72 protein-coding genes, 1 rRNA gene and 2 other annotated features (1 of these 75 cut by a window edge) are annotated in these 55,282 nt (G+C 46.4%); of the genes, 70 read left to right on the top strand and 3 right to left on the bottom strand.

The window, feature by feature from the left end; translation table 11 throughout:
- The 67 genes from disA to GKZ89_RS16925 form a co-directional block, all read left to right on the top strand.
- A protein-coding gene (gene disA, locus GKZ89_RS17255) for a DNA integrity scanning diadenylate cyclase DisA (protein ID WP_155113653.1) crosses the window boundary here: on the top strand, positions 1-629 show its 3' portion. The gene continues 439 nt to the left of window position 1, outside the view; the window shows 629 of its 1,068 coding nt (coding positions 440-1,068); its start codon lies off the left edge, out of view; it ends in the stop codon at positions 627-629.
- 153 nt (positions 630-782) lie between these two features.
- Positions 783-1,880, top strand: a complete 1,098-nt coding sequence (locus tag GKZ89_RS17250; protein ID WP_155113652.1) for a PIN/TRAM domain-containing protein — start codon at positions 783-785, stop codon at positions 1,878-1,880.
- 16 nt (positions 1,881-1,896) lie between these two features.
- A complete protein-coding gene (gene ispD / locus GKZ89_RS17245; protein WP_155113651.1) occupies positions 1,897-2,610 on the top strand; it encodes a 2-C-methyl-D-erythritol 4-phosphate cytidylyltransferase in 714 nt (237 codons plus the stop codon).
- A complete protein-coding gene (ispF, locus tag GKZ89_RS17240) occupies positions 2,585-3,061 on the top strand; it encodes a 2-C-methyl-D-erythritol 2,4-cyclodiphosphate synthase (protein WP_155113650.1) in 477 nt (158 codons plus the stop codon). Before ispD ends, ispF begins: the two co-directional genes overlap by 26 nt.
- 74 nt (positions 3,062-3,135) lie before the next feature.
- Positions 3,136-4,590, top strand: a complete 1,455-nt coding sequence (gene gltX, locus GKZ89_RS17235; RefSeq protein WP_155113649.1) for a glutamate--tRNA ligase — start codon at positions 3,136-3,138, stop codon at positions 4,588-4,590.
- A 35-nt stretch (positions 4,591-4,625) separates the two neighbouring features.
- Positions 4,626-4,851: a binding site (T-box leader), on the top strand.
- A 77-nt stretch (positions 4,852-4,928) separates the two neighbouring features.
- Positions 4,929-5,624 carry a serine O-acetyltransferase gene (cysE, locus tag GKZ89_RS17230; RefSeq protein ID WP_162357024.1) on the top strand — a complete coding sequence of 232 codons (696 nt, stop codon included), beginning with the start codon at positions 4,929-4,931 and terminating at the stop codon, positions 5,622-5,624.
- Entirely contained in the window at positions 5,575-6,972 is a 1,398-nt protein-coding gene (gene cysS / locus GKZ89_RS17225; RefSeq protein ID WP_155113648.1) for a cysteine--tRNA ligase, read from the top strand. The genes cysE and cysS overlap by 50 nt, the downstream gene beginning before the upstream one ends.
- Positions 6,973-6,976: 4 nt before the next feature.
- Positions 6,977-7,396, top strand: a complete 420-nt coding sequence (locus GKZ89_RS17220; protein WP_155113647.1) for a Mini-ribonuclease 3 — start codon at positions 6,977-6,979, stop codon at positions 7,394-7,396.
- Positions 7,393-8,139: a 23S rRNA (guanosine(2251)-2'-O)-methyltransferase RlmB gene (rlmB, locus tag GKZ89_RS17215; RefSeq protein ID WP_155113646.1), complete on the top strand. Its 747-nt coding sequence runs from the start codon at positions 7,393-7,395 to the stop codon at positions 8,137-8,139. The genes GKZ89_RS17220 and rlmB overlap by 4 nt, the downstream gene beginning before the upstream one ends.
- Positions 8,140-8,144: 5 nt before the next feature.
- Entirely contained in the window at positions 8,145-8,654 is a 510-nt protein-coding gene (locus GKZ89_RS17210) for an NYN domain-containing protein (RefSeq protein WP_155113645.1), read from the top strand.
- Positions 8,655-8,721: 67 nt separating this feature from the next.
- Complete coding sequence (sigH, locus tag GKZ89_RS17205; protein WP_155113644.1) at positions 8,722-9,378, top strand: RNA polymerase sporulation sigma factor SigH; 657 nt, start codon at positions 8,722-8,724, stop codon at positions 9,376-9,378.
- Between the two features lie 82 nt (positions 9,379-9,460).
- Positions 9,461-9,610: a 50S ribosomal protein L33 gene (gene rpmG / locus GKZ89_RS17200; protein ID WP_155113643.1), complete on the top strand. Its 150-nt coding sequence runs from the start codon at positions 9,461-9,463 to the stop codon at positions 9,608-9,610.
- Positions 9,611-9,744: 134 nt separating this feature from the next.
- The gene (gene secE / locus GKZ89_RS17195; protein ID WP_155113642.1) at positions 9,745-9,927 is read left to right on the top strand and encodes a preprotein translocase subunit SecE; all 183 of its coding nucleotides are present in this window, start codon (positions 9,745-9,747) and stop codon (positions 9,925-9,927) included.
- 298 nt (positions 9,928-10,225) lie between these two features.
- Positions 10,226-10,759 (top strand): transcription termination/antitermination protein NusG, encoded by a 534-nt coding sequence (gene nusG, locus GKZ89_RS17190; RefSeq protein ID WP_155113641.1) that lies wholly within the window; start codon positions 10,226-10,228, stop codon positions 10,757-10,759.
- A 175-nt stretch (positions 10,760-10,934) separates the two neighbouring features.
- A complete protein-coding gene (gene rplK, locus GKZ89_RS17185; protein WP_035406751.1) occupies positions 10,935-11,360 on the top strand; it encodes a 50S ribosomal protein L11 in 426 nt (141 codons plus the stop codon).
- Positions 11,361-11,518: 158 nt separating this feature from the next.
- A complete protein-coding gene (gene rplA / locus GKZ89_RS17180; RefSeq protein WP_155113640.1) occupies positions 11,519-12,217 on the top strand; it encodes a 50S ribosomal protein L1 in 699 nt (232 codons plus the stop codon).
- Between the two features lie 57 nt (positions 12,218-12,274).
- Positions 12,275-12,421: a sequence feature (ribosomal protein L10 leader region), on the top strand.
- 39 nt (positions 12,422-12,460) lie between these two features.
- On the top strand, positions 12,461-12,961 hold the full coding sequence (rplJ, locus tag GKZ89_RS17175; RefSeq protein WP_155113639.1) for a 50S ribosomal protein L10: 501 nt from the start codon (positions 12,461-12,463) through the stop codon (positions 12,959-12,961).
- A 44-nt stretch (positions 12,962-13,005) separates the two neighbouring features.
- Positions 13,006-13,374: a 50S ribosomal protein L7/L12 gene (gene rplL, locus GKZ89_RS17170; protein WP_338324945.1), complete on the top strand. Its 369-nt coding sequence runs from the start codon at positions 13,006-13,008 to the stop codon at positions 13,372-13,374.
- A 222-nt stretch (positions 13,375-13,596) separates the two neighbouring features.
- Positions 13,597-14,199, top strand: a complete 603-nt coding sequence (locus tag GKZ89_RS17165; protein ID WP_155113637.1) for a class I SAM-dependent methyltransferase — start codon at positions 13,597-13,599, stop codon at positions 14,197-14,199.
- Between the two features lie 253 nt (positions 14,200-14,452).
- A complete protein-coding gene (gene rpoB, locus GKZ89_RS17160; protein ID WP_155113636.1) occupies positions 14,453-18,034 on the top strand; it encodes a DNA-directed RNA polymerase subunit beta in 3,582 nt (1,193 codons plus the stop codon).
- 187 nt (positions 18,035-18,221) lie between these two features.
- Positions 18,222-21,821 (top strand): DNA-directed RNA polymerase subunit beta', encoded by a 3,600-nt coding sequence (gene rpoC, locus GKZ89_RS17155; protein WP_155113635.1) that lies wholly within the window; start codon positions 18,222-18,224, stop codon positions 21,819-21,821.
- Positions 21,822-21,938: 117 nt separating this feature from the next.
- Positions 21,939-22,187, top strand: a complete 249-nt coding sequence (locus tag GKZ89_RS17150) for a 50S ribosomal protein L7ae-like protein (RefSeq protein WP_155113634.1) — start codon at positions 21,939-21,941, stop codon at positions 22,185-22,187.
- Positions 22,188-22,292: 105 nt separating this feature from the next.
- The gene (gene rpsL / locus GKZ89_RS17145) at positions 22,293-22,715 is read left to right on the top strand and encodes a 30S ribosomal protein S12 (RefSeq protein WP_155113633.1); all 423 of its coding nucleotides are present in this window, start codon (positions 22,293-22,295) and stop codon (positions 22,713-22,715) included.
- Between the two features lie 44 nt (positions 22,716-22,759).
- A complete protein-coding gene (rpsG, locus tag GKZ89_RS17140) occupies positions 22,760-23,230 on the top strand; it encodes a 30S ribosomal protein S7 (RefSeq protein WP_155113632.1) in 471 nt (156 codons plus the stop codon).
- A 53-nt stretch (positions 23,231-23,283) separates the two neighbouring features.
- Positions 23,284-25,362: an elongation factor G gene (gene fusA / locus GKZ89_RS17135; protein WP_155113631.1), complete on the top strand. Its 2,079-nt coding sequence runs from the start codon at positions 23,284-23,286 to the stop codon at positions 25,360-25,362.
- Positions 25,363-25,475: 113 nt separating this feature from the next.
- Positions 25,476-26,666, top strand: coding sequence for an elongation factor Tu (tuf, locus tag GKZ89_RS17130; protein WP_155113630.1), 1,191 nt, complete (start codon positions 25,476-25,478; stop codon positions 26,664-26,666).
- A gap of 561 nt (positions 26,667-27,227) precedes the next feature.
- Entirely contained in the window at positions 27,228-27,536 is a 309-nt protein-coding gene (gene rpsJ, locus GKZ89_RS17125) for a 30S ribosomal protein S10 (RefSeq protein WP_029282834.1), read from the top strand.
- Between the two features lie 39 nt (positions 27,537-27,575).
- A complete protein-coding gene (gene rplC / locus GKZ89_RS17120) occupies positions 27,576-28,205 on the top strand; it encodes a 50S ribosomal protein L3 (protein WP_155113629.1) in 630 nt (209 codons plus the stop codon).
- A 27-nt stretch (positions 28,206-28,232) separates the two neighbouring features.
- Positions 28,233-28,856 (top strand): 50S ribosomal protein L4, encoded by a 624-nt coding sequence (gene rplD, locus GKZ89_RS17115; protein WP_155113628.1) that lies wholly within the window; start codon positions 28,233-28,235, stop codon positions 28,854-28,856.
- Positions 28,856-29,143 (top strand): 50S ribosomal protein L23, encoded by a 288-nt coding sequence (gene rplW / locus GKZ89_RS17110; protein ID WP_155113627.1) that lies wholly within the window; start codon positions 28,856-28,858, stop codon positions 29,141-29,143. The genes rplD and rplW overlap by 1 nt, the downstream gene beginning before the upstream one ends.
- Before the next feature lie 29 nt (positions 29,144-29,172).
- Positions 29,173-30,003: a 50S ribosomal protein L2 gene (rplB, locus tag GKZ89_RS17105; protein ID WP_155113626.1), complete on the top strand. Its 831-nt coding sequence runs from the start codon at positions 29,173-29,175 to the stop codon at positions 30,001-30,003.
- A 57-nt stretch (positions 30,004-30,060) separates the two neighbouring features.
- A complete protein-coding gene (gene rpsS / locus GKZ89_RS17100) occupies positions 30,061-30,339 on the top strand; it encodes a 30S ribosomal protein S19 (protein WP_035406800.1) in 279 nt (92 codons plus the stop codon).
- Between the two features lie 17 nt (positions 30,340-30,356).
- Entirely contained in the window at positions 30,357-30,698 is a 342-nt protein-coding gene (gene rplV / locus GKZ89_RS17095; RefSeq protein WP_155113625.1) for a 50S ribosomal protein L22, read from the top strand.
- Between the two features lie 3 nt (positions 30,699-30,701).
- Complete coding sequence (gene rpsC / locus GKZ89_RS17090) at positions 30,702-31,358, top strand: 30S ribosomal protein S3 (RefSeq protein ID WP_162357022.1); 657 nt, start codon at positions 30,702-30,704, stop codon at positions 31,356-31,358.
- 1 nt (position 31,359) lies between these two features.
- Entirely contained in the window at positions 31,360-31,794 is a 435-nt protein-coding gene (gene rplP / locus GKZ89_RS17085) for a 50S ribosomal protein L16 (RefSeq protein WP_035406810.1), read from the top strand.
- Complete coding sequence (gene rpmC / locus GKZ89_RS17080) at positions 31,784-31,987, top strand: 50S ribosomal protein L29 (protein WP_155113624.1); 204 nt, start codon at positions 31,784-31,786, stop codon at positions 31,985-31,987. Before rplP ends, rpmC begins: the two co-directional genes overlap by 11 nt.
- A 21-nt stretch (positions 31,988-32,008) precedes the next feature.
- Positions 32,009-32,272, top strand: a complete 264-nt coding sequence (gene rpsQ / locus GKZ89_RS17075; RefSeq protein ID WP_155113623.1) for a 30S ribosomal protein S17 — start codon at positions 32,009-32,011, stop codon at positions 32,270-32,272.
- Positions 32,273-32,312: 40 nt separating this feature from the next.
- Positions 32,313-32,681, top strand: coding sequence for a 50S ribosomal protein L14 (gene rplN, locus GKZ89_RS17070; RefSeq protein ID WP_035406818.1), 369 nt, complete (start codon positions 32,313-32,315; stop codon positions 32,679-32,681).
- A 38-nt stretch (positions 32,682-32,719) separates the two neighbouring features.
- The gene (rplX, locus tag GKZ89_RS17065; protein WP_155113622.1) at positions 32,720-33,031 is read left to right on the top strand and encodes a 50S ribosomal protein L24; all 312 of its coding nucleotides are present in this window, start codon (positions 32,720-32,722) and stop codon (positions 33,029-33,031) included.
- Between the two features lie 25 nt (positions 33,032-33,056).
- On the top strand, positions 33,057-33,596 hold the full coding sequence (gene rplE, locus GKZ89_RS17060; RefSeq protein WP_155113621.1) for a 50S ribosomal protein L5: 540 nt from the start codon (positions 33,057-33,059) through the stop codon (positions 33,594-33,596).
- Positions 33,597-33,616: 20 nt separating this feature from the next.
- Positions 33,617-33,802: a type Z 30S ribosomal protein S14 gene (locus GKZ89_RS17055; protein ID WP_082883739.1), complete on the top strand. Its 186-nt coding sequence runs from the start codon at positions 33,617-33,619 to the stop codon at positions 33,800-33,802.
- 31 nt (positions 33,803-33,833) lie between these two features.
- On the top strand, positions 33,834-34,232 hold the full coding sequence (gene rpsH / locus GKZ89_RS17050; protein ID WP_155113620.1) for a 30S ribosomal protein S8: 399 nt from the start codon (positions 33,834-33,836) through the stop codon (positions 34,230-34,232).
- 28 nt (positions 34,233-34,260) lie between these two features.
- Positions 34,261-34,797 carry a 50S ribosomal protein L6 gene (gene rplF, locus GKZ89_RS17045; protein ID WP_155113619.1) on the top strand — a complete coding sequence of 179 codons (537 nt, stop codon included), beginning with the start codon at positions 34,261-34,263 and terminating at the stop codon, positions 34,795-34,797.
- 33 nt (positions 34,798-34,830) lie between these two features.
- Positions 34,831-35,193 carry a 50S ribosomal protein L18 gene (gene rplR / locus GKZ89_RS17040; protein ID WP_035406832.1) on the top strand — a complete coding sequence of 121 codons (363 nt, stop codon included), beginning with the start codon at positions 34,831-34,833 and terminating at the stop codon, positions 35,191-35,193.
- Between the two features lie 23 nt (positions 35,194-35,216).
- Complete coding sequence (gene rpsE, locus GKZ89_RS17035; protein WP_155113618.1) at positions 35,217-35,717, top strand: 30S ribosomal protein S5; 501 nt, start codon at positions 35,217-35,219, stop codon at positions 35,715-35,717.
- A gap of 13 nt (positions 35,718-35,730) precedes the next feature.
- On the top strand, positions 35,731-35,913 hold the full coding sequence (gene rpmD, locus GKZ89_RS17030; protein ID WP_155113617.1) for a 50S ribosomal protein L30: 183 nt from the start codon (positions 35,731-35,733) through the stop codon (positions 35,911-35,913).
- Between the two features lie 33 nt (positions 35,914-35,946).
- Positions 35,947-36,387 carry a 50S ribosomal protein L15 gene (gene rplO, locus GKZ89_RS17025; RefSeq protein WP_155113616.1) on the top strand — a complete coding sequence of 147 codons (441 nt, stop codon included), beginning with the start codon at positions 35,947-35,949 and terminating at the stop codon, positions 36,385-36,387.
- Complete coding sequence (gene secY, locus GKZ89_RS17020) at positions 36,387-37,688, top strand: preprotein translocase subunit SecY (protein WP_155113615.1); 1,302 nt, start codon at positions 36,387-36,389, stop codon at positions 37,686-37,688. The genes rplO and secY overlap by 1 nt, the downstream gene beginning before the upstream one ends.
- A 57-nt stretch (positions 37,689-37,745) precedes the next feature.
- Entirely contained in the window at positions 37,746-38,399 is a 654-nt protein-coding gene (locus GKZ89_RS17015; protein ID WP_155113614.1) for an adenylate kinase, read from the top strand.
- Positions 38,396-39,142, top strand: a complete 747-nt coding sequence (gene map, locus GKZ89_RS17010) for a type I methionyl aminopeptidase (protein ID WP_155113613.1) — start codon at positions 38,396-38,398, stop codon at positions 39,140-39,142. Before GKZ89_RS17015 ends, map begins: the two co-directional genes overlap by 4 nt.
- 247 nt (positions 39,143-39,389) lie before the next feature.
- Complete coding sequence (gene infA, locus GKZ89_RS17005; protein WP_155113612.1) at positions 39,390-39,608, top strand: translation initiation factor IF-1; 219 nt, start codon at positions 39,390-39,392, stop codon at positions 39,606-39,608.
- Positions 39,609-39,643: 35 nt separating this feature from the next.
- Positions 39,644-39,757: a 50S ribosomal protein L36 gene (gene rpmJ, locus GKZ89_RS17000; RefSeq protein WP_003156543.1), complete on the top strand. Its 114-nt coding sequence runs from the start codon at positions 39,644-39,646 to the stop codon at positions 39,755-39,757.
- 23 nt (positions 39,758-39,780) lie between these two features.
- Positions 39,781-40,146 carry a 30S ribosomal protein S13 gene (gene rpsM, locus GKZ89_RS16995; protein ID WP_155113611.1) on the top strand — a complete coding sequence of 122 codons (366 nt, stop codon included), beginning with the start codon at positions 39,781-39,783 and terminating at the stop codon, positions 40,144-40,146.
- A gap of 21 nt (positions 40,147-40,167) precedes the next feature.
- On the top strand, positions 40,168-40,560 hold the full coding sequence (rpsK, locus tag GKZ89_RS16990; RefSeq protein ID WP_155113610.1) for a 30S ribosomal protein S11: 393 nt from the start codon (positions 40,168-40,170) through the stop codon (positions 40,558-40,560).
- Positions 40,561-40,743: 183 nt separating this feature from the next.
- Positions 40,744-41,688: a DNA-directed RNA polymerase subunit alpha gene (locus tag GKZ89_RS16985; protein WP_155113609.1), complete on the top strand. Its 945-nt coding sequence runs from the start codon at positions 40,744-40,746 to the stop codon at positions 41,686-41,688.
- 65 nt (positions 41,689-41,753) lie between these two features.
- Positions 41,754-42,152, top strand: coding sequence for a 50S ribosomal protein L17 (gene rplQ / locus GKZ89_RS16980; RefSeq protein WP_155113608.1), 399 nt, complete (start codon positions 41,754-41,756; stop codon positions 42,150-42,152).
- Positions 42,153-42,371: 219 nt separating this feature from the next.
- Entirely contained in the window at positions 42,372-43,211 is an 840-nt protein-coding gene (locus GKZ89_RS16975) for an energy-coupling factor ABC transporter ATP-binding protein (RefSeq protein WP_162357020.1), read from the top strand.
- Positions 43,187-44,056 carry an energy-coupling factor ABC transporter ATP-binding protein gene (locus tag GKZ89_RS16970; RefSeq protein ID WP_155113606.1) on the top strand — a complete coding sequence of 290 codons (870 nt, stop codon included), beginning with the start codon at positions 43,187-43,189 and terminating at the stop codon, positions 44,054-44,056. Before GKZ89_RS16975 ends, GKZ89_RS16970 begins: the two co-directional genes overlap by 25 nt.
- Complete coding sequence (locus GKZ89_RS16965) at positions 44,053-44,847, top strand: energy-coupling factor transporter transmembrane component T family protein (protein WP_155113605.1); 795 nt, start codon at positions 44,053-44,055, stop codon at positions 44,845-44,847. The genes GKZ89_RS16970 and GKZ89_RS16965 overlap by 4 nt, the downstream gene beginning before the upstream one ends.
- Positions 44,848-44,859: 12 nt before the next feature.
- Positions 44,860-45,600, top strand: a complete 741-nt coding sequence (truA, locus tag GKZ89_RS16960) for a tRNA pseudouridine(38-40) synthase TruA (RefSeq protein ID WP_241680308.1) — start codon at positions 44,860-44,862, stop codon at positions 45,598-45,600.
- A gap of 155 nt (positions 45,601-45,755) precedes the next feature.
- Positions 45,756-46,193 carry a 50S ribosomal protein L13 gene (rplM, locus tag GKZ89_RS16955; RefSeq protein ID WP_123913243.1) on the top strand — a complete coding sequence of 146 codons (438 nt, stop codon included), beginning with the start codon at positions 45,756-45,758 and terminating at the stop codon, positions 46,191-46,193.
- A 20-nt stretch (positions 46,194-46,213) separates the two neighbouring features.
- Positions 46,214-46,606: a 30S ribosomal protein S9 gene (gene rpsI, locus GKZ89_RS16950; RefSeq protein ID WP_155113604.1), complete on the top strand. Its 393-nt coding sequence runs from the start codon at positions 46,214-46,216 to the stop codon at positions 46,604-46,606.
- 240 nt (positions 46,607-46,846) lie between these two features.
- Positions 46,847-47,044, top strand: a complete 198-nt coding sequence (locus tag GKZ89_RS16945; RefSeq protein ID WP_155113603.1) for a hypothetical protein — start codon at positions 46,847-46,849, stop codon at positions 47,042-47,044.
- Between the two features lie 110 nt (positions 47,045-47,154).
- Positions 47,155-47,931, top strand: a complete 777-nt coding sequence (locus GKZ89_RS16940) for a putative hydro-lyase (RefSeq protein ID WP_155113602.1) — start codon at positions 47,155-47,157, stop codon at positions 47,929-47,931.
- An 85-nt stretch (positions 47,932-48,016) separates the two neighbouring features.
- Positions 48,017-48,460 carry a DUF2521 family protein gene (locus tag GKZ89_RS16935; protein WP_162357017.1) on the top strand — a complete coding sequence of 148 codons (444 nt, stop codon included), beginning with the start codon at positions 48,017-48,019 and terminating at the stop codon, positions 48,458-48,460.
- A 114-nt stretch (positions 48,461-48,574) separates the two neighbouring features.
- Complete coding sequence (gene cwlD / locus GKZ89_RS16930; RefSeq protein ID WP_155113655.1) at positions 48,575-49,234, top strand: N-acetylmuramoyl-L-alanine amidase CwlD; 660 nt, start codon at positions 48,575-48,577, stop codon at positions 49,232-49,234.
- A 92-nt stretch (positions 49,235-49,326) separates the two neighbouring features.
- The gene (locus tag GKZ89_RS16925; protein WP_155113600.1) at positions 49,327-50,388 is read left to right on the top strand and encodes an Mrp/NBP35 family ATP-binding protein; all 1,062 of its coding nucleotides are present in this window, start codon (positions 49,327-49,329) and stop codon (positions 50,386-50,388) included.
- Positions 50,389-50,478: 90 nt separating this feature from the next.
- Here GKZ89_RS16925 and gerD read toward each other — a convergent pair whose 3' ends face one another.
- On the bottom strand, positions 50,479-51,126 hold the full coding sequence (gerD, locus tag GKZ89_RS16920) for a spore germination lipoprotein GerD (RefSeq protein WP_155113599.1): 648 nt from the start codon (positions 51,124-51,126) through the stop codon (positions 50,479-50,481).
- 137 nt (positions 51,127-51,263) lie between these two features.
- Here gerD and GKZ89_RS16915 point away from each other — a divergent pair, with 137 nt between their 5' ends.
- Positions 51,264-51,884, top strand: coding sequence for a KinB-signaling pathway activation protein (locus tag GKZ89_RS16915; RefSeq protein ID WP_155113598.1), 621 nt, complete (start codon positions 51,264-51,266; stop codon positions 51,882-51,884).
- A gap of 60 nt (positions 51,885-51,944) precedes the next feature.
- Here GKZ89_RS16915 and GKZ89_RS16910 read toward each other — a convergent pair whose 3' ends face one another.
- Together GKZ89_RS16910 and pdaB are read right to left on the bottom strand one after the other, a co-directional pair.
- Positions 51,945-53,147: an NAD(P)/FAD-dependent oxidoreductase gene (locus GKZ89_RS16910; protein ID WP_155113597.1), complete on the bottom strand. Its 1,203-nt coding sequence runs from the start codon at positions 53,145-53,147 to the stop codon at positions 51,945-51,947.
- A gap of 83 nt (positions 53,148-53,230) precedes the next feature.
- On the bottom strand, positions 53,231-53,995 hold the full coding sequence (gene pdaB / locus GKZ89_RS16905) for a polysaccharide deacetylase family sporulation protein PdaB (RefSeq protein WP_155113596.1): 765 nt from the start codon (positions 53,993-53,995) through the stop codon (positions 53,231-53,233).
- Between the two features lie 99 nt (positions 53,996-54,094).
- On the opposite strand from pdaB, the gene GKZ89_RS16900 reads away from it, so the two are divergent.
- Both GKZ89_RS16900 and GKZ89_RS16895 read left to right on the top strand, forming a co-directional pair.
- A complete protein-coding gene (locus tag GKZ89_RS16900; protein WP_155113595.1) occupies positions 54,095-54,955 on the top strand; it encodes an aminoglycoside 6-adenylyltransferase in 861 nt (286 codons plus the stop codon).
- Between the two features lie 252 nt (positions 54,956-55,207).
- Positions 55,208-55,282, top strand: a 16S ribosomal RNA gene (locus GKZ89_RS16895); the annotation flags it as partial.

The following is a 55,282-nucleotide window of genomic DNA, read 5'->3' as shown; positions in this document are numbered from 1 at the left end:
GGGTTATCCTTGTAAAAGCTAATCAGGCGATTCAGACACTGGAGAAATACAAAACGGTGTTTGACCAGTCCATTGCGAGTCTCAATGCTCTGGAATTCGAGGAATTGGTTACATATGGGGAAGTGCTTCACGTCCTGCACAGGATCGAGATGGTGCTGCGGATTAAGAATGAAATCATCACATACATCAATGAGCTTGGGACAGAGGGGCGTCTGATCAGACTTCAGATGAGCGAGCTATTGACAGATATTGAAGGAGAAACGATCCTGCTGATCAAGGACTACAGCCTAAACCGGCTTCAGGATCCGCGAGCTGTGCTGAAGCAGCTTCAGGAACTGGCAAACTTTGATTTGCTGGAGGATTCAGTGCTGTTTAAACTGCTCGGTCATCCCCACTATACCAAGACGGAAGATACCATCCTGCCGAGAGGCTACCGGATTCTCAGCAAAATTCAGCGCTTGCCGCCTTCAATTATTGACAATCTTGTGACAAGGTTCCTTAATTTGAAACGGATCTTTGAAGCATCCGTAGAACAGTTGGATGAAGTAGATGGAATTGGTGAGATCCGTGCCCGGAAAATTAAAGAAGGGCTGAAAAGAATGCAGCAGCAGTCCCTGATTGACCGCTGAGGTTTCTTTTTAGAGAAAGAAGGGTATATCTTACTTGTTTAAACTGCTTAAATCCCCGGTTTGTTTTCATTCCGGTTACAAATTTTGAAAAGATGGCAAGTTCGCGTTTTAATTCTTGCATTCTGTTTATAATGGTTAAAAGGAGGTGAAGGTATGTTAAAGCGAATTGTTCAGATTTTCTTTCTGATCACAGGAGGAGTTTTAGGGATTTTCTTTATGCCCGCATTACTGACTTTAATGAATATACAGGACATACCTTTTTTAAATAACCCGTATACACTGGCTATAGCAGGGGCTGTTGTGTTTTTTCTGGCAACATTCTGGCTCGTGGATTACGCTGTCAATTGGATTAAAAAGTGGGAAGAGTCCCTCGTAAAAGCTCCGGTAACAGATGTGCTGTTCGGAAGTCTCGGATTAGTTTTTGGACTCATAATTGCTTTTCTTCTTGTTAATGTTATTCCATTCCAGGGGATTCCGTATATGTTCAGCACGATTATCCCTGTGTTCTTAACGCTGCTCTTGGGCTATCTTGGCTTCCAGGTAGGCTTTAAAAAGAAAGAAGAATTGATCGGACTTTTCTCTCTGCCTGCCCGGATCAACAAGAAAAAAGGGACAGCTGAAGAGGAAACGGAGTATGAAGATAAGAAGCTGAAAATCCTTGATACGAGTGTTATCATTGACGGAAGGATCGCTGATATCTGCCAGACAGGATTCCTTGAAGGAACGATTGTCATCCCGCAGTTTGTACTGGGTGAACTGCAGCATATTGCTGATTCATCTGATGTGCTGAAGCGGAACCGCGGACGCCGGGGTCTGGACATCCTCAACCGGATCCAGAAAGAGCTTGCCATTAAGGTTGAAATTTACGAAGGCGACTTCGAAGAAATTCAGGAAGTCGACAGCAAGCTTGTAAAGCTGGCAAAGCTCACTTCCGGTGTAGTGGTCACAAACGACTTTAACTTGAATAAGGTGTGCGAGCTTCAAAATGTTGCCGTTTTAAACATTAACGATCTTGCAAACGCTGTGAAGCCGGTCGTACTTCCGGGCGAAGAGATGAAGGTGCAGGTTATCAAAGACGGGAAAGAGCACAATCAGGGTGTTGCTTACCTGGATGACGGTACGATGATCGTCGTGGAAGACGGACGGAATTATATAGGCAAGCATATTGATGTGCTGGTGACCTCGGTGCTGCAGACATCTGCAGGACGGATGATCTTTGCGAAGCCGAAGCTTCTGGAAAAAGCACTGTAAAGTTAGGAGAAACGAGATGAACTATGAAGTCGTCATACCGGCAGCGGGTCAGGGGAAGCGGATGAATGCGGGCAAAAACAAGCAGTTTATTGAGCTTGAGGGAAAGCCTGTCATCGCCCATACCATTGAAGTATTTGAAGCGGATCCTTCCTGCACCGGGATTATCCTCGTGATCAACGAGGCTGAACACGGCGAATTCATGGAAATGATCCAGCGATTCTCTTTTTCCAAAGTGAAGAAACTGGCAGGCGGCGGAGCCGAGCGTCAGGAGAGCGTGTACAACGGTTTAAAGCATGCTTCTACTGATATTGTGTTCGTGCACGACGGAGCCAGGCCTTTCATTGAAAACCCGGTCCTAAAAGAGCTGGCAGCGGCAGCGGAGCTTGATGGCGCCGCTACGCTCGCCGTCCCGGTCAAGGATACAATCAAAAGGGTGGAAAATGGAGAAGTGCTGGAGACAGTGGAACGATCAAGCTTGTGGGCGGTTCAGACCCCACAGGCTTTTCGTCTTTCTGCTATCCTTAAAGCCCATGAAGACGCCGTTGTGCATCATTATCAGGGAACCGATGATGCCAGCCTGATCGAGCGGATGAATCAGAAAGTCACGGTCGTTACCGGATCTTATGCAAATTTGAAACTGACTACACCAGAGGATCTGCTGATCGCAGAGGCCATTCTGAAACAGAGAAAAGGGGAAGCAAAAGATGATACGAATCGGACAGGGTTTTGATGTTCACCAGCTGACAGAGGAAAGACCGCTGATTATCGGAGGAATTGAGATTCCTTATGAGAAAGGCCTGCTCGGCCATTCGGATGCAGATGTCCTGCTGCATACTGTAGCGGATGCGTGTCTCGGAGCCATTGCGGAGGGGGATATCGGCAGGCATTTTCCCGATACAGACCCGGAATTTAAAGACGCAGACTCTGCAAAACTATTGAGCCATGTCTGGAATCTGGTAAAAGAAAAGGGCTACAAGCTCGGGAACATTGATTGCACCATCATCGCGCAGAAGCCTAAAATGGCTCCATATATCGGGCAGATGCAGGAGAGAATTGCAGAGCTGCTTGAGGCCGAAAAGGATCAGGTGAATGTAAAAGCAACGACAACGGAAAAGCTTGGCTTTACAGGCCGTCAGGAAGGAATCGCCTCCCAGGCTGCTGTCCTGCTAGTTAAGGCATAATCCGCTTTGTGCAGCCCCAAAAATAGTGATAAAATGAGGATAACCTAATTTACGGATCTGTGGAGGTAAACAAAATGAGTGAAATCCGTGTGCGCTATGCACCGAGTCCAACCGGACATTTACATATTGGAAATGCAAGAACTGCGCTGTTCAACTATCTTTTTGCCAAAAGCCAAAACGGCAAATTTATCATCCGGATTGAAGATACGGATAAGAAACGGAATATTGAGGGCGGCGAGGAAAGCCAGCTTAAACATCTTAAATGGCTCGGAATGGACTGGGATGAAAGCATTGATGTGGGCGGCGAGTACGGCCCGTACCGTCAGTCCGAGCGAACAGAAATATACAGGAAGTATTATGAAGAGCTTCTTGAAAAAAACCTTGCCTATAAATGCTACTGCACAGAGGAAGAACTTGAGCAGGAGCGTGAGGAGCAGATTGCACGCGGTGAGATGCCGCGCTATTCCGGCAAGTGTTCAAACCTGACAGAAGAGGAGCGGGCGGAGCTTGAAGCGGAGGGCCGCGAGCCGAGTATCCGTTTCCGTGTTCCGAAAGGTCAGGTCATCACATTCAAAGATATCGTGAAAGAGGACGTGTCTTTTGAATCGGATGGCATCGGAGATTTCGTCATCGTGAAAAAAGATGGCACTCCTACCTACAATTTCGCTGTTGCAGCGGATGATCATCTGATGAAGATCTCCCACATTCTTCGCGGAGATGATCATATTTCCAACACTCCAAAGCAAATCATGATTTACGAAGCGTTTGGATGGGATATTCCTGTATTCGGCCACATGACACTGATTGTGAACGAAAGCAGGAAAAAATTAAGCAAGCGGGACGAGTCCATCATCCAGTTTATTGAGCAGTATAAGGATCTAGGCTACCTGCCGGAGGCTCTTTTCAATTTTATCGCCATGCTTGGCTGGTCTCCTGTCGGCGAAGAAGAAATTTTCTCGCGGGAGCAGTTCACGGAGATTTTCGACCCGAACCGTCTTTCTGTTTCCCCTGCGGTATTTGATACACAAAAGCTGACGTGGATGAACAACCAGTACATGAAGCAGCTGGACGCCGAGACCGTAGCGGAGCTTGCCCTTCCTCATCTCGCAAAAGCGGGGCGAATCAGCGAAAACCCGGCAGAAGAAGAAATGGTCTGGGTGAAAAAGCTGATCGCGCTTTATCAGGATCAAATGAGCTATGGCGCTGAAATAGTCGAGCTTTCCGAACTGTTCTTCAAGGATGAGATCGAATACAACCGCGAAGCAAGAAGCGTACTGGATGAAGAACAGGTTCCGGAAGTGATGGCTGCATTTAAAGAAGAGCTTGAAAAGCTCGAGAGCTTTACGGCTGATGAAATCAAAGCTTCCATCAAAGCGGTCCAAAAGTCCACAGGCCATAAAGGCAAGAAGCTGTTCATGCCGATCCGTGTTGCGGTTACAGGCCAGACTCACGGTCCTGAGCTTCCGCAGGCGATCGAGCTGATCGGCCGGGAAAAAGTTTTAGCGCGTGCCGCGAGTTTAATGCGTTAACATTTAGCATAAAATATAATATAGTGTAGATAATAGTTAAAACGTTGAAGAGGATAGTAGAGAACGGATTTCCTTTCCAGAGAGAACCTCCAAGGCTGCGAGAGGTTGAGTGAAACTGTTCTTGAAGTGCACCTTCCGAGTCTTTTGCCGAACCTTTCAGTAAGCAAAAGCGTCCGCTCCGCGTTATGGAGATAAAGTTGAGGGCCTGCTTGTTTTTTTGGCCCTAAACAGAGTGGAACCGCGCATCCAGGCGTCTCTGTCTATGTACAGAGGCGTCTTTTTATTTTGCGTATACCTGTGAAGCCTGCTATCCATACGAAAAAAGGGAGGGAGAAACAGTGTTCAAGCTGCTGAAAGAAGATATAGATGTTGTTTTCGACCAGGATCCGGCTGCACGCAGCTACCTGGAAGTCCTTCTGACCTACTCGGGTTTGCATGCTGTTTGGTCACACCGCCTTGCCCACGCTTTTTACAAGAAGAAATTGTATTTTGCAGCAAGAGCCATTTCCCAAATCAGCCGCTTTTTTACCGGAATTGAAATTCATCCGGGTGCAAAAATCGGACGGCGTTTTTTCATTGATCACGGGATGGGGGTCGTCATCGGGGAAACCTGTGAAATCGGGGATAATGTTACCGTTTTTCAGGGGGTGACTCTCGGTGGTACAGGGAAAGAAAAAGGGAAGCGGCATCCGACGATAAAAGATAACGCCCTTATCGCTACAGGCGCTAAGGTTCTTGGATCGATCACCATCGGGGTGAATTCTAAAATCGGAGCGGGATCAGTCGTCCTGCAGGATGTGCCGGACCACTCAACGGTTGTCGGTATTCCGGGGCGTGTCGTGATCCGCAACGGAATGAAAATCAAGCGGGACTTGAATCACACCGATCTGCCTGATCCGGTTTCCGATAGATTCAGGATACTTGAAGAGGAAATTTTAAAATTAAAAGCTGAAATTGATCACATAAAAGAAGGGAAGAAAGAAGATGGGGATCAGGCTTTACAACACGCTGACTCGCGCAAAGGAAGCATTTGAACCGCTTGAAGAAGGAAAGGTAAAGATGTATGTGTGCGGTCCGACCGTCTATAACTACATCCATATCGGAAATGCCCGTCCGGCAATCGTGTACGATACGGTCAGAAAGTATTTGGAATTCCGCGGATACGATGTGCAGTACGTTTCAAATTTCACGGATGTAGATGATAAATTGATTAAAGCAGCCAACGAGCTCGGTGTTGATGTGCCGTCCGTAGCGGAGCGTTTTATAGATGCCTATTTTGAAGATGTAACAGCACTTGGATGCAGCAAGGCTGATGTACATCCGCGAGTAACGGAAAATATGGACATTATTATTGAGTTTGTAGAGGCATTAATCAAAAAGGGCTTCGCCTATGAGTCCGGAGGCGACGTTTACTATAAGACCCGCGCTTTTGAAGGGTACGGCAAGCTGTCCCACCAATCCATCGATGAGCTCAGGTCCGGCGCGAGGATTGAAGTGGGGGAGAAAAAGCAGGATGCACTTGATTTCGTCCTCTGGAAAGCGGCAAAAGAAGGAGAAATTTCATGGGACAGTCCATGGGGCAAAGGCCGGCCGGGCTGGCACATCGAGTGCTCGGCGATGGCGCGCAAATACCTGGGTGACAGCATTGACATTCATGCCGGCGGACAGGATCTGACCTTCCCGCATCATGAAAATGAAATCGCCCAATCCGAAGCATTTACCGGAAAATCGTTCGCCAAATACTGGCTTCATAATGGATATATCAACATTGACAATGAAAAAATGTCGAAATCACTCGGAAACTTTGTGCTCGTACACGACATAATTCAACAATACGATCCGCAGCTTCTCCGGTTCTTCATGCTGTCCGTTCACTACCGCCATCCGATCAACTATTCGCAGGAGCTTCTTGAAAATACAAAGAATGGTTTCGCCCGCCTGAAAACAGCGTATGCCAATCTGAAGCACCGGAAAGAAAGCAGTGCGAACCTGGCGGAAGGAAATGAGGAATGGATCCGCAAAATCAAGGATCTGCGCGAACTCTTTATTAAAGAAATGGATGATGACTTCAATACAGCGAACGGCATCTCCGTTCTATTCGAACTTGCCCGTATATCTAATCTGTATATGCAGGAGGCCAATACATCAGAGGATGTAATTGAGGCGCTGCTGCGGGAATTCGGAGCACTGACTGAAGTACTCGGATTTTCCCTTGATGTGCAGGAGCTTTTGGATGAAGAAATCGATGCTCTCATTCAGAAAAGGATCCAGGCCCGCGCGGACCGTGACTTTGCCCTTTCTGATCAGATCCGTGATCAGCTGAAGGACATGAACATCATCCTTGAAGATACAGCACAGGGAACGCGATGGAAAAGAGGATAACACAATGAAAGAGCTTGACACCATCAAAAATGCGAGGCAGCTGAACAGCCTTGCGCTCGCTTATATGGGTGATGCCGTGTATGAAGTCTACATCCGGCATCATCTTCTCTCCAAAGGCTGGGCCCGCCCGAATGATCTGCACCGCTTTGCCCGTTCGTTCGTTTCGGCTAAAGCACAAGCGGAAGCCTTGAAGATCATGGATGAAACCGGCTTTTTCACAGAAAATGAGAAAGACATTCTCCGCAGAGGAAGAAATGCAAAATCGGGCACGGTACCGAAAAATACAGACTTGATCATATACAAATACAGTACATCCTTTGAAGCTCTGATCGGCTATCTTTTTTTAGAAAAAGAAGAGGACAGGCTGCATGAAATCGCCTGCAGAGCCATTGAATTACTGGAAGAAAGGAGGCAGATGGGATGAGCCAGGAAGAGTTTATTATCGGCAGAAACCCTGTTCTTGAAGCCTTGAGGTCGGAACGGGAGATTAACAAAGTATGGATGGCGGAGAATTCCATCAAGGGATCAGCCGGTCAGATCACTGCGGTTGCAAAGGAAAAAGGAATCATCGTCCAAACAGTCCCAAAACGCAAGCTTGATCAAATGGTGGAAGGAAACCATCAGGGGTTCGTAGCTTCAGTGGCAGCCTATGCATACAGCGAAATTGACGATATTCTAAATGCAGCAGAAGAAAAAGGGGAGGCTCCATTCATCATGATCCTCGATGAACTGGAGGATCCGCACAATCTTGGATCGATCATGCGTACAGCGGATGCGGCCGGAGTGCACGGAATCATCATTCCGAAGCGCAGAGCGGTAGGCCTTACGGCGACAGTGGCGAAAGCATCCACCGGAGCGATCGAGTATGTGCCGGTGGCAAGAGTGACAAACCTCTCCCGTGCGATTGAAGAATTGAAGGAAAAGGGAGTCTGGATCGCCGGAACAGATGCGAAAGGATCGGATGATTACAGGACTCTGGATGGTACGATGGCCATTGGCCTTGTCATCGGGAGTGAAGGAAAAGGAGTAAGCCGTCTTGTCAGGGAAAAATGTGATTTCCTGATCAACCTGCCGATGGCAGGACATGTTACCTCGCTGAATGCATCGGTCGCAGCAAGCCTGCTCATGTATGAGGTATACCGGAAGCGCCACCCGCTGGAGGGCTGACTGCAATGAATATTCTGCTTGTCGATGGATATAACATCATCGGTGCCTGGCCTGAGCTCAGAGGGCTTAAGAAAGATCACTTTCAGCAGGCCAGGGACCTGCTTATTCAAAAAATGGCGGAATACCAGGCTTACACAAAATACAGGGTCATCATCGTCTTTGACGCCCATCTCGCAAAAGGAATGGAAAAAAAGCATAAAAATTACCGGGTTGAAGTCATTTTCACGAAAGAAAATGAGACAGCTGACGAACGGATTGAAAAGCTTGCGTCGGAATTGAACGATATAAGGACCCAGATCCACGTAGCTACATCGGATTATACAGAGCAATGGGCGATCTTCGGCCAGGGCGCTCTCCGCAAATCTGCCAGAGAGCTGCTCGCCGAAATGGAAGCAATTGAAAAAGGCATCACGAAAAAACTGAAGCGGATGGAAAATGAACGGCCTTCCTCAAAGATTTCTTTGTCGGATGATGTCATCAAAACCTTTGAGAAATGGCGCCGCGGAGACCTATAATGATATTGCGGTTCCAAATTTTGTGCTGTATAATATGGCTATCTATGTGCGGTCGGGGGGATCGGGCTTGAATACACAAATCAGCAAGGGGTATCTCAGCAAGGAAGATTTTCAGTTTCTGGATGACGAGCAGATTGTGGAATTGGTTCATAATGGAGATAGTGATGCACTGGATTATCTGATTACAAAGTACCGTAATTTTGTTAGGGCGAAGGCGAGATCTTATTTCCTGATCGGAGCTGACCGGGAAGACATTGTCCAGGAGGGCATGATCGGTTTGTATAAAGCAATCCGAGATTTCAGAGAGGACAAGCTTACCTCTTTCAAAGCTTTTGCAGAGCTATGCATTACCCGCCAGATTATTACCGCTATCAAAACAGCAACCCGCCAAAAACATATTCCGCTTAACTCCTATGTTTCTCTGGACAAGCCTATTTATGATGATGAGTCGGACCGGACGCTTATGGATGTCATTTCCGGCGCCAAGATTATGGATCCTGAAGAACTCTTTATCAACCAGGAAGAGTTTGATGATATTGAAGTGAAAATGGCAGAGCTCCTGAGTGATCTGGAAAGGAAAGTGCTTTCCCTTTATCTTGACGGAAGATCCTATCAGGAAATTTCCGAAGAGCTGAACCGCCATGTTAAATCCATCGATAACGCACTGCAGCGCGTAAAAAGGAAGCTTGAAAGATATTTGGAACTCCGCGAATTAAGCATGTGACAAAATCGATGTTTTATTGACAGGAAAAACCACGCTGTGATACATTTTGTAAAGATATGAAAGATGGCGGAAGGTGTCCAGCATGAGAAAAAAAGTAGTTTTAGGCTGTACGGAATGCGGAAGCCGCAACTATACAACGATGAAAAGCACATCGAACACAGCTGATCGCCTCGAAATGAAAAAATTCTGCGGTGTCTGCAATGCGCATACAAATCACCGCGAGACGAAATAGGACTTATCTCACTATTTATTCCAGTTTTCTTTTGTCATTGCCAAAGGACAGGCATCAGCCAGAGGCCCAGCCGGAGCCTTCCAAAGCCGGAAGAGGGCATCTTGAGCATTTTCTTTATTTTTGGAGGTTACGAAATGGGACGTATTACAAATTTTTTCGGCGATGTCGGCCGTGAGATGAAGAAAGTAAGCTGGCCGAAAGGCAAAGAGCTTACGAGATATACCATCACGGTGATTGCGACAGTCGTCTTTGCAACTGTGTTCTTTGCAATCGTGGATTTAGGCATTTCCGAGCTTGTTCGATTAATTATTGGCTGATTATTGAATAAAACAGGATTTTCCGTGTTATAATAAATGATAATCCACAGCTTTGTTCGTAAAAGACCCGTTCAGCGGGTTTTTTAATTTGCAAGAAACAAAGGCGGAAGCGCCTGGAACCGCCCTGATTTCCGAGGGACAGGCTCTGAAGCTGGGTGAATGGAGATCGATTCGTTCAATACTTGTCCACAAGGACCTGTGAATTAGTTTTAAAACAACTTATAATAGCCGCCCCGCTTAAAAGCCGGGAAGGCAGATTCAATAAATGCGGGGAGGGAAGGACAAAAGTCCTGACGGTATGGAGAAAAATTGGTATGTTGTTCACACGTACTCCGGATACGAGAATAAAGTAAAAGCGAATCTTGAAAAACGTGTTGAATCTATGGGAATGCAAGATAAGATTTTCAGAGTAGTTGTTCCCGAGGAAGAAGAAACAGATATTAAGAATGGCAAAAAGAAAGTAGTAAAGAAAAAGGTATTTCCCGGCTATGTCCTTGTTGAGATTGTCATGACGGACGATTCCTGGTACGTGGTCCGCAATACACCGGGCGTAACCGGATTTGTAGGCTCTGCAGGTTCCGGATCAAAGCCGACAGCTCTTCTTCCTGAAGAAGTGGATGTCATCCTGAAACGGATGGGCATGGATGAACGCCGCGTGGAAGTGGACTTTGAACTGAAAGAAACAGTCAAAGTCATCGAAGGGCCGTTTGCAAACTTTACCGGAATGATCGAGGATATCGATCAGGATAAGCAAAAAGTAAAAGTTCTGGTTAACATGTTCGGACGCGAAACGCCGGTTGAACTTGAATTCTCCCAGGTCGATAAATTATAATCAGAAAATAACTTGAAATGGATTGGGAAAAGTGATAATATTTCATAAGTCAGTGTGTCTCACTTAAAGTGGGGCGTATAACTTGATTTTTCCCTAATCATTCACATAAAGAATGAGTTATGAGTGGGAGGGCAAGGCCCTATTACCACATCACGGACTTAAGGAGGTGTGTCTCGTGGCTAAAAAAGTTATTAAAATGGTTAAATTGCAAATTCCTGCCGGAAAAGCGAACCCGGCTCCTCCAGTAGGTCCTGCATTGGGTCAGGCTGGTGTGAACATCATGGGATTCTGTAAGGAATTTAACGCTCGCACAGCTGAACAAGCCGGTCTTATCATTCCGGTTGAAATCACTGTTTTTGAAGACCGTTCATTCACTTTCATTACTAAAACTCCGCCTGCTGCTGTATTGCTTAAGAAAGCAGCTGGAATTGAGTCTGGTTCCGGTGAACCGAACCGTAATAAAGTGGCAACTGTAAAGCGTGACAAAGTACGTGAAATCGCTGAAACCAAAATGCCTGACTTGAACGCAGCAAGCGTTGAAGCAGCTATGCTCATGGTTGAAGGTACTGCGCGCAGTATGGGAATTGTGATCGAAGACTAATGGATGCTTAAGGGTTGCGGGTTTGGATCAACAAGTCCGCAACCTTTATTCTTGTGATACGGATGTGTTTCATCCGCCTGCACTGTCCGGAAGCGGACAGCTGCGCTTATCTGTGGGAGGTACTTTCCGCTAAAACCACATAAGGAGGAAAAAGTAAAATGGCTAAAAAAGGCAAGAAGTATGCAGAAGCTGCAAAGCTTGTAGACCGTTCTAAAGCTTATCCTGTAACAGAAGCTGTTGAACTGGCTAAGAAAACAAACACAGCGAAATTCGACGCTACTGTTGAGGTGGCATTCCGTCTTGGAATCGACCCTCGTAAAAACGACCAGCAAATCCGTGGAGCAGTTGTGCTTCCAAACGGAACTGGTAAAACTCAGCGCGTTTTGGTTTTCGCTAAAGGCGAAAAAGCAAAAGAAGCAGAAGCTGCTGGAGCAGATTATGCAGGAGATTCCGAATACATCACGAAAATCCAGCAAGGCTGGTTTGACTTTGATGTAATCGTTGCAACTCCTGACATGATGGGTGAAGTTGGTAAGCTTGGACGCGTTTTGGGACCTAAAGGCCTTATGCCAAACCCTAAAACCGGCACAGTAACGTTTGAAGTTGAAAGAGCTGTTAACGAGATCAAGGCTGGTAAAGTTGAATACCGTGCTGATAAAGCCGGAATCATCCACGTGCCGATCGGGAAAGTTTCTTTCGAAGACAGCAAGCTGATCGAAAACTTCACAACTGTTTACGAAACAATGCTTAAAGCGAAACCTGCTGCAGCAAAAGGCACATACATGAAGAGTGTTGCTGTAACCTCTACAATGGGCCCTGGAATCAAAGTTGATTCTTCAAGCTTCTCTGTAAAATAATTGTTGACTTCTTATGGAAGTTCGTATATAATTCACATTGTTGTTTAAAACGATAACTCAATAAGAGAATTTGTACCGTAGACAGCAGGTGCCCGAGCGGCTTAATCTCCTGCCGAGGTGTGACCATATTGTACAGACCAGCATTTTTTGCTCATGTATAAAAGGCGCCTCCATGTCTATCATGGAGGCTTTTTCATGCGAACACGACGGTATAATGACAATCATTCTACAGGAGGTGTAACAATGAGCAGCATTATCGAATCTAAGAAACAGATCGTTGAAGAAATCACAGCGAAGTTCCGTGAGAGCAAATCTACAATCGTAGTTGACTACCGCGGACTGACAGTAGCTCAGGTGACTGAACTTCGTAAATCTCTTCGTGAAGCGGGCGTAGAATTCAAAGTTTACAAAAACACGATGACACGCCGTGCGGTTGAAGCAGCTGAACTGACTGGACTGAACGATGCTCTTACCGGCCCGAATGCGATCGCATTCAGCACGGAAGACGTTGTAGCTCCTGCAAAAGTTCTGAACGACTTCGCGAAAAAGAACGAAGCTTTGGAAATCAAAGCTGGTGTAATTGAAGGAAACGTAGCAACGGTTGAGGAGATCAAAGCACTTGCTGAACTTCCATCCCGCGAAGGCTTGCTTTCTATGTTGCTTAGCGTACTTCAGGCTCCAATCCGCAACTTTGCTCTTGTCAACAAAGCAGTTGCTGAGCAAAAAGAAGAACAAGGCGCTTAATCCCGTACTACTATAAAATTTGATTGAAAAACAAGGAGGAAAATATAATGTCTAAAGAACAAATCATTGAAGCTGTCAAAAATATGACAGTTCTTGAACTGAACGATCTTGTTAAAGCTATCGAAGAAGAATTTGGTGTAACTGCTGCTGCTCCTGTAGCTATGATGGGCGGAGCTGGAGCTGGCGAAGCTGCTGCTGAGCAAACTGAATTCGACCTGATCCTTACATCTGCTGGATCTCAAAAAATCAAGGTTATCAAAGTGGTTCGCGAAATCACTGGCCTTGGTCTTAAAGAAGCAAAAGAATTGGTTGACAACACTCCAAAGCCAATCAAAGAAGCAATTGCTAAAGAAGAAGCAGAAGAGCTTAAAGCTAAACTTGAAGAAGTTGGCGCTGGCGTAGAAGTTAAGTAATTTCTTTTTTAATAAGATAAAGCCCGCTGCTACAAGCGGGCTTTTTTCTTCATAAAGGGTATTGCTCCATTAAAAATTCAGGCAGGAATATTTCGTACAGTATGTGCCCGGAAAAGCCTCCCGATAAGAACTTCCATTAAAAGTGCGGGCTGTTCAATGGCAAGCAGCTTCCCCCAAATGATAGAATATACTCTCAAAAGCTCCTGTGAGGAGGCAAGCGGAATGAGTGATCATTATTACTCGGAAAATCCTGCTGTGCAAAGCAGCAAAAAAAGCTGGACGTTCGACTTGGCCGGCCATGCTTTTACCTTCCGAAGCGATGCTGGTGTTTTTTCCAAAAATGAAGTGGATTTTGGTTCAAGAGTGCTGATTGATGCATTTGAAATGCCTGATGCAGAAGGCAGCGTTTTGGATATGGGCTGCGGATACGGTCCGATCGGACTTGCGGTAGCAAAAAAATGGCCTGAGCGCCATGTGGACATGGCCGATGTTAATCAGAGAGCTGTCGATCTGGCCAAAGAAAACGCGGAATTAAATAAGGTTGAGAATGCATCCGTTTTTCAAAGCGATCTGTTTTCAAATGCAGGAGAGAAGCAATATGCAGCCATCTTAAGCAATCCGCCAATAAGAGCCGGAAAGAAAACCGTTCATGAAATTCTGGAAAAAAGCTTCCGGCACCTGTGCAGCGGCGGCGAACTCTGGGTCGTGATCCAGAAAAAGCAGGGTGCTCCGTCAGCGGCAGCGAAACTGGAAGAGGTTTTCGGCGAAGTAGATATCGTACTGAAGAAAAAAGGCTACTATATTATCAGAGCTAAAAAAGATTGACTCGTATTTTTTGGCATGTTAATATTATAAAATGCCAATGTTTCATTTTCTGCAAAAGGCTAAATTACATAAATAATGTATAAATTTAGCAAATGCGGGAAAACTTATAGAATCTGTTCGTTCAAAAAAATGTGGTTTTCTTAACAGAAACCCTTTTTTGTTTTGTTATTTACTTGTAGAGGCATGAGTTGCTAGGGTGGCTAGTTTAGTGCTTTTTACAGATCCAATATGCATGAACTGAGGGGTGAATCAGTTGACAGGTCAACTAGTTCAGTATGGACGGCACCGCCAACGCAGAAGTTATGCACGCATTAGCGAAGTATTAGAATTGCCGAACCTCATTGAGATTCAGACTGCTTCTTATCAGTGGTTTCTTGATGAAGGACTCAGAGAGATGTTTCAGGATATCTCTCCGATTGAGGATTTTACCGGCAACCTCTCGCTGGAGTTTATTGATTACAGCCTTGGTGAGCCCAAGTATTCCGTTGAGGAATCTAAGGAACGCGATGTAACCTATTCTGCTCCACTGCGTGTGAAAGTCCGTTTGATCAACAAAGAAACAGGCGAAGTGAAGGACCAGGACGTATTCATGGGGGATTTCCCTTTGATGACGGAGACTGGAACGTTCGTAATCAATGGAGCTGAGCGTGTTATCGTATCTCAGCTTGTACGTTCGCCAAGTGTATATTTCAGCGGTAAAGTCGACAAAAATGGTAAAAGAGGCTTTACAGCAACAGTCATTCCAAACCGTGGTGCTTGGCTGGAGTACGAAACCGATGCAAAAGATGTAGCATATGTACGGATTGATCGTACTCGGAAACTGCCAGTTACGGTTCTTTTGCGTGCTCTAGGGTTTGGCTCTGACCAGGAAATCACTGATTTGTTTGGCGAGAACGAATTTCTTCGCAACACTCTTGAAAAAGATAACACTGAGACTACGGAAAAAGCGCTTCTGGAAATCTATGAGCGCCTTCGTCCGGGAGAGCCTCCTACAGTCGAGAACGCGAAAAGCCTTCTTGAGTCACGCTTCTTTGATCCGAAGCGCTATGACCTTGCAAGTGTTGGACGCTATAAAATAAATAAAAAGCTTCATATTAAAAACCGTCTCTTCAATCAGCGTCTTGCAGAATCACTTGCAGACCCTGAAACAGGAGAAATCATTGCTGAAAAAGGCACGATGATCGACCGCCGTACTCTGGACCGCATCATTCCTAACCTGGAAAGCGGAGTAGGTTTCCGTTCTGTCCACCCTTCATCAGGCGTGGTTACAGAAGAAACGACTCTTCAATCTATCAAAATCTACTCTCCGAATGATCCAGAAGGAGAGCACGTGATCACGGTAATCGGAAATGCGTACGTAGAAGAAGCGGTGAAGAATATTACAGCTGCGGATATCCTTTCCTCCATCAGCTATTTCTTCAACCTCCTTCACGGAGTAGGAGATACAGATGATATCGATCATCTCGGTAACCGCCGTCTCCGCTCTGTTGGTGAATTGCTGCAGAATCAGTTCCGCATCGGTCTTTCCCGTATGGAACGTGTAGTGCGTGAGCGTATGTCCATCCAGGACACGAATACCATTACACCTCAGCAGCTGATCAATATCCGTCCAGTTATTGCAAGCATTAAAGAGTTCTTCGGAAGCTCCCAGCTCTCCCAGTTCATGGATCAGACAAACCCGCTTGCTGAGCTGACTCATAAGCGCCGTCTGTCTGCACTCGGACCTGGTGGTTTAACACGTGAACGTGCCGGCTTCGAAGTACGTGACGTTCACTATTCCCACTATGGCCGGATGTGTCCGATCGAGACGCCGGAGGGACCGAATATCGGGCTGATCAACTCCCTGTCCAGTTACGCGAAGGTAAACCGTTTCGGCTTCATCGAAACACCATACCGCCGTGTAGACCCGGATACAGGAAAAGTTACAGCGCGCATCGACTATCTGACTGCCGATGAAGAGGATAACTATGTAGTAGCCCAGGCAAATGCACGCCTTGGCGAAGACGGTTCATTCCTTGATGACGGAATCGTAGCCCGTTTCCGCGGTGAAAATACAGTTGTAGCCCGCGACCGCGTTGATTATATGGATGTATCGCCGAAGCAGGTTGTATCTGCTGCAACGGCATGTATCCCATTCCTTGAGAACGATGACTCCAACCGTGCCCTGATGGGAGCGAACATGCAGCGTCAGGCTGTGCCTTTGATGCAGCCGGAAGCTCCGATTGTCGGAACGGGTATGGAATACGTTTCAGGAAAAGATTCAGGTGCTGCTGTTATCTGTAAGCACCCGGGTATTGTTGAAAAAGTAGAGGCGAAGAATGTATATGTCCGCCGCTATGAGGAAGTAGACGGCAAGAAAGTAAAGGGCAACCTTGATAAATACAGCATGCTGAAATTTATCCGTTCCAACCAGGGAACGTGCTACAACCAGCGCCCGATCGTAAGTGAAGGCAACGAAGTAGTAAAAGGCGAAATCCTTGCGGACGGCCCGTCTATGGAAAAAGGTGAACTTGCTCTTGGACGCAACGTTATGGTTGCCTTCATGACATGGGATGGCTACAACTATGAGGATGCCATCATCATGAGTGAGCGCCTGGTGAAGGATGATGTGTATACATCCATCCATATTGAAGAATACGAGTCTGAAGCGCGTGATACGAAGCTTGGACCTGAAGAGATTACAAGAGACATCCCGAATGTCGGGGAAGATGCTTTGCGCAACCTTGATGAACGCGGAATCATCCGTGTTGGTGCGGAAGTAAAAGACGGCGATCTTCTTGTCGGAAAGGTGACGCCAAAAGGTGTTACTGAACTGACAGCTGAGGAAAGACTCCTTCATGCCATCTTCGGTGAGAAGGCTCGCGAGGTCCGTGATACTTCCCTGAGAGTGCCGCATGGCGGAGGCGGAATCATCCTTGATGTCAAGGTGTTCAACCGTGAAGACGGCGATGAGCTTCCTCCTGGTGTTAATCAGCTGGTACGTGCCTATATCGTTCAGAAGAGAAAAATTTCTGAAGGGGATAAAATGGCCGGACGCCACGGAAACAAAGGGGTTATCTCCCGGATTCTTCCGGAAGAGGATATGCCTTATCTTCCAGACGGGACACCAGTCGATATCATGCTTAACCCGCTTGGAGTACCTTCCCGTATGAACATCGGGCAAGTGCTCGAGCTTCATCTTGGAATGGCAGCCCGCTATCTTGGCATCCACGTTGCATCACCGGTATTTGACGGTGCGCGCGAGGAAGATGTCTGGTCCACCCTTGAAGAGGCTGGAATGGCGAGAGATGCGAAAACAGTCCTTTATGACGGCCGTTCAGGCGAACCATTCGATAACCGTGTTTCAGTAGGAATCATGTATATGATTAAACTTGCCCACATGGTTGACGATAAGCTTCATGCCCGCTCAACTGGACCTTACTCCCTTGTTACGCAGCAGCCGCTCGGCGGAAAAGCGCAATTTGGCGGACAGCGTTTCGGAGAGATGGAGGTTTGGGCGCTCGAGGCATACGGAGCAGCTTACACACTTCAGGAAATCCTTACTGTCAAGTCGGATGATGTTGTAGGACGTGTGAAAACGTACGAAGCGATCGTTAAAGGCGAAAACGTACCGGAACCTGGAGTGCCGGAATCTTTCAAAGTATTGATCAAAGAACTTCAAAGCTTGGGTATGGACGTTAAAATCCTCTCCGGTGATGAAAAAGAGATCGAAATGAGAGATATAGAAGAAGATGAGGATCCGCAAGGGTCTGACAGCCTGACACTCGGCGAAGAAATGGAAGAAGAAGCAGCAGTCGCGACTGAAAAAGAGAAGGACGCTGTTACGAAAGAATAGATGCTTAATTGGCTGCAAAGCAGCAGGCGCACAATACCTGCAGCCTCAAGGTTCAAGAACCGGGCTTTAGCGTCCGGTTCTCTACTGATGAGGCGGATGCTGAAGCCTTTAGTTTTGATTGAATGACAATGAATCGATCTTTAGGATATAAGGGTATAACCTGAAGATGAAAAGGGAGGTAGGCCCCTTGCTAGATGTTAATAATTTTGAGTATATGAACATCGGACTTGCATCACCTGATAAAATCCGTTCCTGGTCTTTCGGAGAGGTTAAAAAGCCGGAAACCATCAACTACCGTACACTGAAGCCTGAGAAAGACGGTTTGTTCTGCGAACGTATTTTCGGACCTCAAAAGGACTGGGAGTGCCATTGCGGAAAGTACAAACGTGTCCGCTATAAAGGTGTAGTCTGTGACCGATGCGGAGTTGAAGTAACCCGTGCCAAAGTCCGCCGTGAACGCATGGGACACATCGAGCTTGCTGCTCCTGTTTCCCACATTTGGTATTTCAAAGGCATTCCGAGCCGTATGGGCCTTGTGCTTGACATGTCCCCCCGTGCACTGGAAGAAGTCATCTATTTTGCTTCTTACGTAGTGACTGACACAGGAGATACTCCCCTTGAAAAGAAACAGCTTCTTTCTGAGAAAGAGTACCGTGCATACCGTGATAAGTACGGCAGCACATTCCAGGCATCCATGGGAGCAGAAGCCATTAAGAAACTCCTGATGGATATTGATCCCGATAAAGATGTAGAACAGCTTAAAGAGGAACTGAAGACAGCACAGGGCCAGCGCCGTACACGTGCAATCAAACGCCTTGAAGTGCTAGAAGCCTTCCGTGGTTCCGGGAATAATCCGTCTTGGATGATCCTTGATGTTCTGCCTGTAATTCCTCCGGAGCTTCGTCCGATGGTTCAGCTTGATGGAGGCCGTTTTGCCACATCTGACCTGAACGACCTGTACCGCCGGGTAATCAACCGGAACAACCGTTTGAAACGCCTTCTTGATCTTGGAGCGCCAAGCATTATCGTTCAGAACGAAAAGCGTATGCTTCAGGAAGCAGTAGATGCGCTAATCGATAACGGACGCCGCGGCAGACCTGTAACAGGTCCTGGTAACCGTCCGCTGAAATCCCTCTCCCATATGCTGAAAGGGAAGCAGGGGCGCTTCCGTCAAAACCTTCTTGGTAAACGTGTTGACTACTCAGGCCGTTCCGTTATCGTCGTAGGACCGAACCTGAAGATGTACCAATGCGGACTTCCAAAGGAAATGGCACTTGAACTGTTCAAGCCTTTTGTCATGAAAGAGCTTGTTGAAAAAGGCCTTGCCCACAACATTAAGAGTGCGAAGCGTAAAATTGAACGTGTTCAGCCGGAAGTATGGGACGTTCTCGAATCTGTTATCAGGGAGCATCCGGTTCTGCTGAACCGTGCACCGACTCTTCACAGACTCGGAATCCAGGCGTTCGAACCGACACTTGTTGAGGGACGCGCCATCCGTCTGCATCCGCTCGTTTGTACAGCGTACAACGCTGACTTTGACGGTGACCAGATGGCGGTACACGTACCGCTTTCCGCCGAAGCTCAGGCAGAGGCACGCATCTTGATGCTGGCAGCCCAGAACATCCTGAATCCTAAGGATGGAAAACCGGTTGTTACACCATCACAGGATATGGTGCTTGGAAACTACTATCTGACGATGGAACGTCAGGGAGCTGTCGGAGAAGGTATGATCTTCAAAGACACAAATGAAGCTCTTATCGCCTATCAGAACGGATATGTGCACCTGCACACCCGTATCGGAGTAGCAGCATCATCCCTGAACAATCAAAGCTTTACAGAAAAGCAAAATAAACAGCTGCTCCTTACTACAGTAGGAAAGCTGATCTTCAATGAAATCCTTCCGGCGTCATTCCCGTATATGAATGAGCCTACCAAAGGGAACATTGAAGAAAAGACACCTGAGAAGTACTTCATGGATCCTCATGAGGACGTGAAAGAATACATCGCTAAACAGGAATTGGTTTCTCCTTTCAAAAAAGGAATTCTTGGAAGCATCATCGCAGAAATCTTTAAGAAATTCCAAATCACTGAGACATCCAAAATGCTGGACCGTCTAAAGGATCTTGGATTCAGATACTCCACTAAAGCCGGTATTACGGTTGGTGTGGCAGATATCGTCGTATTGCGTGAAAAGCAGGAAATCCTGACTGAAGCGCAGGCGAAGGTTGATAACGTACTGAAGCAGTTCCGCCGCGGTTTGATTACAGAAGAGGAGCGCTATGAGCGTGTAATCTCTGTGTGGAGCGCAGCGAAAGATACGATTCAGGGCAAACTGATGAAAACTCTTGATACGAGCAACCCGATCTTCATGATGAGTGACTCCGGAGCCCGTGGTAACGCATCAAACTTTACACAGCTTGCCGGAATGCGCGGACTGATGGCCAACCCGGCCGGACGGATCATCGAGCTTCCGATCAAGTCCAGCTTCCGTGAAGGTCTGACCGTATTGGAATACTTTATCTCCACCCACGGTGCGCGTAAAGGTCTTGCCGATACCGCACTGAAAACAGCTGACTCAGGCTACCTGACACGCCGTCTTGTAGATGTTGCACAGGATGTCATTATCCGTGATGACGACTGTGGAACTGATCGTGGCCTTCTGATTGAATCAATCAGAGAAGGCTCAGAAATCATTGAAAAGCTGGAAGAGCGTCTGATCGGACGTTTTGCCCGCAGAAATATCCTGCACCCGGAATCAGGCGATATTATTGTAGGAGAAAACGAACTCATTACAGAAGATCTCGCACTGCAGATTGTAGAGTCAGGCATCGAATCTGTCTGGATCCGTTCTGCATTTACGTGCAACACCCGTCACGGAGTATGTAAAAAATGCTACGGACGCAACCTTGCAACCGGTACGGATGTTGAAGTCGGAGAAGCAGTTGGAATCATCGCAGCACAATCCATTGGTGAACCTGGAACACAGCTTACTATGCGTACGTTCCATACCGGAGGAGTTGCCGGAGATGATATCACTCAAGGTTTGCCTCGTATCCAGGAGCTTTTCGAAGCGCGTAATCCTAAAGGCCAGGCGACAATCTCTGAGATTGACGGTGTTATAACAGAAGTAAATGAAGTCCGTGAAAGACAGCAGGAGATTATCATTAAGGGCGAAGTTGAAACCCGCACTTACACAGCTCCTTACAATGCGCGCGTGAAGGTGGCAGAAGGCGATACCGTAGTCCGCGGCCAGGAACTGACAGAAGGTTCCATCGATCCGAAGGAACTGTTAAAAGTCAAGGATACACAGGCCGTACAGGAATACCTGCTTCGTGAAGTTCAGAAAGTATACCGTATGCAAGGGGTAGAAATCGGCGATAAGCACGTAGAGGTTATGGTCCGTCAAATGCTCCGTAAGATCCGTGTCATTGATGCCGGAAATACAGATGTGCTGCCGGGAACTCTTCTCGACATCCATCAGTTTACGGACGCGAATCAAAAAGTTCTTATTGAAGGTAAGCGTCCTGCTACAGGCCGCCCGGTTCTTCTCGGGATCACAAAAGCATCCCTTGAAACAGATTCCTTCCTGTCCGCAGCATCCTTCCAGGAGACAACCCGTGTCCTGACAGACGCTGCAATCAAAGGAAAACGTGACGAGCTTCTTGGACTGAAGGAGAATGTTATTATCGGTAAACTTGTTCCTGCCGGAACAGGTATGAACCGCTACCGCAAGGTGCAGCCGGTCTCCCAGGTTCAGTCAAGCCCGGATACTGTGACAGTAGATTAATATGGAGGTTGGATGTCAGCCGGTTTTCTTTAAGAAACCGTGTTGACATCCATCTTATCCAATGTTAAGATATTCAAGGTGCTCGATTCTACCTGTTGCTTTGGAGGATATACTTCAATGTCTTATGAAAAAGTATCACAGGCAGCAAATATTATCGTTGGTACAAAGCAAACGCTGAAGGCCCTTCAGCAAGGTTCCGTTAAAGAACTGCTCATAGCAGAGGATGCCGATCCGGCAATAACATCTGCCGTTGCTCAGATGGCAAAGGATAAGCATGTGCCTGTTACTGCAGTAGATTCGATGAAAAAGCTTGGAAAAGCATGCGGGATTGAAGTTGGAGCCGCAGCCGTAGCCATTACCCAATAAAAACAAACGTGTTTTTACCTGACTATTCAAGTAAAGACTTTGTTTTTGCCCAAATATGAACCACCTGGATGTGTGGGTTTAGAAATTGAGAAGGGAGGAAAAATCATGCCTACTATTAATCAGCTAGTTCGCAAGGGACGCGTAAGCAAGGTTGAAAAATCCAAGTCTCCTGCATTGAACAAAGGATACAACAGCTTCAAAAAAGAGCACACGAATGTATCTTCACCTCAAAAACGCGGTGTATGCACACGTGTTGGTACAATGACTCCGAAGAAGCCGAACTCCGCGCTTCGTAAATATGCCCGTGTACGTCTGACTAACCAAATCGAGGTTACAGCTTACATTCCTGGTATCGGACACAACCTTCAAGAGCACAGTGTTGTCCTGATCCGCGGCGGACGTGTAAAAGATTTACCGGGAGTACGTTATCACATCGTACGCGGTGCGCTTGACACTGCCGGTGTTGACGGACGTATGCAAGGACGTTCCAAATACGGAACAAAACGCCCTAAAGCTCCAAAAAAATAATGTAAAAAACAATAGAATCACTCTTCGTGAAAGGAGGAAAAAACATGCCTCGTAAAGGTCCTGTTACAAAAAGAGACGTATTGCCAGATCCGATTTACAATTCCAAGCTGATCACTCGTTTGGTAAACCGCATCATGGTTGATGGTAAAAGAGGAAAAGCACAAACCATTCTTTATTCTGCACTTGAGACAATCAAGGAGCGCAGCGGTAAAGAGCCAATGGAAGTGTTTGAACAAGCACTGAAGAACATCATGCCAGTTCTTGAAGTTAAAGCCCGCCGTGTAGGTGGAGCAAACTACCAAGTACCAGTAGAGGTGCGTCCAGACCGCCGTACTACACTTGGACTTCGCTGGTTGGTAAATTACGCTCGTCTCCGCGGTGAAAAAACCATGGAAGAGCGTCTTGCCAACGAAATTCTTGACGCAGCCAACAATACTGGTGCAGCTGTTAAGAAGCGCGAAGACACGCACAAAATGGCAGAAGCGAACAAAGCGTTTGCTCACTACCGCTGGTAAGATCGATTTAAAAAACCCACTAATCCTCTTAATAGGAAGGAGAAGTTACTAAGATGGCAAGAGAGTTCTCCTTAGAAAACACGCGTAATATCGGAATCATGGCTCACATCGATGCTGGTAAAACGACAACAACAGAGCGGATCTTGTTCTACACTGGCCGTATCCATAAAATTGGTGAAACTCATGAAGGAGCTTCACAAATGGACTGGATGGAGCAGGAGCAGGAGCGCGGAATCACGATTACATCTGCAGCTACAACTGCATCATGGAAAGGGTACCGTGTTAACATCATCGATACACCGGGACACGTAGACTTCACTGTTGAAGTTGAACGTTCCCTGCGTGTACTTGATGGTGCCGTAGCTGTACTTGATGCACAATCCGGAGTTGAGCCTCAGACTGAAACAGTTTGGCGCCAGGCTACAACATACGGAGTGCCTCGTGTAGTATTCGTAAATAAAATGGATAAAATCGGTGCGGATTTCCTTTACTCCGTAAAAACGATGCATGACCGCCTTCAGGCTAATGCACATCCAATTCAGCTGCCAATCGGTGCTGAAGACCAATTTGAAGGAATTATCGATCTTGTAGAAAACGTTGCATACTTCTACGAAGATGACTTGGGAACCCGTTCCGAAGCAAAAGAAATTCCTGAAGATTATCAAGAACTTGCTGAAGAATGGCGCAGCAAGCTGATTGAAGCAGTTGCAGAGCTTGATGAAGAATTAATGATGAAATATCTTGACGGTGAAGAGCTGACGGTTGATGAAATCAAAGCTGCAATCCGTAAAGGTACTTGCGACGTTGAATTCTACCCTGTTATTTGCGGATCTGCTTTCAAAAACAAAGGTGTTCAATTGATGCTGGATGCTGTACTTGAATACCTTCCGGCACCAACTGATGTACCTGCCATCAAAGGAATTCTTCCGGATTCTGATGAGGAAGTTCTTCGTAAGTCCAGTGACGATGAGCCGTTCGCAGCTCTAGCGTTCAAAGTTATGACAGATCCATACGTAGGAAAGCTTACTTTCTTCCGTGTGTACTCTGGAGTGCTTAACTCTGGGTCTTATGTACAAAACTCCACGAAGGGCAAGCGTGAGCGTGTAGGACGTATCCTGCAGATGCACGCGAACTCCCGTGAAGAGATCTCTACTGTATACTCCGGCGATATCGCTGCTGCAGTAGGATTGAAAGATACAACAACAGGAGATACTCTATGTGATGAAAAGAGCCTTGTAATCTTGGAGTCCATGGAATTCCCTGAGCCGGTTATCTCTCTATCAGTTGAGCCTAAATCAAAAGCTGACCAGGACAAAATGTCTACAGCGCTGACTAAGCTTTCTGAAGAAGATCCGACTTTCCGTGCCCACACTGATCCAGAGACTGGACAAACCATCATCTCCGGTATGGGTGAGCTTCACCTTGATATCATCGTTGACCGTATGCGCCGCGAATTCAAGGTAGAAGCAAACGTTGGAGCTCCTCAAGTTGCGTACCGTGAAACATTCCGTGCTGCTGCTAAAGTAGAAGGAAAGTTTGCCCGCCAATCTGGTGGACGCGGTCAATTCGGACACGTTTGGATCGAGTTCGAGCCAAACGAAGAAGGAAAAGGCTTTGAGTTCCAAAACAAAATCGTCGGTGGTGTTGTTCCTCGTGAATACGTGCCAGCTGTTCAAGCCGGTCTAGAGGATTCAATGAAAAACGGTGTCCTTGCAGGATATCCGCTAATCGATGTAAAAGCTGCTCTTGTAGATGGTTCTTACCATGATGTCGACTCCAGTGAGATGGCATTTAAAGTAGCAGCATCCCTTGCTCTGAGAAACGCTGTTTCCAAATGTTCACCGGTTATCCTTGAGCCTGTAATGAAGGTTGAAGTTGTTATCCCGGATGAGTACATGGGAGACATCATGGGTGATGTAACTTCACGCCGTGGACGCGTTGAAGGTATGGATGCACGCGGTAACGCTCAAGTTGTCCGTGCGATGGTTCCACTTTCTGAAATGTTCGGGTATGCAACTGCGTTGCGTTCCAACACTCAGGGACGCGGAGTATTCTCCATGCACTTCGATCACTACGAAGAAGTTCCTAAATCCATTTCAGAGGAAATCATCAAAAAAAATAAAGGCCAGTAATTGATTTTACCCCTTTATTCAAGTATAACTACTTATGTAAGCTCAGAGGGCAGGCTTACTCCTGCCTTTCTGAAACAATATAACTAACTCAATATTCTAAGGAGGCATTTCGAATGGGTAAAGAAAAATTCGACCGTTCCAAGACACATGCCAATATTGGTACAATTGGACACGTTGACCATGGTAAAACAACTCTAACAGCTGCTATCACAACTGTACTTGCTAAGCGCAGCGGTAAAGGCGCAGCAATGGCTTATGATATGATCGATGCTGCTCCGGAAGAGCGCGAGCGCGGAATCACAATCTCAACTGCACACGTTGAGTACGAAACTGAAACTCGCCACTATGCGCACGTTGACTGCCCAGGACATGCTGACTATGTTAAAAACATGATCACTGGTGCTGCTCAAATGGACGGCGGTATCCTTGTAGTATCAGCTGCTGACGGTCCAATGCCACAAACTCGTGAGCACATCCTTCTTTCCCGTCAAGTAGGTGTACCTTACCTTGTTGTATTCATGAACAAATGCGACATGGTTGACGACGAAGAATTGCTTGAACTAGTTGAAATGGAAGTGCGTGATCTTCTTACAGAGTACGATTTCCCTGGCGACGACCTTCCAGTAATCAAAGGTTCTGCTCTTAAAGCTCTTGAAGGAGATGCTGAGTGGGAAGAGAAAATCGTTGAACTGATGAACGCAGTTGACGAATACATCCCAACTCCAGAGCGTGACACTGAGAAACCATTCATGATGCCAGTTGAGGATGTATTCTCAATCACTGGTCGTGGAACTGTTGCAACTGGACGTGTTGAGCGTGGACAAGTTAAAGTCGGTGACGTTATTGAAATCATCGGTCTTGCTGAAGAGCCAAAATCAACTACTGTTACAGGTGTTGAAATGTTCCGTAAGCTTCTTGACTATGCTGAAGCTGGAGACAACATTGGAGCACTTCTTCGCGGCGTAGCACGTGAAGACATCCAACGTGGACAAGTTCTTGCTAAGCCAGGAACAATCACTCCACACACAAAGTTCAAAGCTGAGGTTTACGTTCTTTCTAAAGAAGAGGGTGGACGTCACACTCCATTCTTCACGAACTACCGTCCTCAGTTCTACTTCCGTACAACTGACGTAACTGGTATCTGCAACCTTCCTGATGGTGTAGAAATGGTTATGCCTGGCGATAACATCGAAATGTCAGTAGAACTAATCGCTCCAATCGCGATCGAAGAAGGTACTAAATTCTCTATCCGTGAGGGTGGACGTACTGTAGGCGCTGGAGTAGTAGCTTCTATCCAAGAATAATTGAATGAAGAAAAGACGGGCGATTTTATCGCCCGTCTTTTTTTATGCAAAAAATCATGAAAGCTGAACCGGCTGCTGAAGACCTGCTGAGCAGGAAGACCGACAGAAAGTGATGTTCAGTTTGCCGGCGCGTTCTCCATGCAGCTGATGTCATTCCGTGAAGTGCCACCTGTTTTTTGTTCTGGGAAAAAATGAGTACAGCAGGAGCAAGGATGGTGTCCATTGTCTTATAAGCCGCTGAAGTTTTTTTAATGCGCCTGAAAATGGTAAGGCATGACTCCTGTTGTTTTTAAGAAGTTTTTGAGGCGCCGGGAAAATCCTGAACGCCTCTTGAATTTCCGCCTAAAAAAAGTTATAATATTTGAGGTGCGTAAAAGATGAAGAAATTTAGATTTCTTCTTGCAACAGACACGGATTTTTTATATAATAGTGAATGTTGGTCTTTGACTGCGATGATGTGAGAGGTTGCTGACACACCCGGCCGCTTTGCCATGGCGAGTGTGTGAGGGAAATTCTCACTGAGAACTGTCTATATTAAGTAGGCGAAAAGGAGGGAAAATAATGGCAAAACAAAAAATCCGTATCCGTTTGAAAGCATATGATCACAGAATTCTGGATCAGTCCGCTGAGAAAATTGTGGAAACTGCGAAACGTTCAGGTGCTAACGTATCTGGCCCGATCCCGCTTCCGACTGAGAAATCTATTTACACGATTCTCCGTGCGGTGCACAAGTACAAAGATTCTCGTGAGCAATTCGAGATGCGTACTCACAAACGTCTGATTGATATCATCAACCCGACACCGCAAACTGTTGATGCGCTTATGCGTCTTGACCTGCCGTCCGGCGTTGACATCGAAATCAAACTTTAATCTACATTAATATAGAAGAAAAATTAGGAGGTGTGACGAATGACCAAAGGAATCTTAGGTAGAAAAATCGGTATGACGCAAGTATTTGCTGAGAACGGCGACCTTATCCCAGTTACAGTTGTAGAAGCTGCTCCAAACGTAGTTCTACAAGTGAAAACGATGGAAGTTGACGGATACGAGGCAGTTCAGGTTGGTTTTGACGACAAACGTGAAAAGCTTGTGAACAAACCGGCAAAAGGTCACGTTGCTAAAGCAAACACTGCGCCTAAGCGCTTCATTAAGGAATTTCGTGGAGTTAGCGCAGCAGACTACGAAGTTGGTCAGGAAGTCAAAGTAGAAGTATTCTCCGCTGGAGATACAGTAGATGTAACAGGTACATCAAAAGGTAAAGGATTCCAAGGCTCCATTAAACGCCACGGACAATCCCGCGGACCTATGTCCCACGGTTCACGCTACCACCGTCGCCCAGGTTCAATGGGTCCAGTAGCACCTAACCGCGTATTCAAAAACAAACTTCTCCCAGGACGCATGGGCGGAGAGCGCACAACTGTTCAAAACCTTGAAATCGTAAGAGTGGATGCAGAACGCAACCTTCTATTGATCAAAGGAAATGTACCGGGTGCAAGAAAATCCCTAGTTACTGTTAAATCCGCAGTAAAATCTAAATAACTTTTCCGGGAAAGGAGGAAATGGATTATGCCAAAAGTTACTATGTTAAACCAAAGCGGATCGAACGCTGGTGAAATCGAACTGAATGATGCAGTATTCGGAATCGAACCAAACCAGGCTGTTCTTTTCGAAGCGGTTGTTATGCAAAGAGCGTCTATGAGACAAGGAACTGTAAAAGTAAAAACCCGTTCTGAAGTACGCGGCGGAGGACGCAAGCCTTGGCGCCAAAAAGGAACAGGCCGTGCACGTCAAGGATCCATCCGTTCACCGCAATGGCGCGGAGGCGGTACCGTTTTTGGACCGGCACCACGTTCTTATGCTTACAAATTACCTAAAAAAGTACGCCGTCTGGCTATCAAATCAGCTTTATCTTCTAAAGTACAAGACAGCAGCTTTGTTGTTCTTGAAGATTTGACACTGGATGCTGTAAAAACAAGAGAAATGGCTTCTATCCTGAAAGCTATCTCTGTTGAGAAAAAAGCATTGATCGTAACTGCTGATGTAAACGAGAAGGTTGCACTTTCTTCACGTAACATCCAGGGGATCACTGTTGTTGCAGCTGATGGTATCAACGTTCTTGATGTACTGAACCACGATAAGCTGGTAATGACGAAAGCTGCGGTGCAAAAAGTAGAGGAGGTGCTTGCATAATGAAAGATCCTCGTGATATTATTAAGCGCCCCGTGATCACTGAAAACTCCACTGACATTATGGCTGACAGAAAGTACACGTTTGAAGTAGACGTAAGAGCTAACAAAACGGAAGTCAAAGATGCCATTGAAGCGATTTTCGGTGTGAAAGTAGCGAAAGTCAACGTAATGAATTACAAAGGTAAATTCAGACGTGTTGGCCGTTACAGCGGACTAACTAATCGCAGAAGAAAAGCAATCGTTACATTGACTGCTGAATCTAAAGAAATCGAACTTTTTGAAGTTTAATAACTATATAAGAGAAGGAGGGAAAAGAGATGGCGATTAAAAAATACAAACCGACCTCCAACGGTCGTCGTGGTATGACAGTATCTGATTTTGCAGAAATCACTACTGATAAGCCGGAAAAATCCTTGCTTGCGCCGCTCAGCAAAAAAGCTGGACGCAACAACCAAGGTAAAATTACGGTTCGTCATCATGGCGGTGGCCATAAGCGCCAATACCGGATCATCGACTTTAAACGCGACAAAGATGGTATACCTGGACGCGTTGCTACAATCGAGTACGATCCAAACCGCTCTGCAAACATTGCGTTGATTCATTACGCAGATGGAGAAAAGAGATATATCCTTGCTCCTAAAAACCTGAAAGTTGGGTTGGAGATTATGTCAGGTACAGAAGCTGACATTAAAGTAGGAAATGCTCTTCCACTTCAAAACATCCCGGTTGGTACAGTTGTACACAACATCGAACTGAAGCCTGGAAAAGGCGGTCAGCTTGTACGTTCCGCAGGTACTTCTGCGCAGGTTCTTGGTAAAGAGGGCAAATACGTACTGGTTCGCTTGAATTCCGGTGAGGTTCGTATGATTCTTGCAACTTGCCGCGCTACAGTCGGCCAAGTCGGCAACGAGCAACATGAGCTGATCAACATTGGTAAAGCTGGACGTTCCCGCTGGTTAGGCAAACGCCCAACAGTCCGCGGATCTGTAATGAACCCGAACGATCACCCGCACGGTGGTGGTGAAGGTCGTTCACCTATCGGTCGTAAATCACCTATGTCTCCATGGGGGAAACCGACTCTTGGTGCTAAAACACGTAAGAAAACAAACAAATCCGATAAATTTATCGTACGTCGTCGTAAAAAATAACGTGACTGAACTACGGTTCCTCCGAACCGTAGCGCATTCACGAAGGGAGGTACTCGCATGGGTCGCAGCTTGAAAAAAGGACCTTTCGTTGATGATCACTTGATGGTTAAAGTGGAGAAATTGAATGAAACTGAAAAGAAGCAGGTTATTAAAACTTGGTCTCGCCGTTCTACAATTTTCCCTCAATTCATCGGTCACACGATTGCTGTATATGATGGACGCAAACACGTTCCTGTATATGTTACGGAAGATATGGTTGGCCACAAACTTGGTGAATTCGCACCTTCCCGTACTTATAAAGGCCACGGTAACGATGACAAAAAAACAAGACGCTAATGAGAGGAGGCATTTAAATGCAAGCTAAAGCTGTCGCTAGAACAGTTCGTATTGCTCCTCGTAAAGCACGTTTGGTAATGGACTTGATTCGAGGAAAGCAAATCGGTGAAGCAGTTGCAATCCTTCGTCACACTCCGAAGGCAGCTTCTCCAATTATCGAAAAAGTACTAAACTCCGCAGTTGCAAACGCTGAGCATAACTATGAAATGGACATTAACAGCCTTGTTATCTCTGAAGGCTTCGTTGACGAAGGTCCAACTTTGAAAAGATTCCGCCCCCGTGCAATGGGACGCGCAAGTGCAATCAACAAGCGCACAAGCCACATCACTATCATCGTATCAGAAAAGAAGGAGGGATAAGCTGTGGGTCAAAAGGTAAATCCAGTCGGTCTGCGTATCGGAGTGATTCGTGATTGGGAATCTAAATGGTACGCTGGCAAAGACTACGCTGATCTTTTACACGAAGATTTAAAAGTTCGTGAATACATCAACAAACGCCTGAATGACGCATCTGTTTCCAAAGTGGAAATCGAGCGCGCTGCGAACCGCATCAACGTTACTATCCATACTGCTAAACCAGGAATGGTTATCGGTAAAGGCGGTACTGAAGTTGAAGCACTTCGTAAAGCTCTTAACTCACTTACTGGTAAACGCGTGCACATCAACATTCTTGAAATCAAAAGAGCTGATCTTGATGCGAAACTAGTAGCAGACAACATCGCTCGCCAGCTGGAAAACCGTATTTCTTTCCGCCGTGCACAAAAGCAGGCACTTCAACGTACTATGCGCGCTGGAGCACAGGGAATTAAAACAATGGTATCCGGACGTCTTGGCGGCGCTGATATCGCTCGTTCTGAACATTACAGCGAAGGAACTGTTCCGCTTCACACACTTCGTGCTGACATCGATTACGGTACAGCTGAAGCAGATACTACTTACGGCAAACTAGGTGTCAAAGTATGGATCTACCGTGGAGAAGTTCTTCCTGTTAAGAAGAAATCCGAGGAAGGAGGAAAATAATATGTTATTGCCTAAACGTGTTAAGTATCGCAGAGAGCATCGCGGAAAAATGCGCGGACGTGCAAAAGGCGGTGCGGAAGTACACTTTGGTGAATACGGCATTCAAGCTCTGGAAGCATCTTGGATCACAAACCGCCAGATCGAGGCAGCTCGTATTGCGATGACTCGTTACATGAAGCGTGGCGGTAAAGTATGGATCAAAATTTTCCCTTCCAAACCATACACTGCTAAGCCTCTAGAAGTCCGAATGGGTTCCGGTAAAGGTGCTCCTGAAGGATGGGTAGCTGTTGTGAAACCTGGTAAAGTTTTGTTTGAGATTGCGGGTGTATCTGAAGAAGTTGCTCGCGAAGCCCTGCGTCTTGCGTCTCACAAATTGCCAATTAAAACGAAATTCGTAAAACGCGAGGAAATTGGTGGTGAATCAAATGAAAGCTAATGATATCCGTGACCTAACCACTGCCGAAATCGAACAAAAAGTAAAATCCCTTAAAGAAGAGCTTTTCAATCTTCGTTTCCAGCTTGCTACAGGCCAGCTTGAGAACACTGCACGCATCCGTGAAGTGCGCAAAGCCATCGCCCGTATGAAGACTGTAATTCGTGAGAGAGAGATCGCTGCTAATAATCGATAAACCTGAGAGGAGGTTTGCAAAATGAGTGAACGCAACCAACGTAAGGTATACACTGGACGTGTTGTATCCGACAAAATGGACAAAACGATCACAGTACTAGTTGAAACTTACAAAACTCATTCTCTATACGGCAAACGCGTCAAGTACTCTAAGAAGTTAAAAGCGCATGATGAAGAAAATCAAGCTAAAATCGGCGATATCGTAAGAATCATGGAAACTCGTCCGCAATCTGCGACTAAACGTTTCCGTCTTGTAGAAATCGTTGAAGAAGCTGTTATTATCTAATAAATGTTCGGATAGTTAATTCCGAAGGGAGGTAACGTGAATGATTCAACAAGAATCTCGCTTGAAAGTTGCTGACAACTCTGGAGCACGTGAAGTACTTACCATTAAAGTTCTTGGCGGATCCGGACGTAAGACAGCTAACATTGGTGATGTAATCGTGTGTACGGTTAAACAAGCAACACCAGGAGGCGTTGTTAAAAAAGGTGACGTAGTTAAGGCGGTTATCGTTCGTACAAAGAGCGGAGCGCGCCGTACTGACGGATCTTACATTCGTTTCGATGAAAATGCTTGTGTAATCATCCGTGATGATAAGAGCCCGCGCGGTACTCGTATTTTCGGACCTGTTGCACGTGAGCTGCGTGAAAACAACTTCATGAAGATTGTTTCCCTGGCTCCAGAAGTACTTTAATTTAAAATTGATTGCCTTACTAAGGAGGTGCGGACAAGATGCATGTTAAAAAAGGTGATAATGTAATGGTTATCTCTGGTAAGGATAAAGGCAAGCAAGGAAAAGTGCTTGAAGCTTACCCTAAGAAAGACCGTGTGCTGGTAGAAGGTGTGAACGTTGTGAAGAAACACTCTAAACCTACACAAACAAACACTCAAGGCGGAATCGTGAGCCAAGAGGCGCCAATCCATGTATCCAACGTAATGCTGATCGACCCTAAGAGCGGAGAACCTACTCGTGTCGGTTCGAAGATCGTTGACGGCAAGAGAGTGCGTATTGCAAAAAAATCTGGTGAATCTCTAGATAAATAGTAACTAAGGAAGGGAGGTCTATCCTATGAACCGCCTTAAAGAAAAATTCGTTAAAGAAATGACACCTGCTCTAATGAGCAAGTTCAGCTATAAATCCGTAATGCAAGTTCCTAAACTTGAAAAAATCGTTATTAACATGGGTGTAGGTGACGCAGTAGCCAACACGAAGTCTCTTGACAACGCTGTTGAAGAGCTGACTGCCATCGCTGGTCAAAAGCCGGTTATCACTCGTGCTAAAAAATCAATCGCCGGTTTCCGTCTTCGTGAAGGTATGCCGATCGGTGCGAAAGTAACTCTTCGCGGCGAGCGCATGTACGAATTCCTGGATAAATTGGTTTCTGTTTCACTGCCACGTGTACGCGACTTCCGCGGTGTTTCCAAAAAAGCATTTGATGGACGCGGCAACTACACACTTGGTGTTAAAGAACAGCTGATCTTCCCTGAGATTGATTACGATCAAGTTACTAAGGTTCGCGGTATGGATATCGTTATCGTTACAACTGCTAATACTGACGAAGAAGCTCGTGAACTGCTTACTCAGTTTGGAATGCCGTTCCAAAAATAATCGTAAAGGGAGGCGAAATCGTGGCAAAAAAATCTATGATTGCGAAACAAAAACGCTCTCCAAAGTTTAATGTTCAAGCTTATACTCGCTGCGAAAGATGCGGTCGTCCGCATTCCGTAATCCGCAAATTTAAACTTTGCCGTATTTGTTTCCGTGAACTTGCTTATAAAGGTCAAATTCCTGGCGTTAAGAAAGCTAGCTGGTAATACCCCATAACGGGAAGGAGGTTATTTAACAATGGTTATGACAGATCCGATTGCAGATTTGCTTACTCGCATCCGTAATGCGAATATGGTACGTCATGAAAAACTGGAAGTTCCTGCTTCCAAAATCAAAAAAGAAATCGCTGAAATCCTGAAGCGCGAAGGTTTCATCCGTGACGTTGAATACGTTGAGGACAACAAACAAGGTGTCATCCGCATTTTCCTAAAATACGGATCCAACAACGAACGCGTTATCACTGGACTGAAACGAATCAGCAAACCTGGACTTCGTGTATATGCGAAAGCTACTGAAGTACCTCGTGTACTTAACGGTCTTGGAATCGCAATTATCTCAACTTCTCAAGGTGTCATCACTGACAAAGAAGCCCGCGCTAAACAAGCTGGCGGAGAAGTACTAGCATACGTTTGGTAATACGTTAAAAAGAATGGAGGTGTAAATTATGTCTCGTGTCGGTAAAAAACTGCTTGAGATTCCATCTGATGTTACAATCAAAATGAACGAGAACACGGTTACGGTTAAAGGTCCTAAAGGTGAATTGACTCGTACATTCCACCCGGACATTACGATTTCCATCGAGGAAAACATTTTAACTGTATCACGTCCTTCCGATCATAAAGATCACCGTGCTCTTCACGGTACAACCCGCAGTCTTCTTGGAAACATGGTTGAAGGTGTTTCCAAAGGCTTCGAAAAAGGATTGGAACTAGTTGGTGTAGGTTACCGTGCTTCTAAATCCGGAAACAAACTGATCCTGAACGTTGGCTACTCTCACCCAGTTGAGATTACACCAGAACAGGGAATCGAAATCGAAGTGCCTTCCCAAACGAAAATCATCGTTAAAGGTACGGATAAAGAGCGCGTTGGAGCAATTGCTTCCAACATCCGTGCGACTCGCCCGCCTGAGCCTTACAAAGGCAAAGGAGTTCGCTATGAAGGTGAATTCGTTCGCCGTAAAGAAGGTAAAACTGCGAAGTAATGCCGCTTAATTGCTAAGAAAGGAGTGACCCTGATGATCACAAAAGCTAGCAAAAATTCTGTGCGTAAAAGAAGACATGCCCGTGTACGTGCGAAACTTTTCGGAACAGCTGAGAGACCTCGTCTGAACGTATTCCGTTCCAATAAACACATTTATGCTCAATTGATCGATGATACGAACGGTGTAACAATCGTTAGTGCTTCTTCCATGGAAAAAGATTTGAACCTGGATTCTACTGCAAATCTTGAAGCAGCTCAAAAAGTTGGAGAGCTTGTTGCAAAACGTGCTGTTGACAAAGGTCATAAATCAATCGTATTTGATCGTGGAGGATACCTGTACCATGGTCGTATCAAAGCTCTTGCTGACGCTGCCCGCGAAGCTGGACTTGAATTTTAATCGGAAAAGGAGGGAAACACAGTATGCGTCGTAATGACTCAGTTAAATCAGAGTTTGAAGAACGTGTAGTTACCGTTAACCGCGTTGCGAAGGTTGTTAAAGGTGGTCGCCGCTTCCGTTTTGCTGCACTTGTTGTTGTAGGCGACAAGAATGGCCGTGTTGGATTCGGTACAGGTAAAGCGCAAGAGGTACCTGAAGCGATCCGTAAAGCAATCGAAGATGCGAAAAAGAATCTTGTAACTGTACCTATGGTTGGTACAACTATTCCACACCAAGTGATCGGACAATTCGGTGCTGGAAACATTCTTTTGAAGCCAGCCTCAGAAGGTACCGGAGTAATTGCCGGCGGACCGGTTCGTGCAGTGCTTGAACTTGCAGGTGTAGGTGACATCCTATCTAAATCCCTTGGTTCAAACACACCAATCAATATGGTTCGTGCAACTCTTGAAGGTTTGAAGCAGCTTAAGAAAGCAGAGCAAGTTGCTAAGCTTCGTGGAAAATCTGTAGAAGAACTGTTAGGATAAGGGGGGAAAGATAATGGCAAACAAATTAGCAATCACCCTTACTCGCAGTGTTATCGGCCGTCCTGAAAACCAGCGCGTAACCGTTAAAACACTTGGACTCCGCAAAATGCACCAAACCGTTGTTCACGAAGACAACGCAGCAATCCGCGGAATGATCAATAAAGTATCTCACTTGATTACAGTAAAAGAACAATAATAACAGTTGTTCGAAAAATAAGGAGGTGTCCTGATGAAACTTCATGAATTAAAACCTGCTGAAGGATCCCGCAGCGAGCGCAACCGCGTTGGCCGTGGTATCGGATCTGGAAACGGAAAAACAGCTGGTAAAGGTCATAAAGGTCAAAATGCCCGTTCTGGCGGAGGTGTTCGTCCTGGATTCGAGGGTGGTCAAACTCCACTATTCAGACGTTTGCCTAAACGCGGATTCAAGAATATCAACCGTAAAGAATATGCAGTTGTGAACCTTGAAAGATTGAACCGTTTCGAAGAAGGTACAGAAGTAACTCCTGAACTTCTTCTTGAAACTGGCGTGCTTAGCAGCACTAAAGCTGGCGTGAAGATTCTTGGCGAAGGCAAAATTGAGAAAAAGCTCACTGTTAAAGCGAACAAATTCTCAACTTCCGCTAAAGAAGCAATCGAAGCTGCCGGCGGTTCAGCTGAGGTGATCTAATGTTTAAGACAATCTCCAATTTCATGCGCGTGGGTGACATAAGAAATAAAATTATTTTCACCCTATTAATGCTTATTGTATTCCGTATCGGAACTTTCATCCCTGTCCCTGGCGTCAACACGGAAGTGCTGGCTGCTCAGGATCAGCAGATGAGCGTTTTCGGAGTTTTGAACACATTTGGCGGAGGGGCACTGTTTAATTATTCCATTCTTGCAATGGGAATTATGCCGTACATCACCGCATCCATTATTGTTCAGCTTCTCCAGATGGACGTTGTACCGAAGTTTACGGAATGGTCTAAGCAGGGTGAAGTTGGAAGACGTAAATTGGCTCAATTTACGAGATATTTCACGATTGTTTTAGGCTTCATCCAGGCAATCGGAATGTCAATCGGATTTAACAATCTGACTGGCGGACAGCTGATTGAAAACCCTGGAGTCGCCACTTATCTCCTGATTGCAGTTGTCCTTACAGCAGGAACTGCTTTCTTAATGTGGCTAGGTGAGCAGATTACGGCTAAGGGTGTAGGAAACGGTATTTCCATCATCATTTTCGCCGGAATTGTTGCTGCGATTCCGACGACACTGAACCAGATTTATGCTCAGTTGTTTACTGACGCAGGAGACCAGCTGTTCTTGCGTATCGTGATTGTGCTTCTGCTCGTCGTTGCTGTTCTTGCGATTATCGTTGGAACCATCTATGTTCAGCAGGCACTTCGCAAAATTCCGATTCAATATGCTAAACGGGCATCAGGATCAGGGCCGCAAGGTGGAGGGCAATCCACTCACCTGCCTCTGAAAGTGAACCCGGCTGGCGTAATTCCTGTCATCTTCGCGGTTTCCTTTTTGATCACACCGCCGACGATTGCTAATTTCTTCGGGGAAAATAATGTGACGAACTGGATTACAACCAATCTCACAACGACTCACCCGATCGGAGCGACCATCTATGTTGCTTTAATTATCGCTTTCACGTATTTCTATGCGTTCGTTCAGGTTAATCCTGAGCAGATGGCGGATAATCTTAAAAAGCAGGGCGGCTATGTTCCGGGGATTCGTCCGGGAAAAAGCACTCAGGAATATTTAACAAAGGTTTTGTACCGCCTGACATTTGTTGGCGCGATCTTCCTTGCTATCATCGCTACTCTTCCTACTCTCTTTATCGCTTTTGCAGGGCTTCCGCAATCCGCACAGATTGGCGGAACGAGCTTGCTGATCGTGATCGGGGTTGCGCTTGAGACGATGAAACAGCTGGAGAGCCAGCTTGTGAAGCGTCACTACAAAGGCTTTATTAAACAGTAAGGTAATGGGACGCAGCTGCGCCCATTCCCTTTATATAGAGACTGAGGGGGAAATCGGATGAATCTAGTATTAATGGGTCTGCCCGGTGCCGGAAAAGGTACACAGGCAGAACAAATCACAGAGGAATATCATATCCCTCATATCTCAACCGGAGATATGTTCCGTGCAGCAATGAAAGATGAAACTGAACTCGGTTTGCAGGCCAAGTCTTTTATTGATAAAGGCGAACTTGTACCCGATGAAGTCACGATTGGTATTGTCCGCGAAAGATTGGGCAAGGCTGATTGTGAAAAAGGTTTCCTTCTTGACGGCTTTCCCCGGACTGTAGCACAGGCCGAGGCACTGGAAAGCATTCTCTCGGATCTTGGCAAAAAACTTGACCACGTAATTAGCATCAATGTGGACAAAAGCATTCTCATGGAGCGTTTAACCGGACGCCGCATTTGCAAAAACTGCGGAGCTACCTACCACCTTGTCTTTAATCCACCTGCAGAAGAGGGAGTATGCGACAAGTGCGGCGGAGAGCTGTACCAGAGAGCTGACGATAACGAAGAGACGGTTTCAAACCGCCTTGAAGTGAACGTCAAACAAAGCAAGCCCCTTCTTGATTTCTACAGCCATAAAGGCTATGTAAGAGAGATCGACGGGCAGCAGGATATTAACAAAGTATTTGCTGATATCAAAAACCTGCTTGGAGGTTCAGCTGAATGATCATATGCAAGACTCCTCGTGAGATTGAAATCATGAAGGAAGCTGGCCGGATCGTTGCACTGACCCATCAGGAAATGAAAAAACATGTCCAGCCCGGTATTACAACGAAAGAATTGGATAGTATTGCCGAGAAGTTTATACGCGCGTATGATGCAATTCCTTCCTTCAAAGGGTATAATGGATTCCGCGGAAGCATCTGTGCTTCTGTCAACGAAGAGCTCGTTCATGGCATACCGGGAGACCGTGTGCTGAATGAAGGAGACATTATCAGCATCGATATCGGTGCGAAGTATAATGGCTATCACGGTGACTCAGCCTGGACATATCCGGTAGGCGCCATTTCGGAAGAAACGCAAAAGCTGCTGGACGTTACAGAAGAGTCTTTATATAGAGGGCTGAATGAAGCCAAGCCGGGAGAGCGTCTTTCGAACATCTCCCATGCTATCCAGCTCTATGCTGAGGGTGAAGGATTTTCAATCGTCAGAGAATATGTTGGGCACGGTGTAGGGCAGGAGCTTCACGAAGATCCGCAAATCCCGCACTTTGGACCGCCAGGGAAAGGCCCCAGGCTGAAACCCGGCATGGTTCTGGCTATTGAACCGATGGTCAACGCCGGTACACGTTACGTACGGACGCTTCAGGATAACTGGACGGTCGTGACGGTGGATCGCAAAATGTGTGCTCACTTTGAACATACGATTGCAATCACGGAAACCGGTTATGAGATCCTGACTAAAGCTTAAAGCAAAAGACGATGACGCTTTAACAGACTGCAGACGGATGCAGAACTCCGGAAGTTTGAGTCTCGTTATAGTGGAAGATGGAGACAAACGGACGTTTCATTCTCCCCAGAACACATCCACCACTTTAAGTTCTTTAATTGCGTATCTCCGGAAGTTCAGAGCAGTGAATACAGGAATATAGCTTTCCGCTATATGGAATTTGCCGGTCTGGCAGATTGCTGATTTGAAGAAGGGAGAAAACAACTTAATGGCTAAAGACGATGTAATTGAAGTTGAAGGTACCGTTCAAGAGACGCTGCCTAATGCAATGTTTAAAGTAGAACTTGAGAACGGTCATACTATTTTGGCGCATGTCTCAGGCAAAATCCGCATGCACTTCATCCGTATTTTACCTGGAGACAAAGTTACGGTAGAATTATCTCCGTATGATTTGACCCGCGGAAGAATCACGTACCGTTTCAAATAAAAGCACTCCGAACTATCAAGGAGGTTGGAAAACACATGAAGGTTAGACCGTCCGTGAAACCGATTTGCGAAAAATGTAAAGTTATTCGCAGAAAAGGAAAAGTCATGGTTATTTGTGAGAATCCAAAGCATAAACAAAAACAAGGATAAAACATAAGGAGGTGCACTGACAAATGGCTCGTATTGCTGGTGTAGATGTTCCACGCGAAAAACGCGTAGTAATTTCATTGACTTACATTTTCGGGATTGGCCGTACTACTGCTCAAAAGATTCTTGCAGAAGCAGGAGTTTCTGAAGACACACGTGTACGCGATCTTACTGAAGAAGAACTTGGAAAAATCCGTGAAGTAATTGACAAGCTGAAAGTTGAAGGAGATCTTCGCCGCGAAATCTCTCTTAACATCAAGCGTCTTATCGAAATCGGAAGCTTCCGTGGTCTTCGTCACCGTCGTGGCTTGCCTGTCCGCGGACAAAACACGAAAAACAATGCCCGCACACGTAAAGGCCCGCGCCGTACTGTTGCGAACAAAAAGAAATAAGGTAAAGGAGGTTAACACACTATGGCTCAACGTAAACAACAAACACGCAAACGCCGCGTGAAAAAGAATATTGAAGCTGGAATCGCGCATATCCGTTCCACTTTCAACAACACAATCGTTACGATCACGGATACTCACGGTAACGCAGTATCTTGGTCAAGCGCAGGTGCACTTGGATTTAGAGGTTCCCGTAAATCTACTCCATTTGCAGCGCAAATGGCTGCTGAAACTGCAGCAAAAACTTCCATTGAGCATGGCCTTAAAACACTGGAAGTTACAGTTAAAGGACCTGGTGCCGGCCGTGAAGCTGCCATTCGTGCTCTTCAAGCTGCTGGTCTTGAAGTAACAGCAATCAGAGATGTTACTCCAGTTCCTCATAATGGCTGCCGCCCGCCAAAACGTCGTCGCGTGTAAATTTTCTGTATAGATTTCGTATCCCTGTCTATAATGGGTTATGATACAGTATATAATTGAGAGCAGAATTTCCCAATTCTGCGCATGTGCACAATCGGGACATTATAATGGGGAATTTCGGTTAGATCCGGGTAACTTGATCTTTAACCGGGGTTTCGACGTTTTGAAGGAGGGTTTTATTGAATGATTGAGATTGAAAAACCAAAAATCGAAACGGTTGAAATCAGCGAAGATGCCAAGTACGGCAAATTCGTCGTCGAACCACTCGAGCGCGGATATGGTACTACTTTGGGTAACTCCTTACGTCGTATTCTATTATCTTCTCTCCCTGGTGCTGCTGTAACATCGATCCAGATTGACGGTGTCCTGCATGAATTTTCGACGATTGAAGGCGTCGTAGAAGATGTTACATCCATAATCTTAAACGTTAAGAAGCTTGCTCTTAAAATCTATTCAGAAGAAGAAAAAACGCTTGAGATTGATATTCAAGGAGAAGGTGCTGTTACGGCAGCAGATATTACGCATGACAGTGATATTGAAATCCTTAACCCTGATCTTCATATCGCAACACTGGCGAAAGATTCTACACTTCGAATGAGATTAACAGCAAGAAGAGGCCGCGGATACACTCCTGCTGATGCGAACAAGCGCGAGGATCAGCCAATCGGAGTCATCCCGATCGATTCGATCTATACACCAGTTTCCCGTGTTTCTTATCAGGTTGAAAATACCCGCGTAGGACAAGTGGCGAACTTTGATAAGCTAACGCTTGACGTTTGGACAGACGGAAGCAATGGACCTAAAGAGGCAGTTGCCCTTGGTGCCAAAATTTTGACTGAACATCTGAACATTTTTGTTGGCTTGACCGATGAAGCCCAAAATGCAGAGATTATGGTTGAAAAAGAAGAAGATCAAAAAGAGAAAGTATTAGAGATGACGATTGAAGAATTGGATCTCTCCGTGCGTTCATACAACTGTTTGAAACGTGCTGGCATTAATACGGTTCAGGAACTTGCGAACAAGACCGAAGAAGATATGATGAAGGTCCGCAACCTTGGACGTAAATCTCTTGAAGAAGTAAAAGCAAAATTGGAAGAACTCGGATTAGGTCTTCGTAAAGACGACTGATTCACTCTTTCCAGCATTTTGTGTGTTTTCCGCACGCAAAGCCTATTCAAAGGAGGGGACATCACATGTCATACAGAAAATTGGGCCGCACTAGCTCACAACGTAAAGCACTACTTCGTGACCTGGCTACTGATCTTATCATCAACGAGCGCATCGAGACGACTGAAGCTCGTGCAAAAGAATTGCGTTCTGTTGTAGATAAAATGATTACTCTAGGAAAACGCGGAGATCTTCACGCACGCCGTCAAGCTGCAGCATTCGTTCGTAATGAAGTAGCTGAAATGGTTACAGTTGGAGAAGATAAAAACGGAAAAGAAAAACAAAAAGCGAAATATGCTTTGGAAAAACTTTTCACTGATATCGCAGGCCGTTACGGCGAGCGCCAAGGCGGATACACTCGTATCATGAAACTTGGACCGCGCCGCGGAGACGGAGCTCCAATGGTTATCATTGAGCTTGTGTAAGAATGTAAAGAGGGCGGGACAGCTTTAAGCTGATTTGCCCTTTTTTACAAGGAAGCCTTTCTGGCATTATGAGGCTTCATAGGCGGATAGACAGCGGAGACGCTGTAAGGAGCCGAATACGACTGAGACTATGGCGGGCAGATTCTGTCCGCCAATCCCAGTTATCAGACCTTTTTTTATTTATACGGAAGTTTGAGCGTGAGGGGAGTTGAGCAGGCTGTGAGAAAAGAGATCGCACGAGTCGAGAATGTAACCTTTGCCTATCCTGAAAGTGAAAAGCCTGCTTTGGATGAGGTATCTTTCAGTATTTATGAAGGAGAGTGGCTCGCGATTGTCGGCCATAACGGTTCAGGCAAATCCACACTGGCCAGACTATTAAACGGTCTGCTGATGCCGTCAAAAGGCACAGTAACGATTGCAGGCATGGAGCTTGCTGAAGAAACCATTTGGGAGATCCGCAAAAAGGTAGGGATGGTCTTTCAAAATCCCGACAATCAGTTTGTTGGCACCACTGTTAAAGATGATGTGGCTTTTGGTCTGGAAAATAACGGAGTCCCCCGTGATGAAATGATTAAGAGGGTGGATTGGGCTGCAAAGCAGGTTAAGATGGATGCTTTTCTCGATCAAGAGCCGCACCATCTGTCAGGCGGGCAAAAGCAGAGGGTCGCGATTGCCGGCGTACTCGCTGTCAGGCCTGAAATTATGATCCTCGATGAAGCTACTTCCATGCTCGATCCAATCGGCCGTGAAGATGTTATGGATACCGTTCGGCTTCTAAACAGCGACGGGGCAGTAACGGTTCTTTCTATTACACACGACCTGGAGGAAGCATCCAAGGCAGACCGCATTATTGTCATGAACAAAGGCAGGAAGCTGAAGGAAGGAAAACCGGAGCTGATTTTTTCAGCAGGAGAAGAGCTGACCCGGATCGGCCTCGACCTTCCGTTCCCCTTTAAGCTGAGCCAGGAGCTCCGGAATGCCGGAATTCCCTTGCAGACAAATCATCTGACAGAACAAGGATTGGTGGATGAGTTATGGACATTACAGCAAAGGGATTAGAGCATACGTACAATCCGCGCACCCCTTTTGAAAAGCGGGCGATCTACGGTATGGATCTTCATATCCGCTCTGGTTCGTATACGGCCATAATCGGGCATACCGGTTCTGGTAAATCTACCCTCCTCCAGCATCTGAATGGTTTGCTGAAGCCGACTGAAGGCTCGATCACGATAGGTGACCGAACCATCCAGGCAAAGGAGAAAGCTAAAAACCTGAAGAGCATCAGGAAGAAGGTAGGCATCGTTTTTCAGTTTCCCGAGCATCAGCTTTTTGAGGAAACAGTAGAAAAGGATATTATGTTCGGACCGATGAACTTTGGCATGTCTGAGGATGAAGCCCACCAAAAGGCAAGGAGTCTTGCTGAAACGGTCGGACTTCCCGCTGAAGTGCTGGAGCGCTCTCCCTTTGATTTAAGCGGAGGGCAGATGAGAAGAACGGCCATTGCGGGAGTGCTTGCCATGGAGCCTGAGGTGCTCGTATTGGACGAGCCTACTGCAGGCCTTGATCCGAAAGGACGGCGTGACATTATGGATCTGTTCAGCCGGCTCCACCGGGAAAAAGGCCTGACGACGATACTTGTTACCCACAGCATGGAGGATGCCGCAAGGTACGCTGAGAATCTGATTGTCTTGCACAAAGGAACCATTCATGTAAAGGGTACGCCGGAAGAGGTTTTTTCCTCTGCTGAGAAGATTAAAGAAGCAGGGCTTCGCCTTCCGGAAACCGTCCAGTTTAAACATACACTCGAAGCAAAGCTCGGCGTCCGGATTCAAGGAACTCCGATGACGATTGAAGAAACGGTCCGCTCGCTTCAGGCATTATACTTGAAGGAGGGGGACCGATGAACGGAATCATTATCGGGAAGTACGTGCCGGGAGATTCCTTTATCCACCGGCTGGATCCAAGGTCGAAGCTTTTGCTCGTCTTCCTTTTCGTCTTTATCGTATTTCTTGCCAATAATACAGCAGCCTATGCCCTGCTCGGTCTCTTTACGATCGCGGTTACTGCATTAACGAAGCTTCCGCCAAGGTTCATTGCAGCCGGGCTGAAGCCGATTCTCTGGATCATTCTATTTACCTTCCTTCTTCACATTCTCGTGACGAAAGAAGGGCCTGTCCTTTTTCAGTTCTCCTTTATCTCTGTGCACGAAGAAGGCTTGAGGCAGGGAATCTACATCTCGCTCCGTTTTTTGTATTTAATCATTATGACAACCTTGCTGACGTTAACGACAACCCCGATTGAAGTGACCGACGGCATGGAGAATTTGCTTCACCCGTTTAAAAAGATCGGGCTGCCTGTCCATGAACTGGCGCTTATGATGTCGATTGCGCTGAGGTTCATTCCGACTCTGACGGATGAGACAGACAAAATCATGAAAGCCCAGATGGCCCGCGGCACTGACTTCTCTTCAGGCCCGCTCACAAAGCGTGTGCAGGCCATCGTGCCGCTCCTGGTCCCTTTGTTCATCAGTGCTTTTAAAAGGGCTGAGGAACTCGCTACAGCGATGGAAGCGAGGGGGTACCAGGGCGGCGAAGGAAGAACGAAGTACAGACAGCTGAAGTGGGACCGGCAGGATTCGCTGATCATGGTTCTGCTTCTGATCTTAACAGCTGGCCTTCTGCTTCTGCGTTCATAAGGGGGATTCCCGTTGAGGATTAAAATGACGATTGCCTATGATGGGACTGGCTTCTACGGCTATCAGATCCAGCCCTCCGCCCGGTCTGTCCAGGAGGAGCTCGAAAAAGCGCTCAGCCGGCTCCACAAAGGGACGGTGGTCAGAGTTTCAGGTTCAGGGCGGACAGATGCGAAGGTGCATGCACGGGGCCAGGTCATCCATTTTGATACGCCTCTATCCATTCCGGAAGAACGATGGCCGAAAGCCTTGAATTCGATTCTCCCGGAGGACATCAGGGTTCTGGCAGCGGAAGAGGTCCCGGACTCCTTTCATGCCAGATTCAATGCATGCGGAAAAGAGTACCGCTATCTGATCGATCTGTCTCCCGTCCAGGATGTTTTCTCCCGCAATTATGCCTATCACTATCCATATCCTCTTGATCTGGAAAAAATGGAGGCTGCTGCAGTACATTTGATTGGAACCCATGACTTCACAGCCTTCTGTTCAGCGAAAACGGAAATAGAGGACCGGATCCGGACAATTTCCTCCATTTCCTTTTCCAGGGAAGGACATTTGCTGACGATGTCCATCAGGGGAAACGGGTTTTTGTACAATATGGTGCGGATTATCATGGGAACCTTGCTGGATGCCGGAACAGGAAGCACTCTGCCTGAGGAACTGCCCCGTATGCTCCACTCGAGGGACAGGACCAGAACCGGCAAGACTGCACCCGGCCATGGCCTTTACTTGCACAGAGTTTTCTATGACAACTAAACCAGGTGTAACATTGTCTTGACATTGCGCTGTTACTGAGATAAACTATCACATGGTATGTATTTCATCCCCACGATAAAGCCCCGGAAAGCTCATCGTGTTTTGAAATAAAAGGAACTCACGTTTATGGAACGATATTTAGGAGGGAAAATTTAATGCGTACAACGTATATGGCGAAAGCTAGCGAAGTTGACCGTAAGTGGTACGTAGTAGATGCAGCGGGCAAAACTTTGGGCCGTCTTTCTACTGAAGTAGCATCCATTCTTCGCGGCAAACACAAGCCGACATTCACACCACATGTAGACACTGGAGATCACGTAATCATCATCAACGCTGAAAAAATTGAACTGACTGGTAAGAAATTGACTGATAAAATTTACTACCGTCACAGCCAATTCCCAGGCGGACTTAAATCAAGAACAGCTCTTGAAATGCGTACAAACTACGCTGAAAAAATGCTTGAGCTAGCGATCAAAGGAATGCTTCCAAAGAATTCCCTTGGCCGTCAAATCTTCAAAAAACTGCACGTTTACGCTGGTGCAGAGCATCCACACCAAGCACAACAGCCTGAAGTTTACGAACTTCGCGGTTAATTAATAAGGAGGTTATCAATTTGGCACAGGTTCAATATTACGGTACTGGCCGCCGCAAGAGCTCCGTTGCTCGTGTACGCCTGGTTCCAGGTGAAGGCAAGATCGTTGTTAATAAACGCGACATTAAAGACTACATCCCATTCGCAGCTCTAATCGAGGACGTAAGACAGCCGCTTAACTTGACTGAAACTGGTTCTACTTACGATGTACTGGTTAACGTAAACGGCGGCGGATTCGCAGGCCAAGCTGGCGCGATCCGTCACGGAATCTCCCGTGCATTGCTTCAAGCAGATCCTGAGTTCCGTACAACTCTTAAGCGCGCAGGTCTTCTGACTCGTGACGCACGTATGAAAGAGCGTAAAAAATACGGACTTAAAGGCGCACGCCGTGCACCTCAGTTCTCAAAACGTTAATTTTTCGTTTCAAAGACTCTCAACCATTTTGGTTGGGGGTTTTTTTTATGTCTGAAGGCTTATTTTTAAACAAGTAAAGGAATGTTTTGTATTCTTAAAGAAAGGTTAATGAGTCTGGTGATTTTCTGTTTCAGTTCTCCCGGAAAAGTACATTTGAATGTGTGCTGAGACTGTCCGATCTGTACAGGCCGGTGATATTACTGGAGCGGCTGCTTATTTCAAATGCCTGTGAGGTGAATGATGAACAAGGTTTTGGCGATCTCAATTTTAGGAATGGGTGTAACTGGTGCCGTTTTAATCATCTCAATCGCTCAGCTGTTTAATCCTACAATAGGAACTGTGGTGGAAATGACTACTGCTGCTTCAACTTTAGCTTTTGTCCTATTCGCGATCTCGGCTTTCGTGTTGCGGCGGCGATTGGATGGAAAAAGAGAGTAGTGGTTCAAAGACCTCTGAAGGCAGCTGCTTTCGGGGGTCTTTTTGTATTCTTCCAATTCCCCTGTTTTTATCCTCCTGTTTCCTTTACAGTGAAAGGGAGGTGAGAGCAGATGGGAGAAACCCTGGAAACGATTAGAAAAGCAATCCGGAGCAATGAGTGGACTCGCCCTACAGCGGGGCATGCAGAAGGGTACGTGCAGACCAACCTCGTGATCCTGAGAAAACCTCTGGCTTTTGATTTTCTGTTATTTTGCCAAAGAAATGAAAAGGCCTGCCCTGTGTTGGATGTTACCGATGCAGGATCCTATATCCCTGCGCTGAGTGCACCGGAAGCAGATCTCCGGACAGATGTTCCGAAGTATAGAGTGTATGAAAATGGCGTTTTAACGTCCGAGCGGAATGATATCAAGGATCTATGGGAGGACGAATTTGTAGCGTTTCTCCTCGGCTGCAGCTTTACGTTCGAGAAGGCGCTGATGGATTACGGGATCCCGGTGCGGCATATCGAAGAAAATGTGAATGTTCCGATGTACCATACGAACCTTCCATGCCATGAGAGCGGCATCTTCAAGGGGAACATGGTGGTCAGTATGCGTCCTATCCCTGCCAAGGACCTTGCAAAAGCAGTGCAAATTACCGCGCGGTCTACCAAATCCCATGGTGCGCCAGTCCATATCGGAAATCCGGAGTCCATTGGAATCAAGAATGTATCCTCACCCGACTTTGGGGATGCAGTGACGATCAAAGAAGGAGAGGTTCCGGTGTTCTGGGCGTGCGGAGTCACACCGCAGGCAGCAGCGATTGCTTCACGTCCTGATTTGATGATCACCCATGCGCCAGGCCATATGTTTATCACAAGCCTGAAAGATACGGATGTAACCATTTAGCCGGAAGCGTTCCGGCTTTTTTCTATGGCGTCCGTGAATGAGCACTCCTATTGAGCGGATACTATGTCCAAAGGGGGCCCGAGCGATGGGAACGATGGTTCATTTAAAGGATTTGCGCCGAGAAAAGCAGATGAAATATGAAAAAAGCATGCTGAAGGAGATCTCCATTAAAGAAATAAAGAAAAGCATCAGCCTGCATTTTACTCCCTTTTTCCATTATGGGTTGCTGTCACGCTGGAGCATCGAAGAAGGGTGTGCGGATTTTGCCTTGGAAGCTTTCTTGATGGGGGCGAAATACAGTAAATTTGGCTTTAAGGGTGAGTCTCTTGAGGACGTGCAGAGCCGTTCCGGAAAAGAAGAGAAGCGGCTGACAGCGGACTTTTACGATTATTTGATCAACTGGGGCTGTCCGAATGAGAGCTCCATATGCCACGAGTCTCTGTTCCTGGCTGCAGAGTGCCTGATGCAGCAATGGTGGAAGGAAGGATTTGAGCGGGGGCAAAAGCGCTACAAGCTTCGTCTGAATTAATCATAATGTCCGGACCTGTCCCATATATTGAAGTACATATGGGCGGCAGGGGGGATACAGAGTTTGAGAATACTTAAATGGGCAGCCTTCACAGCAGGTTTTATTGTGCTGATTATGCTCTTTCAATTTCAGTTTGCCAAGGATGATTCCTGGAGATCGTGGAGCCTGCCTCTTTCCGGAAAGGTCATTTATCTCGATCCGGGGCACGGAGGACCGGATGGAGGGGCTGTAGGAAGAAAGCTTTTGGAAAAAGACGTAGCCCTTGAGCTTTCAAAAAGGGTGAGGGATTACCTTCAGGAGCAGGGAGCTCTTGTTTTGATGACGAGGGAGTCAGATATTGACCTGTCTGCGCCGGGGACTAAAGGCTACAGCCGGAAAAAAGCCGAAGACCTGCACAATCGGGTAAACCTGATCAACCAATCAACTGCGGATATGTATATCAGCCTGCATTTGAATGCTCTTCCCCAAAGACAGTGGAGGGGCGCACAAACCTTTTACGACGGAAAGTTTGAAGAGAACGGAAGGATGGCTAAATTTATCCAGGATGAACTCCGCAGGAATCTGGAGAATACGGACCGGCATGCCAAGCCGATTCATGGTGTGTATTTAGTAAAATACGCGAGCAAACCGGGAGCTCTTGTAGAGGTAGGGTTTCTATCCAACGGGGAAGAAGAAAAGCTGTTCACAGATCAAAAGTATCTGGATAAAGTAGCGGGGGCAGTGTATAAAGGCATTTTACGATTCTATACGGATAAAAAAGAGCCGCCCGAATAATGACGGGCGGCTCTTTAGGTATGCATATCTTCCCATCCGCGCCTGCAGGATATGTTATACTGATGTAAACGAATTCAAAAAGGGTGAAGAGAATGCTGCAGGAAGAACAAGTGAGAAAAGTTGCTGAAGAAATCCATGAACCTTTTTTACATATACCATTGAAAAGTGTGGATGGAATTAAGGAAATCAAGATCAAGCCTGAAAAAAACCATGTTTCTGTAAAAGTGGCAATCGCCAAGCTCAATACTCCTGAGCAGATGAAGCTTCAGCAGGAGCTTGTAGCAAAGCTTAAAGCAGCGGGAGCGGAAACAGTCGGTCTGCGGTTTGAAGAGCTTCCGCAGGAAGTCATCGCGGCTCATCAGCCCGAGCAGGAGTCTTCTTCGGGTCTCACAGGCGGCGGAAAAGAACCTGTTTACATCGCGATCGCCAGCGGAAAGGGTGGAGTCGGGAAATCAACTGTCTCCGTCAATCTTGCAGTAGCCCTTGCCAGAATGGGTAAAAAAGTCGGGCTTGTGGATGCGGATATATACGGCTTCAGCGTTCCTGACATGATGGGCATCACGAACCGGCCCGTCCTTCAGGGAGATGCCATTATTCCTGTTGAACGATTCGGGGTAAAGGTCATTTCAATGGGATTCTTCGTGGAAGACAATGCACCGGTTATTTGGAGAGGCCCAATGCTTGGAAAGATGCTGAACAACTTTTTCCAGGAAGTAGAATGGGGAGATCTGGATTACTTGCTGCTTGATCTTCCGCCGGGTACAGGAGATGTAGCATTGGATGTGCATTCCATGCTCCCTGCCTGCAAAGAGATCATTGTCTCCACTCCGCATCCGACGGCTGCTTTTGTTGCGGCAAGAGCCGGAGCGATGGCGCTGAGAACGGATCATGAGGTCGTTGGAATCGTTGAGAATATGGCTTATTTTGAAAGCCGCACAACCGGTGAGAAGGAATATGTATTCGGAAAAGGCGGCGGAGATAAGCTCGCTGAGGAACTGAACGTTCCGATTCTCGGAAGAATTCCGCTACAGCAGCCGGACTGGGACGAAAAGGAATTTGCCCCATCTGTTTATGCAGCGGACCATCCAATCGGAAAAATCTACGGAGAAATGGCCGGAAAAGTAACCGATCTTGTGACAGCCGGAGTCCGTTAAATGAAAAACAGCGCCGATCTAAAAGATGGGGCGCTGTTTTTTTATGGGCTGGGTTCACTGGAATGACCGTCCCGGAGTCAGGGCACTTCTTTATTGCTGACCTCCGCCAGAGCCGCCGCTTCCGCCTGAACCGCCAGAGCTGCCAGACTCTCCTGAACCGCCTTGCTGGCCTCCGCCTGAACCGGACTGCTGCCCCATCTCCTGCGCAGCCTTCATTAAAGCTTCCTGCATTTTCGTTTTATACAGTGGGCTCATGAGCGTCTCAGTGATCACTTCCTGAATGTACTTCCGGGATTCCTGGCTTTTGATCACCGTGCCGATCTGCTTTTCCATCTCGGGATTTTGAAGGATTTCAATCATCATCTTTTGGTAATCGGGATCCGCCATCAGCTGCATAATGACCTTCTCATGCTCTTTCTGAAGGCTTTGGGCGAATGCTTCGGAGAATATGGGATCCTCGAAAATCTTTGTCCAGAATTCCATGCCTTCTTTAGATGTCAGGGTCTTCGTAATGGTTTCGGAAACCATCTTCTGATCCATCACGAGATTTTGCTTCATCTCGTCCTCTTTCAGCACTTCCTGCAGAGCGGTTTTGCCTTCATCCGTTTTTAAAATATCGACAACCATCTTCTTGGTTTTTTCGTAATCCATTTCACTTGCGCCCTCTGCTTTAGGAGCACAGCCATTTATTCCGATAGCAAGCGCACTAATTATGAGGAGCGGGATCAACTGCTTCATAGTAAAGGCTCCTTTCCCAAGTTCCTATTCTTAATATGAAATCCTGCGGTTTTTTTATAACTGAAAAATATTCCCTGTATAGCAATTTTTAAGGAGGCTTGGTAAAATCAAAGCAGATAAGGGATGGGGGAAGGTAAATGAAAAGCAGGGATTGGGTCCGGTTTTTTTTCTCCAGCTTGCTCGTTGGCGCCGCTGCAGCGGTGATATCAGGATTTGTCTTGAACTGGGACCAGCAGGCAGGTTCATTTGCTGAATTTAAGGCAGGGGAGATTTTAGCCTCTTTCATATGGTTTATCGGGGTAGGACTTATGTTCAGCATTATCAGTCAGATGGGGTTTTTCGCGTATTTGACGCTTCACCGTTTCGGTTTGGGGATTTTCGGGTCGATCTGGAGCCCGGTTCAAATCCTTCTTATAGCGTTTGTCTTTTTTGACCTGATTTATTTCCGCTATCAAGTATTCGGGGGCGATCTGGCTCCTTATATCTGGCTTGCTTTGATCTTCCTCGCAGTCTGCTTTGGAATCGCATATATGAAGCAGAAAGATACGAACAAAGGCGCTTTTATTCCGGCACTGTTCTTTATGTTTGTCGGGACAGCCGTGGAGTGGTTTCCGGCTCTAAGAGAAAACGATCCAAATTGGCTTTATTTCATGCTCATTTCATTATTATGCTGCAATGCCTATCAATTACTCATGCTCCCAAGGTTCAGCGGGGCATCGGTCAAACGGCCGGGCAGGCAAGAAACAGCTGAAGGATAATACCCCAAATAAAAAAAGGGCCGGCCCCGGACAGATCGTCCATACAGGCCAGTCCTTTTTTTAGCGGTCGAGCTTCAGCAGTTCCGCTTCTTTATTCGGAACCCCTAAAATTAAATCTTTGAGAAGGTGGGACCCGAGCATGCTGTATACGGTGCCGTTCCCGCCATATCCAAGCAAGTAAAATTGACGTCTTTTGCTTGGGTGCCTTCCAATATACGGCAAGTTATCAGCAGATTCACCGAAGCTTGCCCCCCATTGATATTCAATCGACAGAGGAAGATCCGGGAACAGCTCTTGAACCTCATCCAGAATTTTCTCCGCGCGGTTTGTGATCCAGTCTTCATCCTCGGGTGCTTCCGGGACGTTTTCATCAAGGCCCCCGGCAATAATCCGGTTATCGGCGGTGGTGCGGAGATAAAGATAGGGCCGTTTTGTTTCCCAAATCAGTGCCCTGTCCTCCCACGAGGAAAGATCTTCAACCCTATTCGTTGCAATCGCAAAAGAGCGGTTGATGACTGAGCCGATCTTCCGTTTAATCGGCGGTTTTTGATACCCTGTTGCATAAAGGACATGCGAAGCGCTGAACCGGCCGATTGATGAAGAGACCTCCACGGAATCTTCAAGCTCTTCGACTGTTTCGATTTCCGTATTCTCAAACAGATCCACACCTCTTTGTTCAAGATGCTCCAGGATGCCATGAATGAAACGGAACGGGTTCACCTCTGCATCCCCATAGGTGATAAGTGCAGCCGGTTTTCGAAACGGCATCCGCTCTGCCACTTCTTCCTCATGCCAGTAATCAGCGGGAAATCCATGCTTTTTGAGCATGTCATATTCCTTTTTCAATTTGCCTGCATCCTCGTCTGAACTTGCATAACAAATGCTTTTCCTGCGGTATAGATTAACGTCGCGGCTGAGAGTTTGTGCGGTAACCCCAAGCTGTTCTACAGCCTTTTGGCAAAGCTTATAAAATTGAACCGCTTGGTCTTCTCCTATTTGTGCGGCAAGCTCATGAAGCATGATATCGTTTGAAAACTGAAGGAGGCCTGTATTGGCAGAAGAGCTGCCCGATGCCATTTCCATTTTATCCGCCACTGCAATCGTTAAGCCTTCCTGGGAAAGGGTATAAGCAGCGAGAGCTCCAGACATGCCCCCGCCGATAATCAGAACATCGTAATGGTCTTTTATTTGAGCAGCGCTCTTAAATTCCCTGCTGTAGTCAAGCGTTTTAGGCCAGAACAGGTCTCCGTTATGCAATCTCATTTTTAGAAGCCTCCAGTACGCAGATGTTTATCGTACTGAGATTTACCCTCCGTGGAGGAGAAACCAAACATTTGAAACGGTTCCTATTTTACTTCTGCTGACTTTGCTTTCGTGTCGGCAGTAAGTTCATTGATTGAAACATTGCTCAAGCCTTTTTTACGAAGCTCTTTAAGTATTTTAGGGACCGCGTTCTTTGTCTGTTTCGCAGAATCCGAAGCGTGCAGAAGAATAATATCCCCCCCGGCGGCCTTTTCGGTGGCGTTTTGGACGATTTGGCTGGTCCCCGGATTCCTCCAGTCGTCGGTGTTGATGCTGTAATGAACCACCGAGAGGCCATACATAGAGGCGATTTCAAGGACCTGTTTATTAAAATTTCCGGTAGGAGGCCGCAAGTACTTAATCTCTTTAATGTTCAACTGATCAAATGTTTTCTGGGCCAGCATTAAATCTCTTTTAATTTCCTCAGGCTTCAGTGAGGTATAATTTTTATAGGAATACCCCATGCTGCCGATCTGATGGCCGTCCTTTACGATCCGTTGAACAATAGCGGGATGCCGCTCTGCCCAAGATGCAGAAAGGAAGAAGGTGGCGTTCGTCACCTGGCTGCGCTTTAGGGCATCAAGGATAGGGAGTGCTTTTTCATCTCCCCAGCTGATATCGAAGGTAAGGGCGACTTTATTTCCCTGAGCCGGTCCTTTATAAATAGCTTTCGGACCTGTGACTGCTGAAAACACAGGATATTGCACAACGTTTTCTACATATAGAATTCCAGCAGTAAAAAGAGCTGCAATTGCGATAATCAGAGTTTGTTTAACCCTTTTGGCATGAAAAACATAGATCCGGTTCATCCTTCAGGTGCCTCCCTTGTCCTAAGTCTGTCTTGTCTAAATAGTATGCAGCGGAAGCGGAGGACATGAATCGAAACCGTAAGGAGAGGGGAAAGAGGTATGAGATCTGAAGAAGAAATGATGGCTTTGATCATGGAAGCAGCGGAACATCCGGCCGTCAGGGCCGCCGGGATGAATGGCTCGCGTGTAAATCCCGAAGCTCCTAAAGACAGGTTTATGGATTATGATGTGGCATTTATAGTCGAAGATCTTTCTGTTTTCACTAAAGAGACATCCTGGCTCGAAAGGTTTGGTGAGAGGACCATCATGCAAATGCCGGATGCCATGTCATTAGGTGAGGGAGAGAAGCGATCCAGATTTTCGTTTCTCATGCTGTTTGAAGATGGAAACCGAATAGACTTAACTCTTGTTCCAGAAGAGGAGAAAGAGCAGTATTTTAAAGAAGACAGTCTGACAGTATGCCTTTTGGATAAAGACAGCGGAACACGGGAACTGCCTTCGCCTTCCGATCGAAGCTATTGGATCAGGAAACCTTCTTTGGAGGAATTCAGCGATTGCTGCAATGAATTCTGGTGGGTATCGGTTTACGCGGCCAAGGGGTTATGGAGGAAAGAAATGCTGTATGCACTGGATCATCTGGCGATTTCAAGAGCGATGCTGATTAAAATGCTCGAATGGAGTGCAGGGATCCGCCATCATTTTTCAATCAGTACAGGGAAGAACGGAAAATACCTTGAAGATTATACAGATCGTGAATCATGGGAAAGATTGATGAAGGCATATCCTTCGGGGAGTATTCCGGAAGTCTGGAGGGCGCTCCAGGACATGGCTGATTTATTCGAGGACACAGCAAGGCTGGTGTCAGAACAGCTTGTGTATCCATATAATCAGGAAGAAGCGTCAAAAGTTAAACGGCATCTGACGTTTATCCGTTCCATAAGAGCGAGCCGGAGCCTCTGAGTAGAATACCGATATTTTTTTCGAAAGTAATTGACTAAGATATAAAATGCGTGGTATATTAATTTGCGTCGCTGTTAACAGCTAAAGAAAATGTTTCAAAAAAAGCTAAAAATAAGTTGTTGACTTCGATAAAACATCATGTTATATTATTAAAGCCGCTAACGCAGTGGCCGAAAAAATGATCTTTGAAAACTGAACAAATCGAAGTGCCAACGTTAATTCTAAAGTTTTAAACAAGAGCTAGTCAAACACTTTTTGGAGAGTTTGATCCTGGCTCAGGACGAACGCTGGCGGCGTGCCTAATACATGCAAGTCGAGCGGGTCTCT

Source organism: Metabacillus mangrovi, assembly GCF_009711125.1.
Lineage (GTDB): Bacteria > Bacillota > Bacilli > Bacillales > Bacillaceae > Metabacillus_B > Metabacillus_B mangrovi.
This window is presented reverse-complemented; position numbering and strand designations above follow the sequence as displayed.

Coding starts and splice junctions, on each gene's coding strand:
- GKZ89_RS16915 (WP_155113598.1), top strand. CDS start 51,264: ATGAAAAGCAGGGATTGGGTCCGGTTTTTTTTCTCCAGCTTGCTCGTT.
- rpsE (WP_155113618.1), top strand. CDS start 35,217: ATGCGTCGTAATGACTCAGTTAAATCAGAGTTTGAAGAACGTGTAGTT.
- rplF (WP_155113619.1), top strand. CDS start 34,261: ATGTCTCGTGTCGGTAAAAAACTGCTTGAGATTCCATCTGATGTTACA.
- rplE (WP_155113621.1), top strand. CDS start 33,057: ATGAACCGCCTTAAAGAAAAATTCGTTAAAGAAATGACACCTGCTCTA.
- rplJ (WP_155113639.1), top strand. CDS start 12,461: ATGAGCAGCATTATCGAATCTAAGAAACAGATCGTTGAAGAAATCACA.
- rpsL (WP_155113633.1), top strand. CDS start 22,293: ATGCCTACTATTAATCAGCTAGTTCGCAAGGGACGCGTAAGCAAGGTT.
- rplR (WP_035406832.1), top strand. CDS start 34,831: ATGATCACAAAAGCTAGCAAAAATTCTGTGCGTAAAAGAAGACATGCC.
- rpmD (WP_155113617.1), top strand. CDS start 35,731: ATGGCAAACAAATTAGCAATCACCCTTACTCGCAGTGTTATCGGCCGT.
- GKZ89_RS16970 (WP_155113606.1), top strand. CDS start 43,187: ATGGACATTACAGCAAAGGGATTAGAGCATACGTACAATCCGCGCACC.
- GKZ89_RS17210 (WP_155113645.1), top strand. CDS start 8,145: ATGAATATTCTGCTTGTCGATGGATATAACATCATCGGTGCCTGGCCT.
- rplM (WP_123913243.1), top strand. CDS start 45,756: ATGCGTACAACGTATATGGCGAAAGCTAGCGAAGTTGACCGTAAGTGG.
- gerD (WP_155113599.1), bottom strand. CDS start 51,126: ATGAAGCAGTTGATCCCGCTCCTCATAATTAGTGCGCTTGCTATCGGA.
- GKZ89_RS16900 (WP_155113595.1), top strand. CDS start 54,095: ATGAGATCTGAAGAAGAAATGATGGCTTTGATCATGGAAGCAGCGGAA.
- GKZ89_RS17165 (WP_155113637.1), top strand. CDS start 13,597: ATGAGTGATCATTATTACTCGGAAAATCCTGCTGTGCAAAGCAGCAAA.
- rlmB (WP_155113646.1), top strand. CDS start 7,393: ATGAGCCAGGAAGAGTTTATTATCGGCAGAAACCCTGTTCTTGAAGCC.
- rpsH (WP_155113620.1), top strand. CDS start 33,834: ATGGTTATGACAGATCCGATTGCAGATTTGCTTACTCGCATCCGTAAT.
- rpsS (WP_035406800.1), top strand. CDS start 30,061: ATGGGTCGCAGCTTGAAAAAAGGACCTTTCGTTGATGATCACTTGATG.
- nusG (WP_155113641.1), top strand. CDS start 10,226: ATGGAGAAAAATTGGTATGTTGTTCACACGTACTCCGGATACGAGAAT.
- GKZ89_RS16985 (WP_155113609.1), top strand. CDS start 40,744: ATGATTGAGATTGAAAAACCAAAAATCGAAACGGTTGAAATCAGCGAA.
- rplC (WP_155113629.1), top strand. CDS start 27,576: ATGACCAAAGGAATCTTAGGTAGAAAAATCGGTATGACGCAAGTATTT.
- fusA (WP_155113631.1), top strand. CDS start 23,284: ATGGCAAGAGAGTTCTCCTTAGAAAACACGCGTAATATCGGAATCATG.
- GKZ89_RS16945 (WP_155113603.1), top strand. CDS start 46,847: ATGAACAAGGTTTTGGCGATCTCAATTTTAGGAATGGGTGTAACTGGT.
- secE (WP_155113642.1), top strand. CDS start 9,745: ATGGGACGTATTACAAATTTTTTCGGCGATGTCGGCCGTGAGATGAAG.
- GKZ89_RS17220 (WP_155113647.1), top strand. CDS start 6,977: ATGAAAGAGCTTGACACCATCAAAAATGCGAGGCAGCTGAACAGCCTT.
- rpsJ (WP_029282834.1), top strand. CDS start 27,228: ATGGCAAAACAAAAAATCCGTATCCGTTTGAAAGCATATGATCACAGA.
- tuf (WP_155113630.1), top strand. CDS start 25,476: ATGGGTAAAGAAAAATTCGACCGTTCCAAGACACATGCCAATATTGGT.
- GKZ89_RS16935 (WP_162357017.1), top strand. CDS start 48,017: ATGGGAACGATGGTTCATTTAAAGGATTTGCGCCGAGAAAAGCAGATG.
- rpmC (WP_155113624.1), top strand. CDS start 31,784: ATGAAAGCTAATGATATCCGTGACCTAACCACTGCCGAAATCGAACAA.
- rpsG (WP_155113632.1), top strand. CDS start 22,760: ATGCCTCGTAAAGGTCCTGTTACAAAAAGAGACGTATTGCCAGATCCG.
- rpsQ (WP_155113623.1), top strand. CDS start 32,009: ATGAGTGAACGCAACCAACGTAAGGTATACACTGGACGTGTTGTATCC.
- GKZ89_RS17015 (WP_155113614.1), top strand. CDS start 37,746: ATGAATCTAGTATTAATGGGTCTGCCCGGTGCCGGAAAAGGTACACAG.
- rpmG (WP_155113643.1), top strand. CDS start 9,461: ATGAGAAAAAAAGTAGTTTTAGGCTGTACGGAATGCGGAAGCCGCAAC.
- rplD (WP_155113628.1), top strand. CDS start 28,233: ATGCCAAAAGTTACTATGTTAAACCAAAGCGGATCGAACGCTGGTGAA.
- rpsM (WP_155113611.1), top strand. CDS start 39,781: ATGGCTCGTATTGCTGGTGTAGATGTTCCACGCGAAAAACGCGTAGTA.
- ispF (WP_155113650.1), top strand. CDS start 2,585: ATGATACGAATCGGACAGGGTTTTGATGTTCACCAGCTGACAGAGGAA.
- GKZ89_RS16940 (WP_155113602.1), top strand. CDS start 47,155: ATGGGAGAAACCCTGGAAACGATTAGAAAAGCAATCCGGAGCAATGAG.
- ispD (WP_155113651.1), top strand. CDS start 1,897: ATGAACTATGAAGTCGTCATACCGGCAGCGGGTCAGGGGAAGCGGATG.
- rplP (WP_035406810.1), top strand. CDS start 31,360: ATGTTATTGCCTAAACGTGTTAAGTATCGCAGAGAGCATCGCGGAAAA.
- GKZ89_RS17250 (WP_155113652.1), top strand. CDS start 783: ATGTTAAAGCGAATTGTTCAGATTTTCTTTCTGATCACAGGAGGAGTT.
- cwlD (WP_155113655.1), top strand. CDS start 48,575: ATGCTCTTTCAATTTCAGTTTGCCAAGGATGATTCCTGGAGATCGTGG.
- GKZ89_RS17150 (WP_155113634.1), top strand. CDS start 21,939: ATGTCTTATGAAAAAGTATCACAGGCAGCAAATATTATCGTTGGTACA.
- rplX (WP_155113622.1), top strand. CDS start 32,720: ATGCATGTTAAAAAAGGTGATAATGTAATGGTTATCTCTGGTAAGGAT.
- secY (WP_155113615.1), top strand. CDS start 36,387: ATGTTTAAGACAATCTCCAATTTCATGCGCGTGGGTGACATAAGAAAT.
- gltX (WP_155113649.1), top strand. CDS start 3,136: ATGAGTGAAATCCGTGTGCGCTATGCACCGAGTCCAACCGGACATTTA.
- rpsK (WP_155113610.1), top strand. CDS start 40,168: ATGGCTCAACGTAAACAACAAACACGCAAACGCCGCGTGAAAAAGAAT.
- cysS (WP_155113648.1), top strand. CDS start 5,575: ATGGGGATCAGGCTTTACAACACGCTGACTCGCGCAAAGGAAGCATTT.
- rplN (WP_035406818.1), top strand. CDS start 32,313: ATGATTCAACAAGAATCTCGCTTGAAAGTTGCTGACAACTCTGGAGCA.
- rplQ (WP_155113608.1), top strand. CDS start 41,754: ATGTCATACAGAAAATTGGGCCGCACTAGCTCACAACGTAAAGCACTA.
- rplA (WP_155113640.1), top strand. CDS start 11,519: ATGGCTAAAAAAGGCAAGAAGTATGCAGAAGCTGCAAAGCTTGTAGAC.
- rpmJ (WP_003156543.1), top strand. CDS start 39,644: ATGAAGGTTAGACCGTCCGTGAAACCGATTTGCGAAAAATGTAAAGTT.
- GKZ89_RS16910 (WP_155113597.1), bottom strand. CDS start 53,147: ATGAGATTGCATAACGGAGACCTGTTCTGGCCTAAAACGCTTGACTAC.
- rplV (WP_155113625.1), top strand. CDS start 30,357: ATGCAAGCTAAAGCTGTCGCTAGAACAGTTCGTATTGCTCCTCGTAAA.
- rplW (WP_155113627.1), top strand. CDS start 28,856: ATGAAAGATCCTCGTGATATTATTAAGCGCCCCGTGATCACTGAAAAC.
- pdaB (WP_155113596.1), bottom strand. CDS start 53,995: ATGAACCGGATCTATGTTTTTCATGCCAAAAGGGTTAAACAAACTCTG.
- GKZ89_RS16965 (WP_155113605.1), top strand. CDS start 44,053: ATGAACGGAATCATTATCGGGAAGTACGTGCCGGGAGATTCCTTTATC.
- map (WP_155113613.1), top strand. CDS start 38,396: ATGATCATATGCAAGACTCCTCGTGAGATTGAAATCATGAAGGAAGCT.
- infA (WP_155113612.1), top strand. CDS start 39,390: ATGGCTAAAGACGATGTAATTGAAGTTGAAGGTACCGTTCAAGAGACG.
- GKZ89_RS16925 (WP_155113600.1), top strand. CDS start 49,327: ATGCTGCAGGAAGAACAAGTGAGAAAAGTTGCTGAAGAAATCCATGAA.
- rplO (WP_155113616.1), top strand. CDS start 35,947: ATGAAACTTCATGAATTAAAACCTGCTGAAGGATCCCGCAGCGAGCGC.
- rplB (WP_155113626.1), top strand. CDS start 29,173: ATGGCGATTAAAAAATACAAACCGACCTCCAACGGTCGTCGTGGTATG.